The organism is Pseudomonas sp. BF-B-26 (genome assembly GCF_019956495.1).
GTDB lineage: Bacteria > Pseudomonadota > Gammaproteobacteria > Pseudomonadales > Pseudomonadaceae > Aquipseudomonas.
In genome coordinates, this window is sequence record NZ_JAHBDP010000079.1 from 1 (window position 1) to 56,180 (window position 56,180).

Annotated in this window: 52 protein-coding genes, 3 tRNA genes and 1 pseudogene; 25 read left to right on the forward strand and 31 right to left on the reverse strand. The window is 59.3% G+C overall.

All coding sequences use genetic code 11. The features are described from left to right. Nucleotides 1-74: 74 nt before the first annotated feature. Nucleotides 75-911, reverse strand: coding sequence for an IclR family transcriptional regulator (locus tag KGB03_RS16500; RefSeq protein WP_008148459.1), 837 nt, complete (start codon nt 909-911; stop codon nt 75-77). Nucleotides 912-1,155: 244 nt separating this feature from the next. Here KGB03_RS16500 and KGB03_RS16505 point away from each other — a divergent pair, with 244 nt between their 5' ends. The 9 genes from KGB03_RS16505 (at nt 1,156) to KGB03_RS16545 (ending at nt 11,131) form a co-directional block, all read left to right on the forward strand. After that, entirely contained in the window at nt 1,156-2,181 is a 1,026-nt protein-coding gene (locus KGB03_RS16505) for an ABC transporter ATP-binding protein (protein ID WP_223527645.1), read from the forward strand. Then, nucleotides 2,178-3,047 (forward strand): ABC transporter permease, encoded by an 870-nt coding sequence (locus KGB03_RS16510; protein WP_223527647.1) that lies wholly within the window; start codon nt 2,178-2,180, stop codon nt 3,045-3,047. The genes KGB03_RS16505 and KGB03_RS16510 overlap by 4 nt, the downstream gene beginning before the upstream one ends. Before the next feature lie 6 nt (nt 3,048-3,053). Then, the gene (locus tag KGB03_RS16515) at nt 3,054-3,848 is read left to right on the forward strand and encodes an ABC transporter permease (RefSeq protein ID WP_056740278.1); all 795 of its coding nucleotides are present in this window, start codon (nt 3,054-3,056) and stop codon (nt 3,846-3,848) included. A 7-nt stretch (nt 3,849-3,855) separates the two neighbouring features. Then, the gene (locus KGB03_RS16520; RefSeq protein ID WP_192410481.1) at nt 3,856-4,146 is read left to right on the forward strand and encodes a (2Fe-2S)-binding protein; all 291 of its coding nucleotides are present in this window, start codon (nt 3,856-3,858) and stop codon (nt 4,144-4,146) included. A gap of 538 nt (nt 4,147-4,684) precedes the next feature. Then, nucleotides 4,685-6,040, forward strand: coding sequence for an NAD(P)/FAD-dependent oxidoreductase (locus tag KGB03_RS16525; protein WP_223527649.1), 1,356 nt, complete (start codon nt 4,685-4,687; stop codon nt 6,038-6,040). Next, nucleotides 6,037-7,152: an NAD(P)/FAD-dependent oxidoreductase gene (locus KGB03_RS16530; RefSeq protein ID WP_223527651.1), complete on the forward strand. Its 1,116-nt coding sequence runs from the start codon at nt 6,037-6,039 to the stop codon at nt 7,150-7,152. Before KGB03_RS16525 ends, KGB03_RS16530 begins: the two co-directional genes overlap by 4 nt. Before the next feature lie 18 nt (nt 7,153-7,170). Continuing rightward, the gene (locus KGB03_RS16535; protein ID WP_102616487.1) at nt 7,171-8,217 is read left to right on the forward strand and encodes an ABC transporter substrate-binding protein; all 1,047 of its coding nucleotides are present in this window, start codon (nt 7,171-7,173) and stop codon (nt 8,215-8,217) included. A gap of 277 nt (nt 8,218-8,494) precedes the next feature. After that, the gene (gene zapE / locus KGB03_RS16540; RefSeq protein WP_223527653.1) at nt 8,495-9,622 is read left to right on the forward strand and encodes a cell division protein ZapE; all 1,128 of its coding nucleotides are present in this window, start codon (nt 8,495-8,497) and stop codon (nt 9,620-9,622) included. Between the two features lie 195 nt (nt 9,623-9,817). After that, nucleotides 9,818-11,131 carry a leucine-rich repeat-containing protein kinase family protein gene (locus KGB03_RS16545; protein ID WP_223527655.1) on the forward strand — a complete coding sequence of 438 codons (1,314 nt, stop codon included), beginning with the start codon at nt 9,818-9,820 and terminating at the stop codon, nt 11,129-11,131. A 159-nt stretch (nt 11,132-11,290) separates the two neighbouring features. On the opposite strand, the gene KGB03_RS16550 is transcribed toward KGB03_RS16545, so the two are convergent. Beyond that, nucleotides 11,291-11,998 carry a YebC/PmpR family DNA-binding transcriptional regulator gene (locus KGB03_RS16550; protein WP_008148440.1) on the reverse strand — a complete coding sequence of 236 codons (708 nt, stop codon included), beginning with the start codon at nt 11,996-11,998 and terminating at the stop codon, nt 11,291-11,293. A gap of 232 nt (nt 11,999-12,230) precedes the next feature. On the opposite strand from KGB03_RS16550, the gene KGB03_RS16555 reads away from it, so the two are divergent. Continuing rightward, a complete protein-coding gene (locus tag KGB03_RS16555; protein WP_223527661.1) occupies nt 12,231-13,655 on the forward strand; it encodes a type VI secretion system Vgr family protein in 1,425 nt (474 codons plus the stop codon). 3 nt (nt 13,656-13,658) lie between these two features. On the opposite strand, the gene KGB03_RS16560 is transcribed toward KGB03_RS16555, so the two are convergent. Together KGB03_RS16560 and KGB03_RS16565 are read right to left on the reverse strand one after the other, a co-directional pair. After that, nucleotides 13,659-15,050, reverse strand: a complete 1,392-nt coding sequence (locus KGB03_RS16560; protein ID WP_223527662.1) for an FAD-dependent oxidoreductase — start codon at nt 15,048-15,050, stop codon at nt 13,659-13,661. A 69-nt stretch (nt 15,051-15,119) separates the two neighbouring features. Beyond that, nucleotides 15,120-16,445 (reverse strand): MFS transporter, encoded by a 1,326-nt coding sequence (locus KGB03_RS16565; RefSeq protein ID WP_218535704.1) that lies wholly within the window; start codon nt 16,443-16,445, stop codon nt 15,120-15,122. A 268-nt stretch (nt 16,446-16,713) separates the two neighbouring features. On the opposite strand from KGB03_RS16565, the gene KGB03_RS16570 reads away from it, so the two are divergent. Continuing rightward, nucleotides 16,714-17,586: a LysR family transcriptional regulator gene (locus tag KGB03_RS16570; RefSeq protein WP_111449071.1), complete on the forward strand. Its 873-nt coding sequence runs from the start codon at nt 16,714-16,716 to the stop codon at nt 17,584-17,586. Between the two features lie 111 nt (nt 17,587-17,697). Here KGB03_RS16570 and KGB03_RS16575 read toward each other — a convergent pair whose 3' ends face one another. Next, on the reverse strand, nt 17,698-18,561 hold the full coding sequence (locus KGB03_RS16575) for a LysR substrate-binding domain-containing protein (protein WP_223527664.1): 864 nt from the start codon (nt 18,559-18,561) through the stop codon (nt 17,698-17,700). Between the two features lie 109 nt (nt 18,562-18,670). Between KGB03_RS16575 and KGB03_RS16580 the strand changes: the two genes are divergently transcribed. From KGB03_RS16580 to KGB03_RS16590, 3 genes are all read left to right on the forward strand, one after another. Next, nucleotides 18,671-19,780 (forward strand): 2-aminoethylphosphonate--pyruvate transaminase, encoded by a 1,110-nt coding sequence (locus KGB03_RS16580; RefSeq protein ID WP_223527667.1) that lies wholly within the window; start codon nt 18,671-18,673, stop codon nt 19,778-19,780. A 152-nt stretch (nt 19,781-19,932) separates the two neighbouring features. Further along, nucleotides 19,933-20,760: a phosphonoacetaldehyde hydrolase gene (gene phnX, locus KGB03_RS16585; RefSeq protein WP_223527669.1), complete on the forward strand. Its 828-nt coding sequence runs from the start codon at nt 19,933-19,935 to the stop codon at nt 20,758-20,760. 186 nt (nt 20,761-20,946) lie between these two features. Then, nucleotides 20,947-21,495 (forward strand): cytochrome b, encoded by a 549-nt coding sequence (locus KGB03_RS16590; protein ID WP_218535697.1) that lies wholly within the window; start codon nt 20,947-20,949, stop codon nt 21,493-21,495. Nucleotides 21,496-21,505: 10 nt separating this feature from the next. Here KGB03_RS16590 and KGB03_RS16595 read toward each other — a convergent pair whose 3' ends face one another. Next, a complete protein-coding gene (locus KGB03_RS16595; protein ID WP_223527671.1) occupies nt 21,506-22,423 on the reverse strand; it encodes a 1-aminocyclopropane-1-carboxylate deaminase/D-cysteine desulfhydrase in 918 nt (305 codons plus the stop codon). A 171-nt stretch (nt 22,424-22,594) separates the two neighbouring features. Continuing rightward, nucleotides 22,595-24,634 (reverse strand): FAD-dependent oxidoreductase, encoded by a 2,040-nt coding sequence (locus tag KGB03_RS16600; protein WP_223527673.1) that lies wholly within the window; start codon nt 24,632-24,634, stop codon nt 22,595-22,597. 208 nt (nt 24,635-24,842) lie between these two features. Here KGB03_RS16600 and KGB03_RS16605 point away from each other — a divergent pair, with 208 nt between their 5' ends. Both KGB03_RS16605 and KGB03_RS16610 read left to right on the forward strand, forming a co-directional pair. Next, on the forward strand, nt 24,843-25,973 hold the full coding sequence (locus tag KGB03_RS16605) for a carbon-nitrogen hydrolase family protein (RefSeq protein ID WP_223527675.1): 1,131 nt from the start codon (nt 24,843-24,845) through the stop codon (nt 25,971-25,973). A 3-nt stretch (nt 25,974-25,976) separates the two neighbouring features. Next, nucleotides 25,977-27,017 carry an AraC family transcriptional regulator gene (locus KGB03_RS16610; protein ID WP_218535687.1) on the forward strand — a complete coding sequence of 347 codons (1,041 nt, stop codon included), beginning with the start codon at nt 25,977-25,979 and terminating at the stop codon, nt 27,015-27,017. Between the two features lie 352 nt (nt 27,018-27,369). Here the strand turns inward: KGB03_RS16610 and KGB03_RS16615 are convergent, their stop codons facing one another. The 10 genes from KGB03_RS16615 to KGB03_RS16660 form a co-directional block, all read right to left on the reverse strand. After that, nucleotides 27,370-28,188, reverse strand: a complete 819-nt coding sequence (locus KGB03_RS16615) for a DUF2242 domain-containing protein (RefSeq protein WP_218535683.1) — start codon at nt 28,186-28,188, stop codon at nt 27,370-27,372. A 229-nt stretch (nt 28,189-28,417) separates the two neighbouring features. Continuing rightward, nucleotides 28,418-30,289 carry a SurA N-terminal domain-containing protein gene (locus tag KGB03_RS16620; protein ID WP_223527677.1) on the reverse strand — a complete coding sequence of 624 codons (1,872 nt, stop codon included), beginning with the start codon at nt 30,287-30,289 and terminating at the stop codon, nt 28,418-28,420. A gap of 233 nt (nt 30,290-30,522) precedes the next feature. Beyond that, nucleotides 30,523-30,795, reverse strand: coding sequence for an HU family DNA-binding protein (locus tag KGB03_RS16625; protein ID WP_002552737.1), 273 nt, complete (start codon nt 30,793-30,795; stop codon nt 30,523-30,525). Between the two features lie 147 nt (nt 30,796-30,942). Further along, the gene (gene lon, locus KGB03_RS16630; protein WP_008148424.1) at nt 30,943-33,339 is read right to left on the reverse strand and encodes an endopeptidase La; all 2,397 of its coding nucleotides are present in this window, start codon (nt 33,337-33,339) and stop codon (nt 30,943-30,945) included. A 161-nt stretch (nt 33,340-33,500) separates the two neighbouring features. Further along, nucleotides 33,501-34,784: an ATP-dependent Clp protease ATP-binding subunit ClpX gene (gene clpX, locus KGB03_RS16635; protein ID WP_007946893.1), complete on the reverse strand. Its 1,284-nt coding sequence runs from the start codon at nt 34,782-34,784 to the stop codon at nt 33,501-33,503. Between the two features lie 111 nt (nt 34,785-34,895). Next, on the reverse strand, nt 34,896-35,531 hold the full coding sequence (clpP, locus tag KGB03_RS16640) for an ATP-dependent Clp endopeptidase proteolytic subunit ClpP (RefSeq protein WP_033057292.1): 636 nt from the start codon (nt 35,529-35,531) through the stop codon (nt 34,896-34,898). Between the two features lie 93 nt (nt 35,532-35,624). Next, nucleotides 35,625-36,935 (reverse strand): trigger factor, encoded by a 1,311-nt coding sequence (gene tig, locus KGB03_RS16645; protein WP_111449082.1) that lies wholly within the window; start codon nt 36,933-36,935, stop codon nt 35,625-35,627. A gap of 422 nt (nt 36,936-37,357) precedes the next feature. Continuing rightward, nucleotides 37,358-37,442: transfer RNA gene (locus tag KGB03_RS16650), tRNA-Leu, on the reverse strand. A 54-nt stretch (nt 37,443-37,496) separates the two neighbouring features. Continuing rightward, nucleotides 37,497-37,572: transfer RNA gene (locus KGB03_RS16655), tRNA-His, on the reverse strand. 40 nt (nt 37,573-37,612) lie between these two features. Next, nucleotides 37,613-37,689: transfer RNA gene (locus KGB03_RS16660), tRNA-Arg, on the reverse strand. A 279-nt stretch (nt 37,690-37,968) separates the two neighbouring features. Between KGB03_RS16660 and folD the strand changes: the two genes are divergently transcribed. The 3 genes from folD to pbpG all read left to right on the forward strand — a co-directional run bounded on the left by folD (nt 37,969) and on the right by pbpG (nt 40,981). After that, nucleotides 37,969-38,823, forward strand: coding sequence for a bifunctional methylenetetrahydrofolate dehydrogenase/methenyltetrahydrofolate cyclohydrolase FolD (gene folD, locus KGB03_RS16665; protein ID WP_008148421.1), 855 nt, complete (start codon nt 37,969-37,971; stop codon nt 38,821-38,823). 219 nt (nt 38,824-39,042) lie between these two features. Continuing rightward, complete coding sequence (mddA, locus tag KGB03_RS16670) at nt 39,043-39,825, forward strand: methanethiol S-methyltransferase (RefSeq protein WP_223527679.1); 783 nt, start codon at nt 39,043-39,045, stop codon at nt 39,823-39,825. 217 nt (nt 39,826-40,042) lie between these two features. Further along, entirely contained in the window at nt 40,043-40,981 is a 939-nt protein-coding gene (gene pbpG / locus KGB03_RS16675; protein ID WP_223527681.1) for a D-alanyl-D-alanine endopeptidase, read from the forward strand. Between the two features lie 54 nt (nt 40,982-41,035). Here the strand turns inward: pbpG and KGB03_RS16680 are convergent, their stop codons facing one another. The 3 genes and pseudogenes from KGB03_RS16680 to KGB03_RS16690 all read right to left on the reverse strand — a co-directional run bounded on the left by KGB03_RS16680 (nt 41,036) and on the right by KGB03_RS16690 (nt 42,299). Next, nucleotides 41,036-41,251: a hypothetical protein gene (locus tag KGB03_RS16680; protein ID WP_223527683.1), complete on the reverse strand. Its 216-nt coding sequence runs from the start codon at nt 41,249-41,251 to the stop codon at nt 41,036-41,038. Between the two features lie 17 nt (nt 41,252-41,268). Next, a complete protein-coding gene (locus KGB03_RS16685) occupies nt 41,269-41,475 on the reverse strand; it encodes a DUF6021 family protein (RefSeq protein ID WP_008148414.1) in 207 nt (68 codons plus the stop codon). A gap of 94 nt (nt 41,476-41,569) precedes the next feature. Continuing rightward, nucleotides 41,570-42,299, reverse strand: a pseudogene (locus KGB03_RS16690) (peptidase C39 family protein). 167 nt (nt 42,300-42,466) lie between these two features. Between KGB03_RS16690 and KGB03_RS16695 the strand changes: the two are divergent. Further along, on the forward strand, nt 42,467-42,634 hold the full coding sequence (locus tag KGB03_RS16695) for a hypothetical protein (RefSeq protein ID WP_165934015.1): 168 nt from the start codon (nt 42,467-42,469) through the stop codon (nt 42,632-42,634). A gap of 79 nt (nt 42,635-42,713) precedes the next feature. Here KGB03_RS16695 and KGB03_RS16700 read toward each other — a convergent pair whose 3' ends face one another. After that, entirely contained in the window at nt 42,714-43,463 is a 750-nt protein-coding gene (locus KGB03_RS16700; RefSeq protein WP_223527687.1) for a TerC family protein, read from the reverse strand. Nucleotides 43,464-43,491: 28 nt separating this feature from the next. Then, a complete protein-coding gene (locus tag KGB03_RS16705; RefSeq protein ID WP_223527689.1) occupies nt 43,492-43,734 on the reverse strand; it encodes a hypothetical protein in 243 nt (80 codons plus the stop codon). Nucleotides 43,735-43,868: 134 nt separating this feature from the next. Here KGB03_RS16705 and nhaR point away from each other — a divergent pair, with 134 nt between their 5' ends. Next, nucleotides 43,869-44,765 carry a transcriptional activator NhaR gene (nhaR, locus tag KGB03_RS16710; protein ID WP_223527691.1) on the forward strand — a complete coding sequence of 299 codons (897 nt, stop codon included), beginning with the start codon at nt 43,869-43,871 and terminating at the stop codon, nt 44,763-44,765. Between the two features lie 4 nt (nt 44,766-44,769). Here the strand turns inward: nhaR and KGB03_RS16715 are convergent, their stop codons facing one another. Then, on the reverse strand, nt 44,770-45,924 hold the full coding sequence (locus KGB03_RS16715; RefSeq protein WP_223527693.1) for an MFS transporter: 1,155 nt from the start codon (nt 45,922-45,924) through the stop codon (nt 44,770-44,772). A gap of 281 nt (nt 45,925-46,205) precedes the next feature. Here KGB03_RS16715 and sstT point away from each other — a divergent pair, with 281 nt between their 5' ends. Further along, nucleotides 46,206-47,438, forward strand: coding sequence for a serine/threonine transporter SstT (gene sstT, locus KGB03_RS16720; RefSeq protein ID WP_223527696.1), 1,233 nt, complete (start codon nt 46,206-46,208; stop codon nt 47,436-47,438). A 152-nt stretch (nt 47,439-47,590) separates the two neighbouring features. On the opposite strand, the gene KGB03_RS16725 is transcribed toward sstT, so the two are convergent. The 6 genes from KGB03_RS16725 to KGB03_RS16750 all read right to left on the reverse strand — a co-directional run bounded on the left by KGB03_RS16725 (nt 47,591) and on the right by KGB03_RS16750 (nt 52,756). Continuing rightward, complete coding sequence (locus tag KGB03_RS16725) at nt 47,591-48,100, reverse strand: DUF1993 family protein (RefSeq protein WP_008148402.1); 510 nt, start codon at nt 48,098-48,100, stop codon at nt 47,591-47,593. Between the two features lie 155 nt (nt 48,101-48,255). Then, a complete protein-coding gene (locus KGB03_RS16730; RefSeq protein ID WP_223527698.1) occupies nt 48,256-49,194 on the reverse strand; it encodes an SdiA-regulated domain-containing protein in 939 nt (312 codons plus the stop codon). After that, the gene (locus KGB03_RS16735; protein WP_223527700.1) at nt 49,191-50,711 is read right to left on the reverse strand and encodes an ArnT family glycosyltransferase; all 1,521 of its coding nucleotides are present in this window, start codon (nt 50,709-50,711) and stop codon (nt 49,191-49,193) included. Before KGB03_RS16735 ends, KGB03_RS16730 begins: the two co-directional genes overlap by 4 nt. A 3-nt stretch (nt 50,712-50,714) precedes the next feature. After that, nucleotides 50,715-50,993, reverse strand: coding sequence for a lipid-A-disaccharide synthase N-terminal domain-containing protein (locus tag KGB03_RS16740; RefSeq protein ID WP_008148397.1), 279 nt, complete (start codon nt 50,991-50,993; stop codon nt 50,715-50,717). Further along, a complete protein-coding gene (locus KGB03_RS16745; RefSeq protein WP_218535659.1) occupies nt 50,990-51,730 on the reverse strand; it encodes a glycosyltransferase family 2 protein in 741 nt (246 codons plus the stop codon). Before KGB03_RS16745 ends, KGB03_RS16740 begins: the two co-directional genes overlap by 4 nt. A gap of 48 nt (nt 51,731-51,778) precedes the next feature. Next, nucleotides 51,779-52,756: an NAD-dependent epimerase gene (locus tag KGB03_RS16750; RefSeq protein ID WP_223527702.1), complete on the reverse strand. Its 978-nt coding sequence runs from the start codon at nt 52,754-52,756 to the stop codon at nt 51,779-51,781. 305 nt (nt 52,757-53,061) lie between these two features. On the opposite strand from KGB03_RS16750, the gene KGB03_RS16755 reads away from it, so the two are divergent. Beyond that, entirely contained in the window at nt 53,062-53,709 is a 648-nt protein-coding gene (locus tag KGB03_RS16755; RefSeq protein WP_223527704.1) for a YceH family protein, read from the forward strand. Nucleotides 53,710-53,744: 35 nt separating this feature from the next. Here the strand turns inward: KGB03_RS16755 and KGB03_RS16760 are convergent, their stop codons facing one another. Beyond that, nucleotides 53,745-54,263, reverse strand: coding sequence for a cupin domain-containing protein (locus tag KGB03_RS16760; RefSeq protein WP_111449096.1), 519 nt, complete (start codon nt 54,261-54,263; stop codon nt 53,745-53,747). A 24-nt stretch (nt 54,264-54,287) separates the two neighbouring features. Then, nucleotides 54,288-55,127, reverse strand: coding sequence for a shikimate 5-dehydrogenase (locus KGB03_RS16765; protein WP_223527707.1), 840 nt, complete (start codon nt 55,125-55,127; stop codon nt 54,288-54,290). A 245-nt stretch (nt 55,128-55,372) separates the two neighbouring features. Between KGB03_RS16765 and KGB03_RS16770 the strand changes: the two genes are divergently transcribed. Together KGB03_RS16770 and KGB03_RS16775 are read left to right on the forward strand one after the other, a co-directional pair. Continuing rightward, nucleotides 55,373-55,744 (forward strand): hypothetical protein, encoded by a 372-nt coding sequence (locus tag KGB03_RS16770; protein ID WP_111449098.1) that lies wholly within the window; start codon nt 55,373-55,375, stop codon nt 55,742-55,744. A 235-nt stretch (nt 55,745-55,979) separates the two neighbouring features. Continuing rightward, entirely contained in the window at nt 55,980-56,174 is a 195-nt protein-coding gene (locus KGB03_RS16775; RefSeq protein WP_111449099.1) for a hypothetical protein, read from the forward strand. The last annotated feature ends 6 nt before the right edge of the window (nt 56,175-56,180 follow it).

Consider the following 56,180-nt stretch of genomic DNA (forward strand, 5'->3'; position numbering starts at 1 on the left):
ACATTCAAGATTTATGTCGACTGTCACACCGCTTTCGCGAGCAAGCCCGCTCCCACAGGGGATTTGTGGCGGTTTCAGCCCTGCCCGAACACTTGCGAAGGCCTACGCAGCAACGGGTCGAACGGATTGATCCGAGGTCCGATCAGCGCCGCTTCGCGCTTGAGCATTTCCACCACCGTCGGCAAGCGATCCGGTCCCAGCCGATCGCTCACGGTGGCCACACTCAACGCTGCGACCGCTCGCCCTTCACGATCCAGAATCGGCACCGCCACCCCGGCCATGCCCTGCAACACGCCGGTGTTGCGCCCGGCATAACCGAGCTTGCGCACGTTCTCGACTTCCGAGCGCAGGAACACCTCGTCGTACAGGTGGAAATCCTTGAGCCTCGGCAAGTTGTAGTGAATCACCGTGTCGCGCTCTTCTTCCGGCAGGAACGCCAGAATCGCCAGGCTGCCCTGCCCCACGCCCAGCGCCACCCGGCCGCCGATGTCACCGGTAAAGGTGCGGATCGGAAACGGCCCTTCACTGCGGTCCAGGCAGATCGCATCAAAACCACTGCGCGCCAGTAAAAACAACGAATCCCCCAACGACGCCGACAGCCGCAGCAACGCCGGACGCACCAGTTCGCGCAGGTTGCCGGTGTTCCCGGCGCGGGCCGCCAAGGCAAAGAACTCCAGGCTCAAGCGATAGCGTTTGCTGCGCGCATCCTGCTCGACCATGCCCTCATCCATCAGGCTGCGCAGCAATCGGTGCGTGGTCGGTTGTGACAAACCGATGCGCTGGGCCAGTTGCGTCACCCGCTCCCCGCCCTCGACGGTGTCACCCAGACTGCGCAGCACGGCAAACAGTCTGGAGACCGCGCCAACACCGACATCACTTTTGCTTTCATTCCGCTCAATGGAATCTGTCATGGGTTTTCTCGAGTTTTAATTTACTCACCGAATGAAACTGAAAATAGTCATCGCTTCAGTGAAATAGGCCATTGAGCCCATCCTATTCTTCGTCCTACTCTGCGTCCAGACAGGGGCGATTCGAACAACAGCGGCAGCCGACAGAAGTCGAGCGCCAACGCACCCAGCAAGACCTTTTCGTATCTGCCCATACAAAAAAGCGCGCCTTCGGGCGACGCATAACAATCTCAGGTGGAGCGCAGTTATGGCTTTTGTGCAACTTGAAGGACTCGGCAAACGTTACGGCGAGATCGACGCCGTTGTTGCCACCAACCTCTCGGTCGAGAAAGGCGAGTTCGTCTCGCTGCTCGGCCCCTCCGGCTGCGGTAAAACCACCACCCTGCAAATGATCGCCGGCTTCGTCGAAGTCAGCAGCGGCCGCATTGTGCTGGACGGTCGCGACATCACCCACGCCAAACCCGCCAGCCGTGGTCTGGGCGTGGTGTTCCAGAGTTACGCGCTGTTCCCGCACATGACCGTGAAAGACAACGTCGCCTTCGGCCTGCGCATGCGCAAAGTGGCCAGCGGCGAGTTGCAGCAGCGGGTGGACCGGGTGCTGAAACTGGTGCGCCTCAACCAGCACGCCGAGCGTTACCCGCGAGAACTCTCCGGCGGCCAGCGTCAGCGTGTTGCATTGGCTCGGGCCCTGGTGATCGAGCCGCCGGTGCTGCTGCTCGATGAGCCGCTGTCCAACCTCGACGCCAACCTGCGCGAAGAAATGCAATTCGAGATCCGCCGCATCCAGCGCGAAGTCGGGATCACCACGCTGATGGTCACCCATGACCAGTCCGAAGCACTGTCCATCAGCGACCGGGTGGTGGTGATGCAGGCCGGGCGCATCACCCAGATCGACGCGCCGTACACCCTTTACGAACACCCGCGCACCGAGTTCATTTCCGGGTTCGTCGGCAAGGCCAATCTGTTGCCGGGCGAGCGGGACAGCGCCGGTGTCGTTCAAGTGTGCAGCCGCGGCGGCGGCGAATTGACCTTGAGTCTGCGTCCGGAAAAAATCGATCTGCGGGACAAAGGCCAAGGCCGCCTGCAAGGCAACATCGTCAGCCGCTTCTTTCTCGGCAGCCAATGGCTGTATGGCGTCTCGACAACCTTGGGCGAACTCAGCGTAGTGCGCCGCAACGACGGTTCGGCACCGCTCACCGAAGGCTCGGCGGTCGGGCTCGATTGGGACGCAACGCTGCTGCGTGTGCTGAGTGTCGACGAGGTGCCGGCATGAGTACGCTTGTCGCCATTCGCCAGGGACGCCAGGGTTACTGGCTGTCGGCACCGGCCCTGGCCTTGTATCTCAGCCTGCTGGTTATCCCATTGCTGCTGACCTTGGTGCTGTCGTTCAACGTCTTCGACTACAGCTCGGGGATCAACGGCGACGCCTACACCCTCGACCACTACAGCAGCCTGCTGGGCGATCCGTACTTCTACGAAATCTTTTTGCGCACGATGTGGATCAGCGCCCTGACCACCCTGCTCTGCGTGGTGATCGGCGTTCCCGAGGCCTACATCCTCAGCCGCATGGGCACGCCGTGGCGCTCGATTTTCCTGATTCTGATCCTCACCCCGCTGTTGATTTCGGTGGTGGTGCGCGCTTTCGGCTGGAGCCTGTTGCTCGGCGCCGACGGCCTGGTCAACCAGACCCTGCAAGCCTTCGGCGGCTCGCCGATGAAACTGCTCTACACGCCGTTCGCGGTGGTGATTGCGCTGGTCCACGTGATGCTGCCGTTCATGATCATTCCGGTCTGGACCTCGCTGCAAAAACTCGACCCGGCGGCCGAGCAGGCCGCGATGTCCCTCGGCGCCAGCCACTTCACCGTGATGCGCCAAGTGGTGCTGCCGCAGATCATGCCGGGCGTGCTCTCCGGCACTTTGATCGTGTTCGGGCTGGCGGCGAGCTCGTTTGCCATCCCCGGCCTGCTCGGCGGACGCCGGATAAAAATGGTCGCCACGCTGATCTACGACCAGTACCTGTCGGAGCTCAACTGGCCGATGGGCGCGGCCATCGCCGTGGCCCTGCTGTTGCTCAACCTGCTGATCATGCTGTCGTGGAACCGGATGATCGAAGGCCGCTACAAGAAGTCATTGGGATAACTCGTCATGTCCAAGAACGGTCCTTTCGCCCTGCTGTTCCATACCCTGGTGGTGCTGTTCATGCTGGCGCCGCTGGTGGTGGTCTGCCTTGTGGCCTTTACCCCGGAAAACACCCTGAGCCTGCCGACCACTGAGTTTTCCCTGCGCTGGTTCCGCGCGGTGTTCGAGCGTGCTGACTTTGTCGATGCGTTCTACAACAGCCTGATCCTGGCGTTTTGCGCGGCCAGTCTGGCGACGCTGATTGCGGTGCCGGCGGCGCTGGCGATCACCCGCTTCGAGTTCCCCGGCCGCGACTTTTTCAACGGTCTGTTCCTGTCGCCGATCATCATTCCGCACCTGGTGCTGGGTGTGGCGTTGCTGCGCTTGTTTGCGCTGATGGGCGTCAACGGCAGCTTCGCCTGGCTGATTTTCGCCCACGTGCTGGTGATCACACCGTACGTGTTGCGCCTTGTGCTGGCGTCGGCCATCGGCCTGGATCGCAGCGCCGAACACGCCGCGCAATCGCTCGGTGCCGGGCGCTTCACGCTGTTCCGGGAAATCACCTTGCCGATGATTCTGCCGGGGGTCGCCGGGGGCTGGCTGCTGGCGTTCATCAACAGTTTTGATGAGGTCACGCTGTCGATTTTCGTCACCTCGCCGGCCACGCAAACTCTGCCAGTGCGGATGTATGTGTACGCCACCGAATCCATCGATCCGATGATGGCGGCGGTGTCGGCACTGGTGATTGCGCTGACTGCGTTGACGATGATTCTGCTCGACCGGGTCTACGGCCTCGATCGGGTTCTGGTGGGCAAACAATGAGGGCGCCATGGCTCTGCTGAAACGACTGGCCGAAGGCGACCGCCCGGCCCTGGACTTTACCCTCGATGGCACACCGGCCACCGGCCTGCTCGGCGACACCTTGCTGACGGCGGTGCTGACCTGCAGCGAACACTTGCGCGGCAGCGACTTCAGCGCCGAACCCCGCGCCGGATTCTGCCTGATGGGTGCGTGTCAGGACTGCTGGGTAAGGCTGGGCGATGGTCGACGCGTGCGCGCCTGCTCGACGTTGCTCGAAGCCGGACAGCAGATCAGCCGCGAACCGGGGAGGCCCCTATGAACACCTTTCCTACCAGCAAAAACCGTATCCCCTGTGGGAGCGAGCCTGCTCGCGATTGCAATCTGTCTGCCAGCATTAATGTTGAATGTCCAACCGTCATCGCGAGCAGGCTCGCTCCCACAAGGGATCGGCAACGGTCACGAAAGCCGGGGGCACCCCGCATCAATTGTGGGAGCGGGCTTGCTCGCGAAAGCGTCGTGTCAGCCACCACACTTTTTGAATGTACCGCCCCCTTCGCGAGCAGGCTCGCTCCCACAAGGGATCGGCAGCGTTCACAACACCCGGGGGCACCCCGCATCAATTGTGGGAGCGAGCCTGCTCGCGATAGCGGTCTGTCGGCCAACACATCTGTTGAATGTGCCGCCCCCTTCGCGAGCAAGCCCGCTCCCACAGGGGGTCGGCGGTGTTCACGAAAGCCGGGGGCACCCCGCATCAATTGTGGGAGCGGGCTTGCTCGCGAAAGCGTCGTGTCAGCCACCACACTTTTTGAATGTACCGCCCCCTTCGCGAGCAAGCCCGCTCCCACAGGGGGTTGGGTATGAATTCGGTGGTCATCATCGGTGCGGGTCCGGCCGGGATTCGGGCAGCGCAAACATTGGTCGCCCACGGCGTTCGCCCGGTGCTGCTGGACGAAGCCGCACGCGGTGGCGGGCAGATTTATCGTCGCCAACCAGCAAATTTCAAGCGCTCGCCAGTCAAGCTGTATGGCTTCGAAGTTGGCAAGGCCAACGCGCTGCATCAGACGATCGACGCGCTGCGCGAGCAACTCGATTACCGCCCCGAGACGTTGGTATGGAACGCCGAGGACGGTGCGCTCGACACCTTGCATGAAGGCCGCGCCGCTCGGCTGGCGTTCTCCCGGGTGATCGTCGCCACGGGCGCCACCGACCGGATTCTGCCGGTGCCAGGCTGGACCCTTCCGGGGGTTTACAGCCTCGGCGCTGCGCAGATCGCCCTCAAGTTTCAAGGCTGCGCCATCGGTGAACGCGTGGTGTTCGCCGGCAGCGGGCCGTTGCTGTACCTGGTGGCGTATCAATACGCCAAGGCCGGCGCCAAGGTGGTCGCGGTGCTCGACAGCTCGCCGTTCAGCGCTCAGGCCCGCGCCCTGCCCGGCCTGTTCTCGCAACCGGCCACCTTGGCCAAAGGCATCTATTACCGCAGTTGGTTGACCGCCCACGGCATCCCGGTGCATCAGGGCGCCAGCCTCACAGGCATCAACGGCGAACAGCGGGTGCAATCGCTGACCTGGCGCAACGCCAAGGGCGATCAGCCTCTGGAGTGCGACGCCGTCGCCTTCGCCCACGGTCTGCGCAGTGAAACCCAACTCGCCGACCTGCTCGGCTGTGAATTCGCCTGGAACCCGCTCAACCGCGCCTGGCTGCCGCAACGCGACAGCGCCGGTCGCAGCAGTGTCGCCGAGGTTTACCTGGCCGGTGACGGCGCCGGCATCATGGGCGCCGACGCGGCGGAAATGGCCGGCGAGCGCGCGGCCCTGGCGTTGCTCGAAGACATCGGTTACCTGATCCCGCCGCAACGTGGGGCTCAATTGGAGCAGGCGCTGGGACGGATCGATACCTTCCGCCAAGGTCTGGAACGGGCCTTCGTCTTTCCCGAGCATTGGGCCGCCGATGCCCCGAATGACGTGATGATCTGCCGTTGCGAAGAAGTGCGGGCTGGCGACATCCGCCAGGTTGTGCGCGAGGGTCATTGGGAGATCAACCGGGTCAAGGCGCATTGCCGGGTCGGCATGGGCCGCTGTCAGGGACGGATGTGTGGCGCCGCCGCCGCGGAAATCATTGCCTGCGAAAGTCAGCGCTGCGTGTCCGACATCGGCAGGCTTCGGGCTCAGGCCCCCATCAAACCCCTGCCGTTTGGTCTGGAGGTCGAGTCATGATCGAAGTCGATGCCGTCATCATCGGCGGCGGAATTGTCGGCGCCTGCGCCGCGCTGTTTCTGAGCAAGGCCGGGCGTCGCGTGGCGCTGCTGGAGCGGGACTTTTGTGGCTCGCATTCCAGCGGCGTGAACTACGGCGGCGTGCGGCGCCAGGGGCGACCACTCTCGCAACTGCCGCTGTCGCAGCGGGCCCACGACATATGGGGACAACTGCCGCAGCTGATTGGCATCGACGGTGAGTATCAGCGCAGCGGCCACCTGAAGCTGGCCCGCAGCCTCAACGATCTGCACGCCTTGCAAGACTATGCCGCCAGCAGCCGGGGCTTTGGCCTCGACTTGCAGGTACTCGATCGCAGTGAATTACGCGCACGTTTTCCGTGGGTCGGCGAGGTGGCGGTCGGTGCCTCGTTTTGCCCCGGTGACGGTCATGCCAACCCGCGACTGGTGTCCCCGGCGTTTGCCCGGGCGGCGCGGCGACATGGCGCCCAGGTCCATGAACAATGCCCGGTGACAGCGGTGGAACACGATGGCCAACGCTTTCGTATCAGCACTCAAACCGGTCTGGAGCTGCAGGCGCCCTGGCTGCTGAATTGCGCCGGAGCCTGGGCCGGCACCGTGGCAGAACAGTTCGGTGAGAAAGTGCCGATGCACGCCGGGCACCCGGCGATGCTGGTCACCGAGCCGTTGCCGCTGGTGATGAATGCCAGCACCGGGGTCGAGGGCGGCGGTATCTATGCCCGTCAGGTCGCTCGCGGCAATTGTGTGTTGGGTGGCGGCCAGGGGTTTGCCCTCGACGGTGCCCGCGCCCGGCCGGGCCAGCACGCGGTAATCGAGATCCTGCGTCAGGCGGTCGAGCTTTATCCGTTTCTTGAAGGCGCCCAGGCGATTCGTACCTGGAGCGGCACCGAAGGTTACCTGCCCGATCGCCAACCGGTGATCGGCCACAGTGGCACTCAACCCGGTCTGTTGCACGCGTTCGGCTTTGCCGGTGCGGGGTTTCAGATCGGCCCCGCGGTGGGCCAGGCGCTCACCGAAATCATCTGCAGCGGCGCCTCAAAAACGTCGCTGGATGCGTTTTCCATCACCCGGTTTCACTCCATCTCCGTTGCTTGATAGAGGAAGGTCGCGCTAATGAATAACGTCAAACGCACTGCACTGCTCGGTATCTCCTGCCTGGGCGCCCTGCTCGCCGCCACCCAGGCCCAGGCCGAACCGACGCTTTACCTGGGCATGAACGGCGGGACCATGGAGCGGCTCTACGCCGACAAGGTGCTGCCGGTTTTCGAGAAGGCCAACAACGTCAAAGTGGTGATCGTGCCCGGCACCTCCGCCGATATTCTGGCCAAGGTCCAGGCCAGCAAAGGCAACCCGCAGATGCACGTGATGTTCCTCGACGACGGCATCATGTACCGCGCCATCGCCATGGGGCTGTGCGACAAACTCGAAGACAGCGCACCGCTGGCGCAGATTCCGGCCAAGGGCCGCATCAAGGATCAAGCGGTGGCGGTCAGCCTCGGCGTGACCGGGCTGGCGTACAACACGCGTCTGTTCAAGGAGAAAGGCTGGACCGCGCCGACCTCGTGGATGGACATGGCCGACCCGCGCTTCAAGGACAAACTGGTGTTCCAGTCGATGGCCTCCTCGACCTTTGGCCTGCACGGGTTCTTGATGTTCAACCGGATTCAGGGCGGCAGCGAAACCGACGTCGAGCCAGGCTTCAAGGCGTGGCCGAACACCGTCGGGCGCAACGTGCTGGAGTACATTCCGAGCTCGGCGAAGATTTCCGAAATGCTTCAGACCGACGAAGCCGCGCTGTTCCCGCTGACGCCGACCCAGGTCACCGCCCTGAAACTCAAGGGCATGCCGGTGGAATATGCGCAACCGAAGGAAGGCGCCGTGGTGCTCAACGTGGCCGAATGTGCCATCGCCAACAACACTCAGCCGGAACTGGCGCAAAAACTCGCTGCTTTCTTGCTGACACCTGAAGCGCAGGCCGCTGCGCTTGAAGACGGCGACCAGATCCCGTCCAACCCGAATACCCCGACCACCGACAAGACTCGCGGCCAGGTGGAGGCGATGAAGCAGTACCTGACCACTGCCATTGCGATCGATTGGGATCAGGTCAACGAACAGCGCCCGGCATGGAATGCGCGGTGGAATCGTAGTATCGAGCGGTAACCAGCGGATACAACACCATCGAGGTAACACAGCAAACCTTGTGGGAGCGGGCTTGCCCGCGAATGCGTAAGGTCAGGCAACCGAAAGGGTGACTGACACACCGCCTTCGCGTTCAAGCCCGCTCCCACAGGTTTCGCGCTTGACTGACTGACCTCAGGAAAGCGCCCTCGCCACCAGCGCTTTCGTCGACAGAACTGGAATGAAAATTCCCCGTTTGGTTACACTACGCCGCCGCAGCTCGGGGGAGCCGGCGTGCAAATTACGGGGTGAAATCACAGTGGCCGTTCGACCGCCAAACCGCTCGCGACTCACGCCACGCTGGCCTGCGCTTCGCCGCTTGTTCGGCAACTCATCGACGGCATCCGCCGGTAACACCGCAACCGGTCGAGTCATCCACGACTACTTCCACCGCAAGGCCCACACCCAGGGTTACACCCTCAGCCATAGCCAACTGCGCGTCATCGACTGCATGGCGCAACACGCCGCAGCGCTGTCGGGCACCTCGGCAAAAACGCTTCCCGGCCTTTATCTGCACGGCGCTGTGGGTCGCGGCAAGAGCTGGCTGCTCGACGGTTTTTTCCAGGCCCTTCCCATTGCGGAAAAACAGCGCCTGCATTTTCATGGTTTTTTTGCGGACCTTCACCAGGGAATGTTCACTCATCGCGATCAACCCGATGCACTGGAAACCACCCTCGACGAACAGCTGCGCGATTGCCGGGTGCTGTGTTTCGACGAGTTTCACGTCCATGACATCGGCGATGCGATGCTCATTACCCGGCTGTTCAAGGCATTGTTCCGCCGACGCATCCTGCTGCTGGTCACATCCAACTACCCACCGGAAGGACTGCTGCCCAACCCGCTGTACCACGCGCGCTTCAAACCGGCGATCGACCTGATCAACGCTCGCATGCAGGTCATGGAGGTCGGCGGCCCCCACGACTACCGCAGTCAGGCGAGAACCCACGCCCAGCAGCTGTTTACCCAAGGCCAGTACGTCTGGCCGGCCACGGTGGCGCAGCGTCAGTCGTTGAACCTGCCCGAACGCGACGCGCCGGCCATTCAACTGCCCGTCGGGACACGCAATCTTCAGGCCCGACACTGCGAAGGGCGAACCATCGGTTTCACCTTCGGCGATCTGTGCGACCACCCCACAGCGGTCATGGATTACCTGGAGCTGTGCCGACGTTTCGATCATTGGTTCATCGATAAACTGCCCAACCTCGCCGAGTGTTCCATCGCCGCCCAGCAGCGCTTCATCAATCTGGTCGACGTCCTGTACGACCAGGACAAGCACCTGATTCTGCTCGGCCAGCGGTCTTTGCGCGAAAGCCTGGGCGGCGATGCCATCGATCTGGCGCGCACGCGCAGCCGGTTGGGGCAATTGGTCGAAGTCAGGGGGCCGTAAGTTTTGTGGTGTCTGTCAGGCCGCCTTCGCGAGCAAGCCCGCTCCCACAGTTGATCGCATTCCAATGTGGGAGCGGCGGTGCGACGATTCGACTTGCTCGCGAAGGCGGCCTGACAGACATCACACATTTGCCGGTATCATGTCGCCCGTTTCCAGGCCTCCGCGCCCTCCTCTCGATCAAGAGTGAATCTGTTCATGGATACCCTTGCCCAACTGCGCGCCGGCCAACTGTCGGGCATCACCCGCCTGGACCTCACCGGCGGCCTGACGGAGTTTCCGCGAGAAATCTTCGACCTGGCGGACTCGCTGGAAGTCCTCAACCTCAGCGGCAATGCCTTGAGCAGTCTGCCGGACGACTTGCACCGCCTGACCCGTTTGCGCGTGTTGTTCTGCTCGGACAATCTGTTCACCGAACTGCCCGACTGTCTGGGCCACTGCGCCGCGCTGACGATGATCGGCTTCAAGGCCAACCGCATCGAGCGCGTGCCAGGTGCCGCCCTGCCACCGTTGCTGCGCTGGCTGATCCTGACTGATAACTGCATCACTGAACTGCCGGCCGAGTTGGGTGAACGCCCGCACCTGCAAAAACTCATGCTGGCTGGCAACCGCTTGCAACGTTTGCCGCAGAGCTTGCGTCATTGCCATCGACTCGAACTGATCCGCATCGCCGCCAATCAGTTGAGCGAGTTGCCCGAGTGGCTGCTGTCCCTGCCCAGCCTGACCTGGCTGGCGTACGCCGGTAACCCGCTGGAGACCGAAGCCGATGCGGCCGCTCTCGAAGCCACGCCCCGCATTCCCTGGTCTGAACTGCGACTGGAGCAGCAACTGGGCGAAGGCGCCTCAGGAGTGATTCATCGGGCCATGTGGGATCGACCGGACCAGCCGGCCACACAGGTCGCGGTCAAACTCTACAAAGGCGAAATGACCAGCGATGGCTCGCCGTTGCACGAAATGAACGCCTGCATCACCGCAGGTTGTCACCCCAACCTGATCCGGGTTGAAGGGCGAGTCGTCGAGCATCCAGAAGCCCAGGCCGGGCTGGTAATGCAATTGATCGATCCGAGCTACCGCAATCTGGCCGGGCTGCCGAGCCTGGCGTCATGCACCCGCGACGTTTACGCCAACGACACCCGGTTCAGCGCTGGCGTGGCATTGCGGATCGCCTGTGGCATCGCCTCGGCAGCCGAACATTTGCACCAGCATGGCATCACCCACGGCGACCTCTACGGCCACAACATTTTGTGGAACGAGCACGGTGATTGTCTGCTGGGGGATTTTGGCGCCGCGTCTTTCCATGCCCTCTCGGACAGCCTTGAAAGCCGTGCGCTGCAACGGATAGAAGTGCGGGCGTTTGGTGTTTTGCTGGGGGAATTGTTGGAGCGGATCGACTCAGGGTTGAGCGATGAAGGTCGTGTGCAGCTGGAGCAATTGCAGCAGCGCTGCTGTCAGCCGCAGGTGCTGGAGCGACCGGGGTTCGCGGAGATTGTGCGAATACTGGAAAATCGGTGACCGCTACGCGGTCATTCGCGAGCAAGTCGAATCGTCGCACCGCCGCTCCCACATTTAATCTCTGTTAATAGCAAAATATGTGTTTAACACAGATAAATGTGGGAGCGGCGGTGCGACGATTCGACTTGCTCGCGAAAGCGGTGTCACTGAAAAATCAAATTACCCCGCCAACCCGACAAACATGTCCTGCACGTCATCGTGGTTATCGAGGCCTTCGAGGAAGGCTTCGACTTCAGCCATCTGCTCATCGCTCAGACCGCTGACCGGGTTTTTCGGCTGGTAACCCAACTTGGCCGACAACACGGTGAACCCTTGCTCGGGCAGGGCTTTCTGCACAGCGTCCAGGTCCGCAGGCTCGGTCAGGAACAGGGTCGTGCCCTCTTCATCACCTGGCTCGAAATCCTGGGCGCCGGCTTCGATGGCGGCCATTTCCGGATCGGCGTCAGGGCTGTCCGGGGACGCCTCGATCATGCCGACATGGTTGAAGTCCCACGCTACCGAACCGGAAGCGCCCAATTGGCCCTTGCGGAACGCAACGCGGATTTCAGCGACGGTGCGGTTGATGTTGTCGGTCACGCATTCAACGATCAGCGGCACCTGATGCGGTGCGAAACCTTCATAGGTCACGCGATGGTATTGCACGGTTTCACCCAACAGGCCCGCGCCTTTCTTGATCGCGCGATCCAGGGTTTCCTTGGGCATCGAGGCTTTCTTGGCCTGCTCGACCACCAGACGCAGGTGTGCGTTGGTGGCAGTATCGGCGCCGTTTCGGGCCGCGATGGTGATTTCTTTTACCAGTTTGCCGAAGATCTTGCCCTTGGCGTTAGATGCCGCTTCTTTGTGTTTAACCTTCCACTGTGCGCCCATTACTCACTCTCTTGATCTATGGCGCCGAGACATCTATTGGCCGACGCATGGCGCAAGTTTATACGCCCTAAAGTTGGCAATCGACCAAAAAATCCACCCTGTTTACCCGCATGACCAATCGACATCTTCACCGGCAGTTGTAGGGCGTTTCTGAAACTTCGATTTGCGGTGACCATAAAGGGCTGTGGTTTCGTACCCTCTGCGCCCGAATTCCATGGCAGAAGCGCGCTCGATGCACAACGACAAGGAAAGTCCCTTCACCCTGACACTTCTCGACGGCGATTTGAGTTTGCAGGTGTTGCAATTCAGTGGCCGAGAAGCCCTCAACCAGCCCTATCGATTCGACATCGAAGCGATCGGCCTCGCACCGGCCATGAACCTCGACCGATTGCTGCAGCAGCCGGTGTTCCTCAGCCTGATGGAGGGCCAGGGAATTCATGGCGTACTTCACAGTGCCAGTCGCGAGCATCGCGGCCCACACCGGATCGGCTACAAACTGGTGCTGGTGCCCTACCTTCAATGGCTCGACCGGCAGCGTTCACGCCGCGTCTTTCATCACCTCAGCGTACCGATGATCCTGCGCCAACTGCTGGAGGAACATGATGTGCCCGCAGGGAGCTATCGCTTTGAATTGTCGAACGAACACTATCCCGTCCGGCCTTTTTGCATTCAGTACGAGGAGAGCGATCTGGCATTGCTGCAACGGCTGTGCGAAGAAGAAGGCATTCACTATCACTTCGAACATCAGCGCGACAGGCATGTGCTGGTCCTGGCCGATGACAGCCTGAGTTTCCCCCAAGACCCCGTCCTTACGCCGTTCCAGGGCAACGCGCCCGACGACACTGACGTGCCGGTGATCAGTGAGTTGCTCCAGCGCCATGACTCGCCGCCCTTTCCCTCACGACTGGAAGCCAGGAACCGTGGCTCGCAAAAACCCGACGAGGGAGCGGCCAACCACGCTTTCGGCAAACCGTTGCCGCTGAGGGTCCGGCCCGCGGCCGAGCACATCCATCGCGATCAGTTGAGCCGACGACAACTGGAACGTCTGCGTTGCCAGCACCTGCAGATCCACGGTCAAAGCAACCAGAGCGCACTGCGCAGCGCACGGATAGTGCAAGTGTCAGAACATCCACTGGCGAATTTCAACGATCAGTGGCTGCTGACCGAAACCCGACATCAGGGCCAACAACCTTCGATTCTTGCCACCGACAAACCCGTCACTGTCCGCCATTACCGCAATCAGTTCACCGCCATTCCCTGGTCAACGGTATTCAGGCCGGCGCTCAAACAGACCAGGCCGAGCATCCCGGGCTATCAGCCCGCCCGGGTGCTGGGCCCTGCCGGGCAGCCGGCGGCGCTGGATGATCGAGGTCGAATACAGGTCGGGCTGTGGCCAACAGCGCAAGCGGATCCGCTTGAATCTGCCGGACTCTGGCTACCGGTGGCCCTTGCAGCGCCGGACGCTCGGATTAACCCGTGCAACCTGCCAACGGGCGGCAGCGACGTCCTGATCAGTTTTCTCGACAGTGATCCGGACCGGCCGGTGCTGTGCGTCGGCATGGGCCATCACCCACGCACCCGGCCTGTTCCCGAGCCACGCCGCGATAGCCACTTGCTGCTCGATTGGCTGGTCAATCGCTCGGACCTCATGCCCTGACACTCAGCCCTTGTCGGCCTTGCCGGCCGCCGCCGCGAACTTCGCCAGACGCACATCCAGATGCCGTGGCCGGCGCCCGTGATCCTCGGCGCGTTCCTTGCGGCGAATGGCGTTGCGCACCATCAGGGAGCCGAGGTAACGAATCGGTTCTGGCGGAAACAAGCCCAACGGTCCGTTGACCAGAGGCGAACGGGTCCAGGCGTTGTCCAGTCCCTGAACCATCGAGGCGAGAATCTGCCCGCCCATATGACACGGGCCAACCCCGCTGCCGGAGTATCCGAAACCATAAAACACGTTGCCGCTGGCACTCATCTGACCGAAAAACGGCAAACCGGTGACCGATCGATCAGACGGACCGTTCCAGGTCGCCTCGACCTTGACCTGGGCAAACGCGGGGAAGAACTCGCTCAGGCTGTGCTGCAACAAACCGGCATAGGGCGATGGCTGATCGAACACCGGCAACATTCGCCCGCCGTAAGCAAAGGTGTTGCCGCCCTTGCCGAGCATGATTCGGCCGTCCGGAGTGTTGTGGTAGTAGTGCACGAAAATCCGCGAATCGAGCACGGTGACGCCGCTGGTCAAGCCGATCTCGTTGAGCAGATCAGGTCGTGGTTCGGTGATCAGCATGTCGCTGGAAACAATCGCCACACTGCGCTCGAACTGTGGAAACGCCCGGGCCATCCAGGCGTTCATCGCCAGCACCACGCGATCCGCGCGAACGGTGCCGTTGCGGGTTTGTATCCCCGCAGGCTTGCCCTCCTGCAACCCAGTCATGGCGGTGTGCTCGTGAATCCTCACCCCGAGTTGTAAGGCCACCCGGCGCAAGCCGCGCACCAGTTTGCCCGGTTGCACGCTGGCCGCCGCCGGGGAAAACCAGCCTTCCAGATGTTTGCTGGAACCGGCCATGCGTTGCACATCGGCCACCGGCCGTTGGTTGAAAGAGTTGATGCCATTGCGCTCCAACGCCGCGATCACGGCATCGGTCGAGCCGCATTGGGCACGGTTGGTGGCGGTGTAGAGCGTACCGTCGAGGCGGTAATCGGCGTCCACCGCGTACTGCTCGCAAAAGGCGCCGATGGCATGGATGCTGCGCTCCGACTCCTTGACCAGTCGCACCGCTTCTTCGACGCCGAACAGCCGTTCAAGGGTGAAGTACTTGGCCGACCACGACAGCGCACAACCACCGTTGCGACCACTGGCGCCGGCGCCGCAGATATCGGCCTCGATCAGCAGCACATCCAGTTCGGGGTTCTGCTCCTTGAGCATGATCGCGGTCCACAACCCGGTGTAGCCGCCGCCGACGATGCAGACATCGGCCCGGGTGTCGCCTTCCAGTGCCGGGCAGGTGTCGGATACATCGGCCTTCAGGGCCTGGTCCAGCCAAAAGGGTCTCATTGGAAATCTCCAGTCAGATGTCCACCCGCTAGCCTGCCGCAGGCGCAGCAAGCCGCGAGGGAAAGGGGTTCAGCTGCGCAGAGGTTTTACAGTCATCCGTTGGTTAGGCACGAAAGCGCTTTCGGCACGCAGGCCAGCCGGGCGGCTGTTCCAGTGCGGGATCAGCACCAGGGCCGAGAACAGCGCGCAGCCGGCGAAGACGATGAACACGGTGACCGAGTCGAAGTAGCCCGGCAGCAATCCGCCGAGAATCGCCCCGACCGAACCGCAACCGTTGACGAAGCCGGCCGCTGTGGCGCCCGCCTTGGCGGTGCCGAAATCGATCGCGGCCGCGCCGCTGATCATCGAGTCCGGTCCATAAAGGGTTAGGCCCATGACGAACAGCAGCGCCACCACCAGCATCACGCTGCCGGTATGCAGGGCGCCCATGAACAACGCCAGGGTCACCGTCAGCGCCAACAGGCTGAGCACACACGCCGGCATGCGTCGGGCGCCAAACAGTTTGTCCGAAGCCAGCCCCAGCAGGATCGGCCCAAGCAACCCGGCCAGTTCAAATGCGGTCGGAATGATTGCCGCGCCGACCTTGCCCACCGAGGGCATCTGCTCGAAGACGATCACCGGCCCCCAGAGCAGAATCGCGTAGCGCGCCGGTTTCAGCAGAAAGTACGCGAGGCCCAGAACCAGCACGGTGCGGTTGCGCAAAATTTCCTTTAACGGTTCCAGAATGCTGATCTTGCTTTGCGCGTCGGCCTCTTGCGCCGTCAGCTGCGGCTCCGGTTCCACCGCCGGCAAGCCAACGTCTTCGGGTTTGTTGCGCTGAAAAATAAAAAACAGCACGGCGACCAGCCCAACCACCGCCGCACTGGAAAAGAACGCCGCATGCCAGGTGCCGATCAGCGTATACGCCCACCAGCCAGCAAACGGCGAAGCCACCAACCCACCAAAGGCGTAGCAGGAACTCCACAACCCCAGCACCCGCCCGCGCTGCTCGGCGGGAAAGAAGCTACCGAGGTTCTTGCACAGCCCGGACCAGCCGGTGGACTGGGCAAACCCTTGAATCAACATGCAGGTAGCGAAGATTGGCAACGTCGCAAAACTGCCCATCACCAAGGCTGCTGCCGCTGAAATCAACAACCCGCCAAACACTACGACCCTTGGGCCAAAGCGGTCGGCCAGGATGCCCCAGGTGAATTGCCCGATGGCATAAGCCGTGAGGTAGATGGCGTCGAGGTTGGCCATGGCCATTTTGTCGAGCATGAAGGTGGGGTCTTCGGCGATCCCCAGTTTTGCCACGGAAAAAGCTTTGCGGGTGAAGTAGAACGCGGCGTAAGCGAGCCAAGTGATCGCGAAGATCTGCACGCGCCAACGCTTGATGGTGCCGATGTGCTTGTTCATGGTGGTTCTGACCTCAGGGTGTGAGTGTGCCGGCAGAAATTGAGAAATAACGCCTGTTTTTTTATTGTTGAGCACTTCGATATCGCGGCTTCCCTTTGGCGATATCGGTCAGATGAGTCCTGCTGTTGCACGCACAGGCTCATGGCCGCCGACGCTGTTCGACTGACCAGTCACCGGGGCTGAGGTGGATAAAAACAATTACTGATTAATAAGTGAAATCGATTTATCGTATTTCCAATATAAGCTCAGCTTGTTACTGGAGGTTTCGATGTCGGTTTCCCACGCCCAGCTCAAAGCCTTCCACGCCGTGGCCGTCCATGGAAGCTTCACCAAAGCCGCCGAGCGGCTATTCCTCACGCAACCGGCGATTTCCGACCAAGTGCGCAAGCTCGAAGAGCGCTTCGGTGTGCTGCTGTTCCACCGCAACAAACGTTCGGTCCGGCTGACGGATTTGGGCGAGCGGTTGCTGAGCATTACTCAACGATTGTTCGTTATCGAGGCCGAGGCGCAGGAGCTCTTGCATGACTCCAGGGCCTTGCAAACCGGCAGCCTGATTCTCGCGGTGGATGCGCCAGTGCATGTGTTGCCGCAGATTGCTCGCTTTTGTGAGCGCTACCCCGGCATCAGCGTGAAGATCGAAACTGGCAACACCGACGAATCGCTGTTCCGGTTGTTCAACTACCAGGCCGATCTGGCGCTGCTGGGCCGGGAGGTGAGTGACGAGCGTCTGATCTCGTTGCCGCTGCGCAACGACCCGATGGTGGCGTTCGTTTCGCGCCATCATCCATGGGCCGACCGCGAGTCGATTTGCCTCGCGGATCTGGATGACACGCCGTTGGTGCTGCGGGAAATCGGCTCGGTGACGCGGCAGACATTGGAAGAAGAAATGGCTCAGGCAGGCTTACGTATCCGCCCGGCGATTCAGGTTGAAGGCCGGGAAGCGGCGCGTGAGGCGGTGGTGGTGGGGATTGGTGTCGGTGTGGTGTCGGCCGCCGAGTTCGGTGCAGATTCCAGGGTTTGCGCGCTGCCGATTACCGACTGCAAACGGCGATTGACCGAGACACTGGTGTGCTTGCGCGAGCAGAGTTCGCGGCGGGTGGTGGCGACGTTTCTGGAGATGGTACGCGAAAGCCTTGTGTAGGCAGGCCCGGCCCCTTCGCGAGCAAGCCCGCTCCCACATTTGACCGAGTTCTTCCTGGAGAAATGCGATCAAATGTGGGAGCGGGCTTGCTCGCGAAGGCCGCGCCTCGGTTTATCGGGCGGGTGCCAAATCGAAAAACGCCTGTATCAAGCGCAAATCCCGCCGCCGCTCCATGCAGCCAATCATGTGTCGGTTAACCAACCCTTCACCCAGAATTGGCACCGCCGCCACCCGCGGGTCATGACTGACCTCCACCGACGACACCACGCCAATCCCCAACTCTGCGGCGACGGCTTCGGTCACCGCCTCGCGACTGTCCAGCTCCAGCAACACCCGTGGACTGACCAACGCCGCCGCGCACGCCTCGTCGAAAGTGCGCCGGGTGATCGAACTCGGCTCACGCAACACCATGATCACCTGATCCAGCGCCTTGAGCGGCACCCCCTTGGACATCTGCGCCCAGGGATGACCGTCAGGCACCAGCGCACAAATCCGTGATTCGCTCAAGTCTTGCAAATGCAGCCCCTTGCGCGGTTCGACCTCGGTCAGCACCGCCACGTCGGCATGCTCCGACAACAACGCCGCCAAGGTTTCCTGAGCATTGCCCAGCCGCAGGTTCACGGTAATGCCGGGATACCGCGCGCGCAAACTGGCGAGCATCGGCATGACCATGTGCGGCCCGTCCGCCGCCACCTCCAGACGCCCGGTCAGCAACTGCCGGTTCGCTTCCAGCATCACTTGCGCTTCTTCGGCCAGACCGAACATTGCCCGGGTGATCGCGGCCAGTTTGGTGCCCTCCTCCGTCAGCTCCACCCGTCGTGCGGTGCGCCGCAACAGGGTGATCTGGTAATGCTCCTCCAGCGCCTTGATGTGCCCGGTGACCGCCGGTTGGCTGATGAACAGTCGCGCGGCGGCCCGGGTGAAGCTGCCCTCGCGGGCCACCGCATCGAATGCGCGGAGCTGGAACAGGTTCATGAATAACCCTCACTGATGGCTGGCATAACAACAAACAATTTGATTGATAGCACAGCAAATTGCAATTTAAGCCCCGTAGCTTCATCCCATCGATTGCGAGGACACGAGAATGAGTACTGCCGAACCCATCCTGCTCACCCCCGGCCCACTGACCACTTCGGCCCGCACCCGTCAGGCGATGATGGTCGACTGGGGTTCATGGGATGACCGTTTCAATCAACTGACCGCCAGCCTGTGCGAACAACTGCTGGCGATCATCAACGGGGGCGACAGCCACCACTGCGTGCCGCTGCAAGGCAGCGGCACATTCGCGGTCGAAGCGGCGATCGGCACGCTTGTGCCTCGCGATGGCAAAGTCCTGGTGCTGATCAACGGCGCCTACGGCAAACGCCTGGCGAAAATCTGCGAAGTGCTCGGCCGCTCCTTCAGCACCTTCGAAACCGCCGAAGACGAGCCGACCACCGCCGCCGACGTCGACCGCCTGCTGCGTGCCGACGCCAGCATTACCCACGTCGCGCTGATCCACTGCGAAACCAGCACCGGCATCCTCAACCCGCTGCCGGAAATCGCCCACGTCATCGCGCAACACGGCAAACGCCTGATCATCGACGCCATGAGCTCCTTTGGCGCCTTGCCGATCGATGCGCAACAGGTGCCGTTCGACGCGCTGATCGCCGCTTCGGGCAAATGCCTGGAAGGCGTGCCGGGAATGGGCTTTGTCTTCGCTTGCAAAGAAGCGCTGGCCAATGCCGCTGGCAACTCGCACTCGCTGGCAATGGACCTTTTCGATCAGCACACCTACATGGCCAAGACCGGCCAATGGCGCTTCACCCCGCCGACCCACGTGGTCGCGGCGTTGCACGAAGCCCTGCTGCAATACAACGAAGAAGGTGGTTTGCCCGCCCGGCATCAGCGCTATGCCAACAACTGCCAGGTACTGCTCGATGACATGGCCAAACTGGGGCTGCGCAGCTTCCTGCCCGCCGCGATTCAGGCGCCGATCATCGTCACTTTCCATGCGCCGAAAGATCCGCGTTACCAGTTCAAGGAATTCTACGAACGCGTCAAGGCCAAGGGTTTCATCCTTTATCCCGGCAAATTGACCCAGGTCGAAACCTTCCGCGTCGGCTGCATCGGCCACGTCAACCAGGACGAGATGCACGCGGCGGTGGCGGCAATCGCCGAAGTACTGCGCGAGATGGAAGTCCTCGAAATCTGATTCACACCGCAATCCCCTGTGGGAGCGGGCTTGCTCGCGAAAGCGGACTGACATTCACCCTTGATGTCGACTGACAGGGCCCTATCGCGAGCAGGCTCACTCCCACAAAAAACAGCGCCTCTATTAGCCAGTTGCCACAGGATTTGATCACCATGAACTATACAAACCCAACCAAACTGCAAGCCGCCATCCTCGACTGGGCTGGCACCGTGGTCGATTTCGGCTCCTTCGCCCCAACGCAGATTTTTGTCGAAGCTTTCGCTGAATTCGACGTCCAGGTGTCCATCGAAGAAGCCCGCGGCCCGATGGGCATGGGTAAGTGGGACCACATCCGCACCCTGTGCGATCAGCCGCAAGTGGCCGAACGTTATCGCGCCGTGTTCGGCCGCACGCCGACCGACGATGACGTCACCGCCATCTACAAACGCTTCATGCCCCTGCAAATCGAGAAAATCGCCGAGCACTCGGCGCTGATTCCGGGCGCGCTGGACACCATCGCCAACCTGCGCCAGCAAGGAATCAAGATCGGTTCCTGCTCCGGCTACCCGAAACAGGTCATGGACAAGGTGGTCGAACTGGCCGCCACCAACGGCTACGTCGCCGATCACGTGGTCGCCACCGACGAAGTGCCCAACGGTCGCCCATGGCCGGCCCAGGCGCTGGCCAACGTGATTGCACTCGGGATCGATGATGTCGCGGCCTGCGTGAAGGTCGACGACACCGTGCCGGGCATTCTTGAAGGTCGTCGCGCCGGCATGTGGACCGTGGCGCTGATTTGTTCCGGTAATGCGCTGGGCCTGGACTACGAAGGTTACCGCGCCCTCGGCAGCGACCAACTGGACAGCGAACGCAAGCGCATCCACGGGATGTTCGAAGGCTCGCGCCCGCACTACATGATCGACACCATCACCGATTTGCCGCAAGTGATCGCCGATATCAACAAGCGTCTGGCCAAGGGCGAGATGCCACAAACCAGCTGATTGCGCCTGTCGCAGCATAAAAAAGCGCCAGTTTCTTAACGGAACTGGCGCTTTTTTGTGGCCAACCACTTGATCCAGAGCATTGCACGCCCAAATAGCCACAGGCAAATCCACCAAAGCGGATTACAGTTAAAGCACACCGTCGAACAAGAGCGGTGGCTCGACCTGACCTGTGAGGAACACCGTATGCCCTGGAAGAATTCCGACTCACGCTACAGCACCGTATCGATCGCGATGCATTGGTTGATGCTGGTCCTGCTGGCGCTGGTTTATGCCTGTATCGAATTTCGCGGGATCTTTCCAAAAGGCAGTGGCGGCCGGACGCTGATCACCGAATCGCACTTCATGCTGGGTTTGTTGGTGTTTGTCCTGGTTTGGCTGCGGCTATTCGCTCGAAGCCTGGGCCCGGCACCGAAAATCTTCCCGGCCTCGCCTCACTGGCAGGTCGTGCTGGCCAAACTGATGCACTGGGCGCTGTATATTTTCATGATCACCATGCCGATTCTGGGCTGGCTGGTCACCAGCGCCAAGGGTCACCAAGTGATGTTCTTCGGCTTCGACTTGCCATTGCTGGTCGCGGAGGACAAGGCGTTGGCCAAGCAGATACAGGGTTGGCATGAACTCGGCGGCACCATTGGTTACTGGCTGATCGGCCTGCACGCCGTAGCGGGGATTTATCACCACTATGTCGTGGGTGATAACACCTTGCTGCGGATGATGCCCAAGCGCGGGTGAGTCCCGCCGCTCACTGGAAACCCCGGCGGCCCTGCAAACCGCCGGTATGGACGAAGATCAGGCGCGTGCCGCTTTCGAATCTTCCCGCTTCTACTTGCTGCTTGAGCGCCAACAGGGCTTTGCCGGTGTACAGCGGTTCGAGGGGAATGCCGCTGGCCTGTTCGGTCTGATCGATGAATTCGAGTAACAGCGGATCGATTTTGGCAAAACCACCACGGCTGGCGCTGAACCATTCATAAGCGCGATCCGGTAAACCCGCTTCTTGCACAATTGATTCGACTTGCTGTGCCACACCATGATTGTCGGGCACCGCCAGCGCGCCATACACCGGATGTTCACCCGCCTCGGCCAGCACCAGACCAGCCAGGGTGGTGCCCGTTCCGCAGGCCAGCCACCAACCGTCGTAGTCGCTCCAGCCCAGACCGTTCAGTTGCTCGCTGACCATTGCCCTCAGCTGCATACAGCCCTTTGCTCCCTGCAAACCGCCGCCACCTTCCGGTACAGGATGCAGGTCGGGATACTGCGCCTGCCATGGCAACCAGAAACCCGGCTCGTTCCGCGCGCGATAACCGCCATAACCCAGCCAATGCAACTGCATGCCGAACGCCTGCAAGTCTTTCACCGTCGGCGTTTCTTGCGGATGACCGCGCAGCAGGCCAACGGTGGTGAAACCAAAACGTTTACCCGCCGCGGCCAATGCATGCAGATGATTGGAGTGGGCACCGCCCAGACTGATGATGCCTTCGGCACCGACCCGGTCAGCGGCTTTCAGGTGCTCGATGAGTTTGAACCACTTGTTGCCGCTGATCAGCGGGTCGATCTGGTCGAGACGCAGGATCGCGACTTCGATGCCAGCGTTGGTCAGCCAGCCGAGATGAAGGGATACGAGGGGGGCCTGGGGTAGCCAATCGGTTGGAGGGGAAAGCATTGGCGCCTGATTGTGCTCGGATAGATCCAGCAGTCTAGCCGCTCAATGGACGCCTTCGCGAGCAAGCCCGCTCCCACAGGGGTTTTGTATCGGTCACAAAATTTGTGAACAACACAGAACCTGTGGGAGCGGGCTTGCTCGCGAAGGCCGTTGGCACGCTAAACCTGGGGGTTACAACTCAGCCGCCAGACGCGAACCCTGGTTGATCGCACGCTTGGCATCCAGCTCCGCCGCCACATCCGCGCCGCCAATCAAATGCACGTTCTGCCCGGCCGCCACCAGCCCCTCGTGCAATTCACGCAGCGGATCCTGCCCGGCGCAGATCACGATGTTGTCCACCGGCAGCAACTGCGGCTCGCCGGTTTCGCCGATGCGGATGTGCAAACCCTCGTCGTCTATCTTCAGGTACTCGACGCTGTTGAGCATCTGTACCTGCTTGTTTTTCAGACCGGTGCGGTGAATCCAGCCGGTGGTTTTACCCAGACCATCGCCGACCTTGGATTTCTTGCGTTGCAGCAGGAACACTTCACGCGCCGGTGCGTGAGGTTCAGCCTTGATGCCGGCGACACCGCCGCGCGCTTGCAGATGCGTATCGATGCCCCACTCCTTCCAGAACGCCTCGCGATCCTGGCTGGTGGCCACGCCTTGTTGAACCAGGAACTCCGAGACATCGAACCCGATACCGCCGGCACCGATCACCGCGACGCGCTTGCCCACCGGTTTGCGTTCAAGGATCACGTCCAGGTAGCTCAACACCTTGGCGTTCTCGACACCCGGAATCGCCGGGGTTCTTGGCGCGATGCCGGTGGCGAGAATGATCTCGTCGTAACCGCCCTCGACCAGTTTCGCCACGTCGACGCGAGTGTTCAGGCACACCTCAACGTGGGTGGTCTGCAGTTTGCGGTTGAAGTAGCGCAGGGTTTCGAAGAACTCTTCCTTGCCCGGCACACGCTTGGCGATATTGAACTGGCCGCCAATTTCACTGGCCGAGTCAAACAGGGTCACCTGATGACCACGCTCAGCTGCCACGGTCGCGGCGGACAAACCCGCAGGGCCGGCACCGACCACCGCGATTTTCTTGATCTGCTGCACCGGCAGGTAATTGAGTTCGGTTTCATGGCAGGCGCGCGGGTTCACCAGGCAACTGGTCAACTTGCCGCCGAAGGTGTGATCGAGGCAAGCCTGGTTGCAGCCGATGCAGGTGTTGATTTCATCGCCACGACCGGCCGCGGCCTTGTTGACGAAGTCCGGGTCGGCGAGGAATGGCCGCGCCATGGAGACCATGTCGGCATCGCCTTCGGCCAGAATCTGCTCGGCCACTTCCGGGGTATTGATCCGGTTGGTGGTGATCAGCGGAATGCTCACCGAGCCACGCAGCTTGGCCGTGACTTTGCTGAACGCGCCGCGCGGCACTTTGGTGGCGATGGTCGGGATCCTCGCTTCGTGCCAGCCGATGCCAGTGTTGATGATGGTCGCGCCGGCCTGCTCGATGGCCTTGGCCAGCGTGACGATTTCTTCCCAGCTGCTACCGCCTTCCACCAGATCGAGCATCGACAGGCGGAAGATAATGATGAAGTTCGGGCCTACCGCATCGCGCACCCTACGGACGATTTCCACCGGCAGGCGCATGCGATTTTCATAGCTGCCACCCCAGCGGTCAGTACGGTGGTTGGTGTGGGCGGCGAGGAACTGGTTAATGAAATAACCTTCGGAGCCCATGATCTCGACGCCGTCGTACTCGGCCTGTTGCGCCAGGGTCGAACAGGTGACGAAATCGCTGATCTGCTTCTCGATGCCTTCCTCGTCCAGTTCTTTTGGCTTGAACGGGTTGATCGGCGCCTGAATGGCGCTCGGGGCGACCTGTTTCGGGCTGTAGGCATAACGCCCGGCGTGAAGGATCTGCATGCAGATCTTGCCGCCGGCCTCGTGCACCGCGCGGGTGACGATCCGGTGCTTGAGCGCTTCTTCCTCGGTGGTCAGTTTGGCTGCGCCGGAGTACACCCCGCCCTCGTCGTTCGGGCCAATACCGCCAGTGACCATCAGGCCAACGCCGCCGCGGGCACGTTCGGTGAAGTACGCCGCCATGCGCTCGAAACCGCCGGGCTTTTCCTCAAGACCGGTGTGCATCGAACCCATCAGGGTACGATTGCGCAGCGTGGTAAAACCCAGGTCCAGCGGGGCCAACAGGTGCGGATAATGAGCGGCGGCCATCGGTAACTCCACATCGAGCGATCACGGAAAAAGTGCAGGAGCTCTACGGCCCCCATCAGTCATGTTGGACAGACTAAGAGTCACACCGCCATCACTCAATGACCGTAACTGACAACTTATTGATCCAAATGTGCAGCGCCCCTTGGCAAGTGCCGGTATGCGCCCTACCCTAGTCGCGAATCCTGCACACGGCCGTTGACCGTTTCCCATGCGCAAACTTCTGTACCTGACCTTCTCCATGGCATTGATTGCTGCCCTTACGACCTACGCCATGTGGGCCGCGGACCGTCCGGTGGGTCATTACCTGTCGGACCTGCGCATCAACCTCGCGGTCGACCAAGGCACACCCGCTGATCGCGGCAATTTGCTGGGCATCCAGCCCGAGCTGTTTCCCACCGACTATCAAAGCCCCGAGCACCTGCACCGCAAGCTGGCGGCTTATTTGCAGAAGGCCCGGGACCAGGGCCTGCTGAATGAAAAAACCATCGTCGTCCTGCCCGAACATGTCGGCACCTGGTTGATGGTCAGCGGCGAGAAAGATGAGCTGTACCAGGCCACCACGCTCAAGGAGGCCATGAACTGGCTGGCGGTCAGCAACCCACTGAAGTTCGTCCGCGCACTGATCAGCGCCGAGGGCGAAAAACGTCTGGACGACGCGCACCTGCGCATGAAGGCCAAAGGCATGGCCAAGGACTACCAGGCGCTGTTTGGTGGTCTGGCGAAAGAATTCCATGTGACGTTGGTGGCGGGCTCCATCGTGCTGCCCGAGCCCAGCATCATCGACGGCACCCTGAAAATCGGCCGCGGCGCGTTGTACAACAGCAGCGTGGTGTTCGGTCGCGATGGCCTGCCAATCGGCCAGCCCCAGCGCCAGATGCACCCGATTTTCGACGAACATGAAGTCATCGCCGCCAACGGCGAGCATACGCTCAACGTCGTCGATACCCCGGCCGGACGCCTGGGCGTGCTGATCGGCAGCGACAGCTGGTACCCGGACAATTACCGCAAGCTCGACGACCAGGGTGCGCAGTTCGTCGCGGTCCCGGCGTTTGTGGTCGGGCGCGGCACCTGGGACAAACCGTGGCGCGGTTACAAGGGGCTGTCGACGCCCGGCTCGGTCAGTCTCAAGGCCGGGGAGCTCAGCGAGGGTCAGGCCTGGCATCGTCTGACACTCACCGCTCAACCGCCCAGCAGCCAGGCAATCGCCGGCATGAGCGTGTTCCTGCGTGGTCAGTTCTGGGATAAGGGCAGCGCCGGTCAAAGTTTTCTCAGCAGCAACGGGCAGCAGTTCGCCGACGGCAATGCCAGTGGCGCGCGCTTGCTGAACCTCTGGTTGTAACCGATGAAACCATTGCCGATGCGCCTCGGTGATCTGTCGGTGGGCTTTGTTCATAGCCTGGCCGACGCCGTGCGCAGCCACGGTGTAGATCCTCAGCCGCTGCTCGAACAATACGGCCTCGACGCGGCTCGCCTCAGCGAAGCGGGCGCCCGGCTCTCGATCCCGCGCTACATGCGCCTGGGCCACAGCGCCATTCAACTGACTGACAACCCGGCACTTGGCTTGCGCATGGGTCAGCTCAGTCGCCTGAGCCAGGTCGGCCTGGCCGGGGTCACGGCCGCTCAAGCGCCAACGGTGCGAGAAGCCGCGCGCTGCCTGATTCGCTTCGAAGCCTTGTATGGCTCCAACTATCGCGGTCAATCGAGTTTTCACGAAGACGCCCAAGGCGCCTGGCTGCGGTTTTATTCCATCAGCCCTTACAACGCCTACAACCGCTTCGTGGTGGATTCGATCATTGCTGGCTGGTTACAGCAGTTGTCCAGCATCAGCCCTGCCCCGTTGCGGGCCGAACGTATCGAGATCGAGTTCGAAGAGCCGGATTACCGCATGGCTTATGGCGTGCTGGGCGACTGCCCGATCCAGTTCGGCAGTGAGCACAATCAACTGCGCTTGAGCCTCGCCAGCCTCGCCCAGCGCAACCCGGAACACTGCCCGAGCACCTGGCGACACTTGCTGCAACTGTGTGAGCGGGAACTGGAGCAACTGACACGCACCCGTAGCCTGCGTGAACGTATCACTCAGTTACTGGGGCCATTGCTCAATGGTGGCCGGGAACCCGACCTGGAAGAAGTGGCGGCACGCCTGAAGCTGCCAACCTGGACCTTGCGTCGCAAACTCGCCGAGGAAGGCACGCAATTTCGCGCGATCCTCAATGACACGCGTCGCGACCTGGCCATGACCTACATCCGCGATACCGAACTGGCGTTCGGAGAAATCGCCTACCTACTGGGTTTTGCCTCAGCCGAAGCCTTTCAACGGGCCTTCAAACGCTGGAGCGGCCAGACTCCCGGCGAGTTTCGCCGCAGTCATCGCCAATCCGCTTGACGCTTACAGCTCGGTAGCGTCTTCGGCCGGTTCCAGCGGGTCCAGTTCAAACGCCTGATACTCGAGCAGCTCTTCTTGATATTCGTCCATTTTGAATCCCCCACAGCTCGTTGAAAAAAACGCCTGAATAAATGACCAGCGCCCCGAGCATAAAGTGCCCACGTGAAAGAAAAATGACGCAGGCACGCCGCTCAGCAGCTACTTAATAAAACGTAGCAGGCGGTCAGGAATTTATCACAGGATTTTTTCGATACGGGCCGTAGGACAACGGCCTGGGTTGACGTGGGTCAATTTAAAAGCGCCGCTGCGGGATCGGTGTCGTCCGACCTGATCCCGCAGCGTCAGAGCACGATTACTCGCCTGATACAGGAATGGCCGAAATAGGCTCGGTGGGTGGAGGCAGGCTTGATTGGGGCGGCGGAGTGACCGTTTCCGTGGTCGATGCCGGCTCGGCGTTCCCGGCCGGAGCAATCGGAGCGGCTTCAGGCGGCGGTGCTATAGGCTCAGAGGCTGCTGGAGCACCTTCGGCAGGCGCCGGTGCAGGTTGTGCCGCAGACGGCGCCAACGGAGCCGGTGCGGCCTTGGCTTCAGGCACGCCGAGATCGGGTTTCGGCTTATCCTTGATGTGCGCGGCCTTTTTCGCTTCCGGCGGCAGGAACAACTCGACCAGGGTGAAGAAACGCTCGTAGAACTTGGGCGACGATACGGTTTCGCTGGCAACCTTGACCATCGAGTCGTCGGACGAACCGATCGGCATCGACACAGAACCCAGCACACCCACACCAACGCTGGCGGAGTTGTTGGTCTTCTTCAGCGCATAACGATCCTGCAGGGCGTTGGCGAACATGGTCGCGTGATGCCCCTCACTGCCGTCATCGGCACAGACCACACTGAAGCTGATCTCCATGTGGGTCTCGCCGGTCTGCTGGAAGCTTTTGTGTCCGCTGACCAGTTTCGGGTCGGCGCTGGTGATGATGTAGCCCTGGCTGAGCAACGCCCGACGGGCGGCTTCGCACGTCTGCGCATCAGTCACCGGGTAACTGCGCGAAAACGTTCCAGAGTCATCGAAGTTCTCATGCTCGTAGATAGGGGCTTTCTTCGACGAGCAACCGGCCGCGGCGGCCAGCACCAACGCCAGCCCTGCAACACGCATGGGAATTGATTTAAACATTGAACATCCTGAGGAAAACGGTCCGGGGCGTATTGTGCAACAGATCGATGCTTAGCGGAGTATCGATTAGTGTCTTAAAACAGTTACAAGTCTACTGACTGTCATTTACAGGAAAAAGTCGCACGGTAAATACCCAGGCGACGGGTAACCCGCGCGGCTTTCGTTTCACCCATAAAAAACCCCAGCCTTTCGGCCGGGGTCTTTGTGCAGCGCAAAACTCAGTCAGGCATCAGAAGCGTTTGATCTCAGCCTGGCTTTCCAGCAGTTTGCGGTAGGCCGCAAAGTCTTGCTGGCCAATGCGCGAAGCGAGGAAGCGACGGTATTGAGCCTTCTCTTCTTCGGTCGGCGCAGCCGCTTCGTTCACGCCGTTCAGACGCACAATCACCAGGCTACCATCGGCCAGGGTCACGTTGCTGAAAGTCGGCTTGTCCTTGGCGACGGGCTTCGGCATGCGGAACAGCGCCTGCAGCACGGTTGGGTCAACCCCTTCCTGGCCACGAGTAGCGGCCTGGGTCACTTTCCAGCTCTGACCGTCGATCGGCTTGTCCAGCGCAGTCTTGCCATCGCGCAGGCTGGCAATCAGCTCTTCAGCCTTGGTCTTGGCGGCAGCACTGGCGTGCTCCTTGGTCAATTGCACGCGAATACTTGCAGCGACGCTTTCCAGCGGCAGTTGCGCAGGCTTCAGGTGCTCCTTGGCGCGCAGCACGATCACGGTTTCCGGATCGAGCTCGATGGCGGTGCTGTTGGCACCCTCATCCAGCACTTCAGGGCTGAACGCAGCAGTGACCACGGCACGGTTGGCCGCAACACCCTCGCCACCTTCGCGGCCGAACGGTTTGGACGTATGAACAGTGAGCTTCAGGTCCTGCGCCGGCTGAGCCAGATCGGAGGCTTCGAACGACGAGTCTTCCAGTTGCTTGGTCGCCTCGACGAAACGCTGCTCGACCTGCTGGGTTTTCAGTTCACGGGTCAGCTTGTCTTTCAGGCTGGCGAACGTCGGCACTTCAGGTGCTTCGACACCCAACAGCTTGATCAGGTGGAAACCGAAGTCAGTGCGGACCGGTGCCGAAACCTGATCCTTGGCCAACGCATACAGCGCTATTTCGAAGGCTGGATCGTAGACGCCAGGACCGGCATAGCCGAGGTCACCGCCGTTGTTCGCCGAACCAGGATCCTGGGAGAACTCCTTGGCCAGGGCTTCGAACTTCTCGCCTTTTGCCAGACGTGCCTGGATCTCTTCGATCTTGGCCTTGGCTTGCGCCTCGGTCACCTTGTCGTTCACTTCGATCAGAATGTGCGCGGCCCGGCGTTGTTCCGACAGGTTCGCGGTTTCTTTCTGATACGCCGCTTGCAGGTCTTCATCCTTGACGCTGACCTGATCAAAGAAGGAAGCCTTCTTCAACTCCAGGTAATCGATGACCACCTGATCCGGCGTCATGAATTCCTTGGCGTGTTCGTCGTAGTAGGCTTTGACTTCATCGTCGGTCAGCTTCACAGCCGCCGGGTCAACCTTGACGTTCAGGGAGGCGAAATCGCGGGTCTGTTTTTCCAGACGGGCGAATGCCAGAACCTGTGCGTCGGTGACAAAACCACTACCCGCCAGACCCGCGCGCAGCTGACCGATCAGCATTTCCTGAGCCAGCATCTGGCGGAATTGCATGCGGCTGTAGCCGAGTTGACGAATAACCTGGTCGAAACGCTCAGGGCTGAACTTGCCATCAACCTGGAATTCAGGCGTTTGCAGGATCACCTGGTCCAAAGCAGCTTCGGAAAAAGCGAATTTCGAGTTTTCTGCGCCTTGCAGCAGCAGCTTGCGATCGATCAGGCCTTTGAGGGCCGATTCGCGCAGCATTTTTTCGTCGAGCAAGGAAGCATCGAAATCCTTGCCCAGCTGTTGCATGAGCTGACGGCGTTGCATATCGACCGCCTGGCTCAGCTCGTTCTGGCTGATTTCTTCGCCATTGACCTTAGCCGCATCATTTTGGTGCGTCGTGGCCTTGAAGATGGCGTCGAAACCGGTCAAAGCCATCAGTGCAACGATGACCCCGATAATGGTCTTGGCAATCCAGCCTTGTGAATTGTCCCTGATATTCTGCAGCATGCGTCCCCCAGAAACGGTTGAACTTCAAAATTAGGCAACCGTGGAGCGTGGGTAGAATCCGGATAGAAGAAAGGCGCATCCGAGGATGCGCCTTCTCGTAACTGGCGGAGCGGACCGATGACTCGAACTTGCGAGCCTCGGCGTCTCGGATCGACGACTTGCCGACTGGACTACCGCTCCGCTGCCAGGTCAGGCATGACCCCGACCCGGATAGGCAAAAACCTGAATCGAACTTAGTTGACAGCTTCTTTCAGTGCTTTACCGGCTTTGAAACCTGGTTTTTTGGCTGCTGCGATTTCCAGCGTCTTACCGGTCTGTGGGTTACGACCAATGCGAGCTGGACGATCAGTGACGGAGAAGGTACCGAAACCAACCAGAACAACAGAGTCGCCAGCCTTGAGAGCGCCAGTGACGGATTCGATTACAGCGTCCAGCGCACGGCCAGCAGCAGCTTTCGGGATATCAGCGGATGCAGCGATAGCATCAATCAGTTCCGACTTGTTCACTCTAAGTCCCCTTATATCTATTTGAGTATGATTCTAAGTTTTTTGGTGAAAGCAAAAACGAGTGCTGAATGGCCTACAGACACTTAAGAGCCGCTTTATAACAAGGGCTCTAAAAAGCTGTCAACAAGCCACCCAGGCAAATGCGTACTAATGCGTGCTAATTCTTTCCTTAGAGTCAGACTCGCGTTTTTCATCCTTGGCGACTATCTCTGGAGCGACATCTGGCAAGGGCTCCGGCGCGTATTGCAGCGCAATTTGCAGGACCTCGTCAATCCATTTAACCGGTTTAATCTGCAGATCTTGCTTGATATTGTCAGGAATTTCCTTCAGATCGCGTACGTTCTCTTCAGGAATGATCACCGTCTTGATTCCGCCACGGTGAGCAGCGAGCAGTTTTTCTTTCAAACCGCCAATCGCCAGCACCTGACCACGCAGCGTAATTTCGCCAGTCATGGCGACGTCCGCGCGCACAGGGATCCCGGTCAATGCCGACACCAGAGCCGTGCACATGCCCACACCGGCGCTAGGGCCGTCCTTCGGGGTCGCCCCTTCCGGCATATGGATGTGCGTGTCGCGCTTCTCGTGGAAGTCCAGGGGAATCCCCAGGCTCTTCGCACGACTGCGAACAACGGTCAGGGCCGCAGTGATCGATTCGACCATGACGTCACCCAGGGAACCGGTCTTGATCAACTGGCCTTTACCCGGTACGACGGCGGCTTCGATGGTCAGCAATTCACCGCCCACTTGAGTCCACGCCAGCCCGGTAACCTGACCGATCTGATCCTGCGATTCAGCCAGTCCATAGCGGAATTTGCGTACGCCCAAGAAGTGTTCCAGCATCTCGGCAGTGACCTTCACCGAGAAGCGTTTTTCCATTGCATGCTCTTTGACCGCCTTGCGGCAAACCTTGGCAATCTGGCGCTCCAGCCCACGTACACCGGCTTCGCGGGTGTAGTAGCGGATGATGTCGCGGATCGCTTCGGCGTCGAATTCCAGCTCGCCTTTTTTCAAACCGTTGGCAGTAATCTGCTTTGGCGAAAGGTATTTGACGGCGATGTTGATTTTTTCGTCTTCGGTGTAACCCGGCAGACGAATCACTTCCATCCGGTCCAGCAAGGCGGGTGGAATATTCATGGAGTTCGAGGTGCAAAGGAACATCACATCGGACAGGTCGTAGTCGACTTCCAGATAGTGATCGTTGAAGTTGTGGTTCTGCTCAGGGTCGAGCACTTCCAGCAACGCCGACGCCGGATCGCCACGCATGTCGCTGCCCATTTTGTCGATTTCATCGAGCAGGAACAGCGGGTTGCGGACGCCCACTTTTGTCATCTTTTGAATCAATCTTCCTGGCATCGAACCGATATAAGTACGGCGATGACCACGAATTTCCGCTTCATCACGCACGCCACCGAGGGCCATGCGCACGAATTTGCGGTTGGTGGCGTGAGCAATCGACTCCGCCAGAGAGGTTTTACCCACCCCAGGAGGACCGACCAGGCACAACACCGGACCACGAATTTTCTTCACGCGTTTTTGCACGGCGAGGTATTCGAGGATCCGCTCTTTGACTTCTTCCAGACCATAGTGGTCTGCATCGAGAATGTCTTCTGCGCGCGCCAGGTCCAGGCGCACTTTGCTCTGCGCCTTCCACGGCACCTGAACCAGCCAGTCAATATACGAACGCACCACGGTCGCTTCGGCAGACATTGGCGACATTTGCTTTAACTTGTTCAATTCACCCTGGGCTTTGGCCAAGGCGTCTTTCGGCAGACCGGCGGCATCGATGCGCTTTTTCAGCTCTTCAATTTCGTTGTGGCCTTCGTCGCTGTCGCCGAGCTCTTTCTGAATGGCCTTCATCTGCTCATTCAGGTAGTACTCGCGCTGGCTGCGCTCCATTTGTTTTTTGACGCGACCACGAATGCGTTTTTCGACTTGCAGCAGGTCGATCTCGGCATCCAGCAACGCCAGAACGTGCTCGACCCGGGCCGACAAATCGATGATTTCGAGGATTTCCTGCTTCTGCTCGATCTTCAGGGCCATGTGCGCGGCCATGGTGTCGACCAGGCGACCTGGTTCGTCGATGCTGTTGAGCGACGACAGGACTTCAGCCGGGACTTTCTTGCCCAACTGCACATATTGTTCGAACTGAGCCAGCAGGCTGCGTACGAACACTTCCGACTCGCGCTCTGGCGCGTCGACTTCGTCGATCAATGAGACTTCGGCACGGCAGTGGCCGTCCACTTCGCTGAAACGCTCAACGGCGCCCCGCTGCTCACCTTCGACCAAAACCTTGACCGTGCCGTCAGGCAGCTTGAGCAGCTGTAGAACGGTCGCAATGGTACCTACGCGATAAAGTGCTTCTTCACCGGGATCGTCGTCAGCAGGGTTTCTCTGAGCCAGCAGAAGGATCTGCTTGTCGCCCGTCATCGCTGCCTCGAGGGCTTCGATGGATTTCTCGCGCCCCACGAACAGCGGGATAACCATGTGCGGATAAACCACAACATCACGCAATGGCAGGAGAGGCAATTCGATGGTTGTCTTCATGATTTCGCCTCTACGGCGGCCATAAGGCCGTAAACAGATGGAAGTGAGCTTGAAACCAAGATGGGGGCTACCTTCAAAAAAAACAAGCTTAAAGAAGGTGTTAAAACGCGCAAAAAGCAAAGGGGCCCGAAGGCCCCTTCTTTATTCCAGCAGCGTGACGCCTAGGCGTCTGGCGCTGCCTTGGCAGCCGGCTCACTGTTTTCGTAGATATACAGTGGCTTGGACTTGCCTTCTATAACGCTTTCGTCGATCACTACTTTACTCACCTCGGACTGCGAGGGAATTTCATACATAGTGTCGAGCAGTACACCTTCGAGAATCGAACGCAATCCACGGGCACCGGTTTTGCGTTCCAGGGCACGTTTAGCGACCGATTTCAGAGCGTCGGCCCGGAATTCCAGGTCCACACCTTCCATCTCGAACAGCTTGGCATACTGTTTGGTCAGGGCATTTTTCGGCTCGGTGAGAATCTGCATCAGCGCAGCCTCATCAAGCTCGTCGAGCGTGGCAAGTACCGGCAGACGACCGACGAACTCCGGGATCAGACCGAACTTGACCAGATCGTCAGGCTCGACTTCACGCAGGGACTCACCGACTTTCTTGCCTTCTTCCTTGCTGCGCACTTCCGCGTTGAAACCGATACCGCCCTTGGTGGAACGGTTTTGAATAACCTTTTCCAGACCAGAGAACGCACCACCGCAGATGAACAGGATGTTACGGGTGTCGACCTGAAGGAATTCCTGCTGCGGATGCTTGCGACCACCTTGAGGCGGAACGGAAGCGACCGTGCCTTCGATCAACTTGAGCAGGGCCTGCTGCACGCCTTCACCGGAAACGTCCCGGGTGATCGACGGGTTGTCAGATTTGCGCGAGATCTTGTCGATCTCATCGATGTAGACAATGCCCATCTGGGCCTTTTCTACGTCGTAATCGCACTTCTGCAGCAGCTTCTGAATGATGTTTTCGACATCCTCACCCACGTAACCTGCCTCGGTGAGGGTGGTTGCGTCGGCGATGGTGAACGGAACGTTCAGCAAGCGGGCCAGTGTTTCGGCAAGCAGGGTTTTACCCGAGCCTGTCGGGCCGATCAGCAAGATGTTGCTCTTGCCGAGTTCGACATCGTCATTCTTTTTGTCACGCTGGTTCAGGCGCTTGTAGTGGTTGTACACCGCTACGGCCAGTACCTTTTTCGCACGCTCCTGACCAATCACGTACTGATCAAGGATGCCGCTGATTTCTTTAGGCGAAGGCAATTTATGCGCGCTGCTTTCGGCCTGGGCTTCCTGCACCTCCTCACGGATGATGTCATTGCACAGGTCGACGCACTCGTCGCAGATAAAGACCGAGGGGCCGGCAATCAATTTGCGCACTTCATGCTGGCTTTTGCCACAGAAGGAGCAATAGAGCAGCTTGCCGTTGTCCTCGCCGTTGCGGGTGTCAGTCATTCGTTCGATCCAAATCCGATAGGCTTGCAACACAAGATGAAGGCTATTGCGGGCTTTTTCAAGCCCGCTGGTGTCGGACGCGCCGACCAAGCCTATTTTGAGCTGCTTATTTTAAGCGGGGCGCTGGCTGATCACTTCATCGATCAACCCGTACTCACGCGCAGCTTCTGCACTCATGAAATTATCGCGGTTGGTATCGCGCTCGATTTCTTCAAGAGTGTGCCCGCTATGCTTGGCCATCAGCGTGTTGAGACGCTCACGAATGAAGAGGATTTCCTTGGCATGGATTTCGATGTCCGAAGCCTGGCCCTGGAAACCGCCCAGTGGCTGGTGAATCATCACACGCGAGTTCGGCAGGCAGTAACGCTTGCCAGCAGCACCGGCCGTCAACAGGAACGCACCCATGCTGCACGCTTGACCGATACAGGTAGTCGACACGTTTGGCTTGATGAACTGCATGGTGTCATAAATCGACATGCCCGCCGTCACCGAACCGCCCGGGGAGTTGATATAGAGATGGATGTCCTTGTCCGGGTTTTCCGCTTCAAGGAACAGCAGTTGCGCACAGATCAGGTTGGCCATGTAGTCCTCTACCGGACCAACCAGAAAGATCACTCGTTCCTTGAGAAGGCGCGAGTAGATGTCATAGGCGCGCTCGCCACGAGCAGATTGCTCGACAACCATCGGGACCAGGCCGCCTGCGGCCTGGATATCAGAGTTCTGCTGAATATACGAATTACGGAACATGCTCTGCAGTCACTCCCAAATAGTTATGTCTTGAATACGCATAAGCCAGCACGAAGGCTGGCTTATGGTGTGTACTTCTTACCGCAAAAACGATCAGTCGGCTTGTGGAGCTTCTACCGGCTTGACTGCTTCTTCGTAAGAGACCGATTTGTCGGTCACGCTAGCTTTCTGCAGAACAGTATCCACAACTTGTTCTTCCAGCACAACCGAACGAACTTCGTTCAGTTGCTGGTCGTTCTTGTAGTACCAAGACACAACCTGCTCAGGCTCCTGGTAAGCCGAAGCCATTTCCTGAATCATTTCACGAACGCGGGCTTCGTCAGGCTTGAGGTCGAATTGCTTGACCACTTCAGCCACGATCAGACCCAGCACAACACGGCGCTTGGCTTGCTCTTCGAACAGCTCGGCCGGCAGTTGCTCAGGCTTGATGTTGCCACCGAACTGCTGAACAGCCTGCACGCGCAGACGGTCAACTTCGTTGGACAGCAGAGCCTTAGGCACTTCGATCGGGTTGGTGGCCAGCAGACCGTCCATTACCTGATTCTTGACCTTGGATTTGATCGCCTGACGCAGTTCACGCTCCATGTTCTTGCGAACTTCGGTGCGGAAGCCTTCCAGGCCCGTTTCCTTGATGCCGAATTGAGCGAAGAATTCTTCGGTCAGTTCTGGCAGTTTTGGCTCGGAAACAGTGTTCACGGTTACGGTGAACTCAGCGGCTTTGCCTGCCAGGTCGAGGTTCTGATAGTCCTCAGGGAAGGTCAGGTTCAGAACGCGCTCTTCGCCAGCTTTAGCGCCAACCAGACCGTCTTCAAAACCAGGGATCATGCGGCCGGAACCCAGAACCAGCTGAGTACCTTTGGCGGAACCGCCAGCGAACACTTCACCGTCGACCTTGCCAACGAAATCGATGTTCAGCTGGTCTTCGTTTTGAGCAGCGCGATCGGCTACTTCAAAACGGGTGTTCTGCTTGCGCAGCACTTCCAGCATTTTGTCCAGATCGGCATCAGCCACGTCAGCGCTCAGGCGCTCAACCGCGATACCTTCGAAACCGGCAACGGTGAACTCAGGGAATACTTCGAAAATCGCGACGTATTCCAGGTCTTTGCCGGCTTCCAGCGATTTCGGCTCGATCGAAGGAGCGCCAGCCGGGTTCAGCTTCTGCTCAACGACAGCTTCGTAGAAAGAGGACTGGATCACGTCGCCGACCGCTTCCTGACGTGCATCAGCACCAAAACGGCGCTTGATTTCACTCATTGGCACTTTGCCTGGACGGAAGCCAGCAATCTTGGCCTTTTGGGCAGTCTGCTGCAGACGCTTGTTGACCTGAGTCTCGATGCGCTCAGCCGGCACGGTGATGCTCATGCGGCGCTCAAGAGCAGAAGTATTTTCAACAGAAACTTGCATGGATATTCCTCGTTGCACAGACGTTAGCCGGCCGTTTCCGACCCCAGAATCAAGGGCATGCATTCTAGTGGGTCAAACTCAAGAAGTCACCCTACTGAAAACGGGTAAAAAAGCAGCAGGCAATTTATAGGCGGGGACAAACGGTTGTGCCTCGCCCTGTTAGCAAATACAGCCAATCATGCCAGGGCTCTGCACCAATCCTTCTATATATAGAAGGCATCGGCAATCCATCCCTGACAGTCGACCCCACAAGGGGACCAACGGGCGAATCAGCATCATCGAGAAACATAAATCCGACGATCCGAGCCACCCTCTCGACCCAGAACCTGCGGCCGCTTTGAAAATCCAGACTTCTAAAACAAAAACGGCGCAGCCCTTTTCAGGTGCTGCGCCGTTTTCTGCTATTAAATAGCTGTTTGTAATGGTGCGGACGGAGAGACTCGAACTCTCACACCTTGCGGCGCTGGAACCTAAATCCAGTGTGTCTACCAATTCCACCACATCCGCATCAAGCTTTTAAAGCAAAGGCGCCAGACTGTTAATCTGGCGCCTTTCTAAATATGGGGTGGACGAAGGGGATCGAACCCTCGACAACGGGAGTCACAATCCCGTGCTCTACCAACTGAGCTACGCCCACCATATTGCCATGTTGCGTTACTTGTGCCAAAGCTGCCTAATGGCGCACCCGGCAGGACTCGAACCTGCGACCATCCGCTTAGAAGGCGGATGCTCTATCCAGCTGAGCTACGGGCGCCTTGTTAATCTGTATTCTTGGACGATTACAAACTAAGTGCTTTCAGTCTCACCGAATTAAACATCAACTCTGCTCGACCTTCTTAACCAGTGCTAGGCTGTGCCCGACAAGTGCGACGAATGTTATAGGTGACCCTGAAGGTCGTCAACTCTTTTTTAAAAAAAATTCATTTAATTAAAGGGGTTAGGGGAATTTGCAGACCAAGCGCCTTTGCCCTCACCTCATGACATGCGAGAATGCGTTCTCTTTTTTTCCCCTCTCGATGGTTAATCACGCGCAATGACTGCACAACTAATCGACGGCAAATCGATCGCCGCCAGCCTGCGCCAGCAGATCGCCAAACGCGTCAACGAGCGTCGCCAGCAAGGTCTGCGCACGCCCGGCCTCGCGGTGATCCTGGTCGGCAGCGATCCCGCCTCTCAGGTTTATGTCTCGCACAAGCGTAAAGACTGTGAAGAGGTCGGCTTCATTTCCCAAGCCTACGACCTGCCTTCCGAAACCACTCAAGAAGCACTGACCGATCTGATCGATCGCCTGAACGACGACCCGGCAATTGACGGCGTTCTGCTTCAGCTTCCTTTACCTGAACACCTGGACGCCTCCAAATTGCTGGAGCGCATTCGTCCAGACAAGGACGTCGACGGTTTCCACCCTTATAACGTCGGTCGCCTCGCCCAGCGTATTCCGCTGCTGCGCCCGTGCACCCCTAAAGGCATCATGACGTTGCTGGAAAGCACCGGTGTCGATCTCTACGGGATGGACGCAGTGGTTGTCGGGGCCTCCAACATTGTTGGCCGCCCGATGGCAATGGAATTGCTGCTGGCCGGCTGCACCGTGACCGTCACCCACCGCTTCACCAAGGATCTGGCAGGCCACGTCGGTCGCGCCGATCTGGTTGTCGTCGCTGCCGGCAAGCCGGGCCTCGTCAAAGGCGAGTGGATCAAGGAAGGCGCGATCGTGATCGACGTTGGCATCAATCGCCAGGAAGACGGCAAACTGGTCGGTGACGTGATCTACGACACCGCCCTGCCCCGCGCCGGCTGGATCACTCCAGTCCCGGGCGGCGTTGGCCCGATGACTCGCGCTTGCCTGCTGGAAAATACATTGTACGCAGCAGAGACACTGCACAGCTGATTCCACCGGCGACGTCGAACACACCAGAAACCCCGCCATTGGCGGGGTTTCCTGTTTTCAGACGCAGCTCAAGTAATGCCCCTTAAAGACTGCAGGTCAGAGAAGCAGCGAAAACCCCATACCGTCCTAGACTGATACTCGAATCATCCTCATAAACCATAAACCATAAACCATAAACGCGAATCGGGAAGTACGCGCAAAGCCTGGAAGGCATCACGCATGAATCCTCCGAACCTGACTGGACATCGCTTTTTCGTTTTCTCTGGAAAACTGGCTGGTTTGCTTTACAGCCTCTGCTGCTACTTGTTTTTCCTGCTGACCGTTCTCTATCTGATCGGATTTCTCGCAGGTATCGGAGTCCCCAAAGATATCAATTCAGGACCCGGCATCACATGGCCTCTGGCGGTGCTGGTTGATGCCATTCTGATCACGTTGTTCGCCGTACAACACAGTGGCATGGCGCGAAAAACCTTCAAGCGATGGTGGATGAGGTTCATCCCCGCCACGCTCGAGCGCGCTACCTACGTACTCTCCAGTTGCCTGGTGCTCACCTTGTTGTTTGTGCTTTGGCAGCCTATCGCAACGCCCATCTGGAACGTCGAATCGCCCTGGGGCAAAGGGCTGCTCATCTCACTGTTCTGGCTAGGCTGGGGCATCGCGCTATTGGCAACCTTCCTGATCAGCCACTTTGAGCTATTCGGTGTGAAGCAAGCGCTTGATGCCTGGCGCAAGCGGATCCCCGAAAAGCCCATCTTCAAATCGCCATGGCTCTACAAACTTGTCCGCCATCCCTTGTACGCAGGCTTCCTGATTGCATTCTGGGCGACGCCCGAAATGACCGCCGGGCATCTTCTGTTTGCGATACTCAGTACCAGCTACATCCTGATCGGCGCGCACCTGGAAGAAAAAGACCTGGTCGATTCACTTGGAGAGGTATACCAGCGCTATCAGCAAGAGGTCGGAATGCTTGTGCCCAAACGGAATCAGACCAAAAGGCGCTGAGCACAAAACCCACCCGCAATCTCTCAGGCATCCACATTGCCTGAGACTAAACCTGGCATAAGTATCTCCCTCCCACACCTTCGCCTCATTTTTTTCATATAAAGCACTCGCCATACAGGCAGCTAGCGCTTTCGTAGCTCATACTCCTAAAATGCGTCGTTTTTAAAGAAACAACCCGTTACAAAACGGCTTATCCACACCTAACGAGTCTGCCAGCGTGAAAATCCGTCTTTCCATCCTGAGCCTATTTTTTGCATTTACAGGGACTTTCACCACGCCAATAGCCAACGCTGCCGACACCACTTCGGCGCCGCGAGATACGTCATCACTGAAGATCGCCTCCGGCAGCGCATTGCTGATGGATCTGCAGACCAATAAAGTCATCTATGCCAGCAATCCTGACGTGGTGGTGCCAATCGCGTCCGTCAGCAAACTGATGACCGGCCTGGTCGTGGTTGAAGCCAGACAGAACATGGACGAATTCATCAACATCAACATCAGTGACACCCCGGAAATGAAAGGTGTGTTTTCCCGGGTCAAACTCAACAGCGAAATGCCGCGCAGGGAAATGCTGCTGATTGCCCTGATGTCCTCGGAAAACCGCGCTGCCGCGAGCCTGGCCCATCATTATCCGGGTGGCTACGTCGCGTTCATTGCCGCAATGAATGCCAAAGCGAAAGCACTGGGCATGACCAGCACGCACTTCGTCGAACCCACCGGCCTCTCCCCTCGCAACGTGTCCACGGCCCGCGACCTGAGCAAACTGCTGATCGCTGCGCACAAGTACCCACTGTTGACTGAGCTGAGTACGACCAAGGAAAAAACCGTCTCGTTCCGCAAACCCAACTACAGCCTGGGTTTCCGTAACACCGACCATTTGGTCAACAAGCCGAACTGGGACATCAAGCTGACGAAAACCGGCTTCACCAACGAGGCAGGTCACTGCCTGGTGCTGGTCACCAGCATGGGCAATCGCCCGGTTGCGCTGGTGATCCTCGACGCCTTTGGCAAGTACACGCATTTTGCCGATGCCACTCGCATCCGCAGCTGGGTTGAAACCGGCAGGGGCACGAACGTGCCGTCTGTAGCCTTGCAGTACAAGTCCGACAAGAATCTCAAGCATCGTCAGAGCGGCGTGGTTGAAGCGTCAAAATAAGTAAACGACAAGCAAAAGAAAGCCCCGATTATTCGGGGCTTTTTTCGTCCGGCGTCAGTCATTGGGCAGCGGCATCTGGTCGTCATCCGGAATGCCGTCCCCGGCACTCGGATCTCTCGTGCGGTGGGGATGTTCCGTTGGCACAACCATTGGCCGCGCCAAGGGATCCCTTAACGGATCGTTCGGATCCATCACGGGGTCAACACCCTCTTGCGGCGTGGTTGGAACGCTGTCCGGACGTTTGTCGTCAAAACTCGAATCGGTAGACATACGCACCTCACTCAGGCTCAGGGTTTCAGATTGGCAAGTGGATCGTAAGGCTTCGCGGGAGCCTTGGTATTGTCGCCCGGCTTCACATCCCTGGGCGCCTTGGCAGGTCCGATGGGGTCGACCTGAGGATCGGCGAGGTCTGGCGAATCGGGATCGAAGCCCAATTCATCACCCGAAGAATGCTCAGACGAATGTGGGCCGACAGGGGTAGTGGAATGTGCCATGGGCGCCTCCTTTGAGTCCGGCCCGGAAAAAACCAGGCCCTAATCCATTAGAGGTCGGCAAAGTGCAAGGGTGCCCGACAAATGACGAACGGACTTATTGCGCGTTCAGCGCTTTCTTCGCCGTGGCGGCTGCCTGCTCCTGACCTGCCTGGGCAAGGTCGCTCGCGGCCTTGAGCCATCGCTGTTGATCGACATTGGCCGGCAGTTGATTCGGCTTCTGAATCAGCACGGCCCAGCCACCGGCATCCTTGAGCGCCGATTCAAACGAACCGAAGCCCATCAACTCCCGATGATTCATGCCCGAGCGCAGCAGCACTGTCTGCTTCTGGCGGTTGTACCCGGCAAGAATGGCGTAACGCGGTTCAGCCCAGAACGCCGAGCCTTCCGTGAAACGCACCATCACCGGGTAACCGGCCGCAACCTGGGTCAACAGGGCAGGAAGATTGCTGTCGAGGGGATAGACGACCATGCCGTACTCGCGAGCGAGGTTTTGCATGTTCTGCTGCAACTGGGCTTCGGCTCCCGGCAAATGCAACGGTTTTTCGAGCAAGCCTGGCGTAATCACAATGCCTTGCTGGGACAACATGCTGGCCAGCACTTGCGGCCCACTCTGATTCGCCACGCCACGGTAGAACGTACCACTGAGCTCGACTCGCTCCGGCAGGCGCTTGATTTCAGGTGCCACACTCCCCGCGCAGCCAGCCAGACCTGCTACGCAGCCAACGACAAGCACTAAAGATCGAACTCGAGAAAATACCCGCACCATCATCACTCTCTTGATTTGGACGCCAGGTATTCGCGCTCCCGGCTTGGCCGTCGATCATAGGACGCCGCGCGGCAACGGTATAGCCTTAACCGGCAGATGACGGGATTCGATAGAGCGAACTGATTGGTGACAGCTGACCTTTGGTCAATAGCCTGAAACACAGCAGCGACTAGACTGTCATTTGCAAAGAGTGTGTGCCCGCAGCAGGGCGAAGAGGAGGCACTGATGAGCCTGACAATGACCATTGTGATGTTGATTTCTGGCTGGCTGGCCGTTGCCGCCGCCATGTTATGGGGGGTCCTGCGCATTACCCGCCGGCACCATCATCCGGCTCAGTCGACGCCAGTGGCGAAACCCGATAAAACCGCAGAACAGCACGCTACCGCGCACTGACCGACACCTCTTGGGTCTCCAGACAAAAACGGCCGCCTGGGCTCTTTCGAGCGCAGGCGGCCGTTTCGTTTAGCGCCAGTTAAGCTTCAGCGGCTATTCGCTTCTGCTTCGCCCGTCGCGACATCATGTTCAAACCCTCGATCGTCGCCGAGAACGCCATGGCCGCATACACGTAGCCTTTCGGTACATGGGCGCCGAAGCCTTCGGCGATCAGCGTCATGCCGATCATGATCAGGAAGCCCAGTGCCAGCATCACCACCGTCGGGTTGTCGTTGATGAACTTGGCCAGGGGATCAGCCGCCAGCAACATCACCAGTACCGACACCACCACCGCGACGATCATGATCGGCAAATGCTCGGTCATGCCGACAGCGGTAATGATGCTGTCGATAGAGAACACCATGTCCAGCATCAGGATCTGACCGATCGCGGCGGCAAAGCCCAGGGTCACGGTCGAGGTGGCCGACGTTGGATCTTCCGGCGCCGGGTCCATGCTGTGATGAATCTCGGTGGTCGCCTTCCACAACAGGAACAGGCCGCCGGCGATCAGAATCATGTCCTTCCAGGAGAACGTCTGGCCGAAGATATCGATCACAGGCTCAGTCAACTGGACGATGAACGCGATGGTGCTCAGCAGCGCCAGTCGCAGGATCAGCGCCATGCCGATACCAATGCGCCGCGCCTTCTGCCGGTGCTGCTCGGGCAGTTTGTTGGTCAGGATCGAAATGAAGATCAGGTTATCGATGCCGAGCACGATTTCCATGACGATCAACGTCGCCAGGGCGACCCAGGCGGTGGGGCTTGCAGCAAGTTCTAAAAGGTATTCCATGGGTCAGTCCTGACTCGTTTAAGACGGTTTAGATTTCCTGGGACGACGATTCGGTTTTATCCGTTTCCTTGCCCGGTTGTTCTTTCTTGCTGATCAGCCCGCCAGTGGCATCACTGATTGCCTGCTCTGCGGCTTTGTGGGTGTCGTCGATCGCTTGTTTAGCGGTTTCGGCAGCCTTGTCCATCAGTTGCTGGGCGCTTTTTTCGGCCTGGTCACAACCGGCCAATACCAGCAAAGACGTGATCAGCAGTGCCGTGGTTTTAAGCTTCATGATGCTTTCCTCGATAAAACAGACAGAGCGAAAAGGCCACCCGTCGATAGCGGGGCATTCTAGGGAGGCAAACACTTCAGGAAAATTCGTATTTTTAGCGGTTATACTTCGGTTTTAACGAACTGTAGGTCGCCATGCTCAACTATCGACAGCTGCATTACTTCTGGGTGGTGGCCAAGACCGGCAGCATTGTGCGCGCCTGCGAGCAGCTGAACCTGACGCCGCAGACCATCAGCGGGCAGATTTCCCTGCTCGAACAAACCTATGGCATCGAGCTGTTTCGCCGAGTTGGCCGGCAGCTGGAACTCACCGAAGCCGGCCGTCAGACCCTGCCCTACGCCGAGCAAATGTTTCAGCTGGGTGGCGAACTGGAGCTGATGCTGCGAGCTCAGCCCAACGAACAGCAGATTCTGTTTCGGGTTGGCGTGGCCGATGTGGTGCCCAAATCCATCGTCTATCGCCTGATCGCGCCGACCATGGAATTGAGCGAGCCGCTGCGTATCACCTGTCGCGAAGACAAACTCGAACGCCTGCTCGCCGACCTGGCGATCCAGCGGCTCGACCTGGTGATCTCCGACAGCCCGATGCCCTCGCACCTGGACATCAAGGGCTACAGCCAGAAACTCGGGGAATGCGGGATCAGCTTCTTCGCCACGGCTGAACTGGCGGCGCAATACGGTCAGGATTTCCCCCGCAGCCTGCACGGCGCACCGCTGCTGATTCCAGGGCCGGAGACCGTGGTGCGCAGTCGCTTGCAGCGCTGGTTTGCCGAGCAGCAGATACAGCCGCGCATCGTCGGCGAGTTCGACGACAGCGCCTTGATGCAGGCTTTCGGCCAATCCGGCAGTGGGATATTCATCGGCCCGAGCGTGATTGCCGATGAAGTGATACGCCACGGCGTGGAATTGATCGGCCAGACCGATGCGGTGACCGAGTCGTTCTACGCCATTTCGGTGGAACGCAAGGTCAAGCACCCCGGCATTGTCGCCATTACCGAAGGTGCCCGACGCGAGCTGTTCACCGAGATGTGAGGTGTCAGGCGCAGACTTCGCGGGGCTTGAAAGTCATCAGCGCGATGGCCAGGAGGATCGAGGCGAGGATAAAAGCGGCCGCCGCGAAACCAAGTCCTTGCAGGCCTACACCATCGATGACCCTGCCGCCGATCATGGCGCCCAGGCCGATCCCCAGGTTTGCCCCGGCAATGTTCAGCGACGCTGCGAACGCTGGCGCTTCGGGTGCAGCCTTCATCAAGCGCACGTGGCTGACCAGGAACAACGCCGCTTGAGTCACACCCCAGATCCCCATTGCCGCTGCCAGACCCAGCGGCGAATGAATGTTCGGCACCAACGCCACCAGGCCGGCGATCATGAACGCGCAGAACATCATCGAAGCCATCAACGGATGACGATCCACCGCGCGGCCGCCCAGCGAGTTGCCGATCAAGCCGACCGCGCCGAAGCCCATCAGGCACCAGCCGACCACCGTGCCGTTGAAACCGGCCAGGCGCTCAAGAATGTCCGCCAGGTAGGTGTAGGCGGTGAACATGCCGCTAAACACCAGGACCGACAGCAGCACATGCCCCACCATCAGTGGGCTGCGCAGGATCTTGAACTGCGAGCGGAAACTGACTTGATGCTGATGCAGATTGGTTTTCGGCAGGTAGATAAACAGCAGCAACGCCTTGGCAAACGCAATTACCGCGAGAATGCCGAAGGCACTGCGCCAGCCGAACGCATCGGAGATCAATGTGCCCACCGGAATGCCGAACACGGTGGCGCAGACAATTCCGAAACCGATCTTGGCGATGGCGCGACCGGCGTAGTCCGGGCCGACGATGTCCACCGCGGTTTCACTGGCCAGCGCCCAGAACACCGGCAGCCCCAACGCGGGGATCAACCGGGCGACGGACATCACCCAGATGTTCGGCGCAAACGCCGCAAGTGTGTTGGCCAGACCGAACATGATCAGCACCGAGATGAACAATTTGCGGCGCTCGAACCTTGCGAAATAGGCGGTCAGGAACGGCCCGAATGCGGCAACCGTGAAGGCGAACAAAGTCACCAGCAAACCCGCCTGGGGGATGCTGACTTCAAGGTCTCGGGCGATCGCCGGCAACAGGCCGACGATGATGAATTCCGTGGTCAGCACCGTGAAACCGGCAGCGGACAACAGAAGGATGGGCAACAGCATGCAGAACTCCAGAAAACGACGACACCAGCGATAGCCCGAAGGCCCACTGGCATGACTTGAAAATGAGGATGGCGAATCTTAACAGAGTGTTTCCGATCAGGGTTGCACGAACCTGCCGATCTTGTTGACCACGCGGGCGGCAGATCGTCACAGGTCTGAAGGATGAAGACTACGCTGTGATAAAGTCCGCGCCCTGCGATACGTACACCCTGTTCATCGGCCATTGATTGGCATTGATGTCGCGATACCCCCGCACCTAATAAAATCAGAGATGCCGTTTTATGACCGCTTCATCCCCTTCGCTATGGTTACGCCTGAAACGCTTGAGCCTGGTCACACAAATCATCATCGGCCTGATCGCCGGGATTGCCCTGGCCCTGTTCGCGCCGGAGGTGGCGAAGGCCACCGCATTCATCGGCAAAGTCTTCGTATCGGCGCTTAAAGCTGTCGCGCCGATTCTGGTGTTCGTGCTGGTCATGGCCTCCATTGCCAACCACAAGCACGGCCAGGAAACCCACATCCGGCCAATTCTGTTTCTGTATCTGCTGGGAACGTTTGCGGCGGCGGTGGTGGCGGTTGTCGCCAGTACGCTGTTCCCGTCGAGCCTGGTGCTGGCCACTCACGACGTTGCTGTCACCGCGCCAGGCGGTATCAGTGAAGTGCTGCAAAGTCTGCTGTTGAGCGTGGTCGACAACCCGGTCAGCGCATTGATGAATGCCAACTTCATCGGCATTCTGGCGTGGGCGATTGGCATGGGCGTTGCCATTCGCCATGCCGGTGACACCACTCGCGAAGTGCTCGGCGACTTGTCCAACGGCGTGACCCTGATCGTGCGCTTGGTGATTCGTTTTGCGCCGCTGGGCATTTTCGGCCTGGTGGCTTCGACCCTCGCTACCTCCGGTTTCGGCGCCTTGATCGGCTATGTGCATCTGCTGGCGGTGCTGCTGGGCTGCATGCTGTTTGTGGCGCTGGTGATGAACCCGGTCATTGTGTTCTGGAAACTGCGTCGCAACCCGTATCCACTGGTGATCACGTGCTTGCGCGAAAGCGGCATCACTGCGTTTTTTACGCGCAGCTCGGCGGCGAACATTCCGGTCAATCTCGAATTGAGCAAGCGCCTGGGCCTGCACGAAGACACCTACTCGGTCTCGATCCCGCTGGGCGCGACCATCAACATGGCGGGCGCGGCGATCACCATTACCGTACTGACCCTGGCGGCCGTGCATACGTTGGGCATCGCCGTGGACATTCCGACCGCCATCCTGCTGAGCATCGTCGCGGCGATCTGTGCCTGTGGCGCTTCGGGCGTGGCGGGCGGCTCGTTGCTGTTGATTCCACTGGCGTGCAGCCTGTTTGGCATCCCCAGTGAAATCGCCATGCAGGTGGTGGCCGTCGGGTTCATCATCGGCGTGCTGCAGGACTCGGCGGAAACCGCGCTGAACTCCTCCACCGACGTGCTGTTCACCGCGGCGGCGTGCCTGGGTGAAGACGAGAAAGCCCAACGGTTGGCGTAACAATGTACTTGTAGGAGCACGGCTTGCCGACGATGGCGTACTTGAGATCGCCATCGCCGGCAAGGGCTAGGCGCCCCCCCCAGCTCCTCCAGAGAGCCAACAAAAAGCCCGCCAAGGCGCGAACCTTGGCGGGCTTTTTTACGTCGGGAGGTTTAGAACGCGCCCATGTAATCGCGCTTGCCCACTTCCACACCGTTGTGACGCAGCAGTGCGTAGGTGGTGGTGACGTGGAAGAAGAATTGCGGCAGACCGTAGCTCAACAGGTAAGCCTGGCCGGTAAAGCGCTTCTCTTTCGGCGTGCCCTGACGGGTGATGATTTCGATGCCTTCCTTGCCGTCGATCTGTTCCGGTTTGATCTCGCCGATGAAGGCCAGCACTTTGGCGATCAGCGCTTGCAGCTCAGCGAAGGTGGTTTCGGTGTCGTCGTACTTTGGCAGTTCAACTTCGGCCAGACGCGCGGAAACGCCCTTGGCGAAATCAACGGCGATCTGCACCTGACGGACCAGCGGGAACATGTCCGGGTACAGACGGGCTTGCAGGAAAGCATTCGGGTCGATGTTCTTGGCAGTGGCGTGGGCTTCGGCCTTGTTCAAAACGTCGCTCAGGGCGTTGAGCATTTGCTTGAAAACCGGAACGGAAGCGGCGTACAGAGAAATAGTCATGGCAGTCTCGTGTTGTGACAGGAGGGAAACGTGGGGCGATTATAGCCATGCACGGTCCCCTGCGGCGGGTCTTTTATCCGCAAGGGGAAACGCAGCGCAAGCTCTGAACGAGCTGCGCAAGTGTGTCCCCCGCCGGCATGAAAACCTCAAATTGATCAGTGTTTTTCTGCACTCGCCGACAGACCGGCCTTCGTTTGGGTGAACCGGTAAAACAGGTTGGGCTCGCTCACAATGTAAAGCTCGCCTTTATTGTCCATGGTCATGCCTTCGGCTTGCGGCAGCGTACGCTTGAGGTCACCCGCCAAGGCGCGCAGGGAGAGAATACTGACGAAGTTACCCTGCTGGTCCAGTTCGGTCAGGTTGCTGGACTCTTCGCTTAGCAACAGTAAGTGGCCGGTCCGAGGATCGTAGTAACCCTCGGAAAGGTCTTTGCTGAAAACGCCGCGGTCGACCCAGGACGTCAAGTCCTTGATACGGATCTGCATTCGGTTGCCAATGGAGCCGAGCATGCCGGTGATTGAGTACAGTTGCCGCGGATCACGCTCCTTGATGGCGAAGATGCGGTCATTGGCCGGGTCATAGGTCACACCTTCAAACCCCTTGTTATGCGCGCTGAGGTTGATCTCAATAGCGAGTGATTCGGTTTGATCCGCACGGATGGGTCCAGCGGTCTCCGGCAGGGTAAAAATGTGCAACCGCTGCTGCCGTTCATCAACGATGACCACCCGCCCTTTGCCCATGTAAGCGATGCCTTCGGTGTCCTCGAAACCGATCAATGGGTAGCGTTCGATCAAATCGCCATCACGGGTCAGCGCCAGAATTTCCATAGGCACACCATTGGTGATACCCAGAATGCGGTCGTGATCAGGGTCATAGGCGAGACCGGACATATCAGTGATGCCCGGGATCGGTTTGCCTTCGACCGCGACCTTGTAGTCTGGCAGCCAGATATTTTTGTCTGGCGCCTGATTGCCATACCAACTGTTATGCCAGTGCGCGTACAACTGCCCGGGCCAGCTAAAATGAACGGAAACCACGCTAACGCCGACCAGTGCGGCGATCAGAACAATTCCAGCCTTCCTTGCCTTGCTCATACTTTTTCTCGATCCCAGGTAAATCGATAGACATTCACGGGTTGTCCCGGATGGCATTGGCCGTTATCGGCATCGGCGCCGACGATCGACCATTGCGCTCGGGAGGTTTCGCCCAACTCACGCGCGGCCTGAGGATTGAAACACTGGCTCAACAGTTCGTCGGGGACCAAGGCATACGCCTGAGGGTGTTCGCGCAACCACAGTGCCGCCTGCTCGACTGTGGAGCCGACCATCCCGAAGTGCACGATCGGTTGTCGCGCGAACAGCCAATGGCCCTCGCGCCAATTGACCAACACCAGGTCGGCGCCGTGGGTCATGGTCGCCGCTTGCGCCATGATCGCTTCGTGAGGGTTGGGACCGTCCTTGATCGGTTCGATGAAACCGCGGGCAATCCAAAGCGCAAACCAGGTCACGACCAGCGCCTGGAATACCCGCCGACCGCGCGGACGCTGACTGAACCAGCGTCTGAGTAACCAGGGAATCAGCGGTGCAGCCACCAGCACCAGCCCGGGCAGCGCCGGGTAGATGTACAACTTGCGCTTGCCGCTGCTGATACAGAAAAACAGCACCACTAGCACAACCCAGCCCAGCAGCACCAGCACTCGGCCGTCGTGCTTGCGCAGTTGCCGGCGCCAGGCGGGCACCAGCCACGGCAATACCAGCACCAGCGGCAGCCAATATTGCGGGATTACGTGAACGAAGAAATACCAGAACGGCTCGCGATGGTCCCAGGCGGCGGCATAGCGTCCCGCGGTCTGGCGCAGCAGAATCTCTCGCGCATAGGCGATCTCTTCAGCAGTGCCATTGAGCGCGATGGACAAGGCCAAAGGCAGTAACCAGATCGCGATGGCGCCCAGCATGACCAACAGTCCCAGCAGCCACTTGCGCGCCTCGCCCGGCATGGCCACCACACCGGGCCAACCTTTGCGCACCGCGTAGGCATACGGAATCAGCATCAGGGCCGGGACGAAGCCAACCCCTTTGGTGATCACACCAATGCCCATGGCGGCGCAGCCCAGGTAGAACCAGCGCCAGGCGGGCCCGAGCAACAGGTGCCGCGCCAGACCGTACATACCCACGGAGGTGAACAGAATCAAAAAGCTGTCGATCTGACCGGTCTGCAGGATGCTGTAGGTCTGATAGGTCGCCAGGTACAAGAGCGCCGCCATCCGGCCCGCACGTTGATGCCATAACCGGCGGCCAAGGTCATAAACCACGGCGGTGACCGTCACGGCCGATAGAAGACCCGGCAGGTACAGGGCGATGGAGGGTTTCCCGGTGAGCCAGGCGAAGAACGCCACCGTCCACATGAAAATCGGCGGTTTGTCGCCATAGATCTCTGCCGCACGGTGCGGAATCAGCCACGAGCCGTGCTGCAGCATCTCGAGCGCAACACCAAGGAATCGCTCCTCGTCGACATTCTGCGGCTGACGCAGTCCTAGTCCGGCACCGATCAAAACCAGGGCGAGTACCATCAAACCCAGGCATTCGACCCGGGGTGATAACGTTCTGCGCATGACTCAGTCCTTTAAGTGTTTGCTGCGAGCAATCAACTGCAAATTGCGCAGATAAACGATCGAGCCAAAGGCTTGACCGGCAATGAATACCGGGTCCTCCCGGTAAATGGCATAAGCGAGCAGCAGGGCGCTACCGACGATGCTCAGGTACCAGAAACTCACTGGAATCACGCTGCGTTTCTTGTATTCGCTGTAAAGCCACTGCAAGACGAAGCGACCGGTAAAGGCTATCTGGCCGGCGAAGCCGACCACCAGCCACAGGGTTTCACGGGAGAGATTCATCCTTCGATTTCCTGCGCAGTGGCGTTCAGGCGCGTGCGCCGGATCAGCCACCAGACGCCGATCAGGTCGAGAATGCCCACCAGGGCACGGTCCAGGTTGCCGTATTTGGAGACCCCGGCTGTGCGGTGACGGTGGTTGACCGGGTGAGTGATCATTCGGCCGTTATGGCGCTGGATCAGTGCAGGAATGTACCGATGCATATGATCGAAGTACGGCAGGCGCAGAAACGCCGCCCGCTCGATCAACTTCAATCCACACCCGGTGTCCGGTGTCTGGTCCTTGAGCATGCGGCTGCGCAATCCATTGGCAAACCGTGAGGCCCAGCGCTTGCTCGCGTTGTCGCGGCGGTTGACCCGGTGCCCGGCCACCAACTGAAGGCCGGCCAGCCCTTGTTCACCGCGCACCAGCGCCAACATCCCGGGGATGTCCGCAGGATCGTTCTGGCCATCGCCATCGAGCGTGGCCAGCCACTGCCCCTTGGCAGCCAGCGCTGCATGGTAAAGCGAGGTGCTTTGCCCAAGCGAACGCTCATGACGCAGGATCCGCAGCGTGTTCAGGCCATTGTTTTTGATCTGCCGCAGTTCGTGCAAGGTGGCATCGGTACTGCCATCGTCCACGACGATGATTTCGTACGCCTCGTCGGCCAAGGCTGTGCGCACTTCTTCAATCAATGGCTTCAGGTTGTTTGCTTCATTTTTTGCAGGAATCAGTACAGATACAAAAATTTCATGACTCATAGGGTCCCCCCTTTAATCCTTGGTTTCTTATTATCAAGGGCGAACATTTCATCTCTGATAAAAGTGGCGATACCACTTCACAAATTCCGCTACACCCGCTTCCACCGTCACCTGAGGGTGGAAGTCGACCCATTGGGTCAATGCCGATACGTCAGCCCAAGTCTTGACCACATCGCCAGGCTGCAGTGGTAGAAAGTTGCGTTGCGCTTTGATCCCCAGCGTCGACTCCAGACAATCGACGAACTCCAGCAGTGCTACCGGCATGCCACGCCCGATATTGAAAATCCGGTTAACGCCGTCGCCCTCCCCGTCCGGGATCGGCGGCCGAAGGCGCAAACGGGCGACACTTTCGACAATGTCATCGATGTAAGTGAAGTCGCGCGCCATCTGGCCGTGATTATAGATATCAATCGGCAAACCGTTGAGGATCGCTTCGGTGAACTTGAACAGCGCCATGTCGGGGCGTCCCCAAGGTCCGTAAACGGTAAAAAAGCGTAGGCCGCTGGCCTTCAGGCCATACAAATGACAGTAGCTGTGAGCCATCAACTCATTAGCACGTTTGCTGGCCGCGTACAGTGAAATGGGATGATCGACAGCGTCTTCAATACTGAACGGCATTTTGCTGTTGGTACCGTACACCGAGCTGCTTGATGCATAGATCAGGTGCTCGGGACGATAGTGACGGCAAGCTTCCAGCACATTCAGAAAACCCACCAGGTTCGATTGCGCGTAGACGTCCGGGTTGTCCAGTGAATAGCGAACACCCGCCTGGGCCGCCAGGTGCACAACCTCGGTAAAACGATGTTCGTTGAACAACGCCATCAGTGCCGGTTTGTCGACGATATCCAGAGTCTGAAAACGAAAGCCTGGCAAGGATGCAAGGTCGTTAAGCCGTGCACGCTTAAGCTCGACACTGTAATAGTCGTTGAGGTTGTCGATGCCGATGACTTCAAGGCCTTCCCGGCACAAACGCTTAACAGTGTGATACCCGATGAAGCCGGCGGCGCCAGTGACCAGAACAGTCATTGGGAGTTCGCGCCGATCAGCGCATTGTTCTTGGCCAATACCCACGTCAGCTTCATGCTTTGCTCCATAGTCCAGTCAATAAGGCTTGTATCGTCGATGGGAGAACTACCAGATGCCCGCAATCAGGCCCGCCAGCTCTCGGCATGCATACGTTGCTCGCTGGATTGTAAAAATAGCGTTAATTATTCATTTAGGTTTTGTGACGATAGCAAGAACGCGTGACGAATTCAGTTGCCATTGACACACGTCAATCTAAAGTGCATGCCAGCAGGAGAAAAATTTGACCCCGGGAAGGACGCAGAACCATGAGTACTGAGCAAGAGACAACGTTCGACGAGCCGCAGCTTAACAGCACGGAAATCCGAATACTGGGCTCGTTGATCGAGAAACAGGCCACCAGCCCGGAAACCTATCCGCTGACGCTCAATGCGCTGGTGATTGCCTGCAACCAGAAAACCAGCCGCGAGCCGGTGATGAACCTGACCCAGGGTCAGGTCGGCCAAAGTCTGCGCGCCCTCGAAGGTCGCGGCTTTACCAAACTGGTGATGGGCAGTCGTGCGGATCGCTGGGAACACAAAGTCGACAAGGCACTGGAACTGGTGCCCGCTCAAGTGATTTTGACGGGGCTGTTATTCCTTCGCGGACCACAAACGGTCAATGAACTGCTGACCCGCAGCGGCCGCATGCATGACTTTGAAGATGCCGAACAGGTGGTGCATCAACTGGAACGGCTGATTGCTCGCGATCTGGCACTGCTGATTCCGCGCCAGGCCGGTCAGCGGGAAGACCGCTACATGCACGCCTTGGGCGACCCGGCGGACATCGAAGTGATCCTGACGGCAAGACAGAACCCGGCCGAACGTGGCGCGGGTGGCGGCGTATCGGTTGAGCGGATCGAAGAGCTTGAGGCGCGAATTGCGGCGCTGGAAGAGCGACTGGCCCGCCTCGAATAAACTAACAACAAAGATCGAATGTGGGAGCGGTGCTTCTATTCGCCGTCCCAGTAATCCACGCCGTCGGCCGGCCGGGCGATGGCGACGAAGCCCGAGGCATTGCCCTCGGCATCGACCTTGAAGTCGTCCATCACCGCATACTTGCCGGAATCCGGGTACTCGCAAATCTCGGGGGATTGTTGGGTGCTGACTGCCAGGTAGCGCAGCTCAGCGTTGCTGGTGTTGATGATCTGGTGCGCGGCTTCAGGGCCGCCCGGCGGGCAGGCAATGACATCACCGGCGCGAACGGGAAAGCGCTCGGCGCCCAAGCGAATCTCCCCTTCCCCGGCCACGATGTAAAACATTTCCTCGTTGACCCGATGACTGTGAAACGGGCTGCCACGCATCCCCGGTTCCAGCGCGTACAGGCGATAACCCAGCTTCTGCGCGCCAAGTTGCTGGCCGATGCGCGCCTGCCGTTGCCGATAGCGGTCGGCGGTGTCCCCCGTCGGGGCAAACGCTTCGGGCAGCGGCTCAAGTTCGGCCTGATCCAGATTAAGAATGGCAGGATGCATGAGTCACCTCAGTCACGGTTTCGCTTATTGGGGAGCAGGATGGCCATGGCCACTGCGGGCAAATTCCACGGCGTTGTGAAACTGCTCATCGGTCGGCCGCACGCCGGTGTACAGCACGAACTGCTCCAGCGCCTGGATCGCGATCACTTCCAGCCCGGTGATCACTCGCTTGCCTTCAGCACGAGCGCGCACAATCAACGGTGTTTCCGAGGGGACTGCCACGACATCGAAGACAGTCTCGGCAGCAGCGATGGTTTCAGCATCGAACGCCAACTGATCGGCCTCAGGGCCGTTCATGCCAATTGGTGTGACGTTGATCAGCATCTGCGGCCGCTCCGAGCCCAGCTCCGCTTGCCATCGATAGCCCAGCGATTCGGCCAACGCCCGTCCGGCACGCTCGTTGCGGGCAACAATCAGGCCATTTTTGTAGCCGCCATCACGCAAGGCACTGGCCACAGCCTTGGCCATGCCGCCGCTGCCGCGCAGGGCAAAGGTCAATTCCTTCGGCACCTGGTGGGTGTCAAGCAACTGGGCGATCGCGATGTAGTCGGTGTTGTAAGCCTTGAGATGGCCATTAGTGTTAACGATGGTGTTGATCGATTGAATGGCCGCAGCGGAGGGGTCCAGTTCATCGACCAGCGCAATGCACGCCTCCTTGAACGGCATCGACACGCCGCAACCTCGAATCCCCAAGGCGCGAATGCCGCCAACGGCACCGGGCAAATCCTGACTGCTGAAGGCCTTGTAGTAAAAATTCAGGTTCAGTTGCTCATACAGATGATTGTGAAACCGCAGGCCGAAGTTCCCGGGACGTGCGGAAAGCGACATGCACAGCTGGGTGTCTCTGTCGGGGTTCATCTGCATGAAAAATCTCCTTCAATAGCACTTTCGGATGGACGGGATTAGCCAATCCATCGGGTCTGATCGATCATAACGGTGTGTCTGCACGTGGCCTCACTGAACCGTAAAGAAGCGAGTACAGACCTTACACAAAATTTACCCAATGGCTGTGCTGATTTTGGAAAAAAAGCTGTCTTAGAAGTATCCCCGCGACAATCCTTGGGTCTATTGCAGACACAAGCGCCGGGGCGAAGAACCGAGGAACTATCATGATCCGTAAAATCCCCACAGTAGCCTTGCTGATCGGTGCGCTTGCTATCGCAGGGCAGGCAGAAGCTGGCGGCGGTCACGGCGGTCACGGTTGGGAAGGACCGGCGGTATTTGGTGCGATCGTTGGCTCGGCCATCGTCGGTTCAGCCCTCATCAACAGCAATCGCCCGGTCTATGTACAGCAACCGGTTTACGTTCAGCCACAACCGGTTTACTACGGCCCGCCACCGGTTTATTACCAGCCGGCACCGGTCTACGTGCAGCAACCGGTCTATTACGGCCCACCGCCGGTTTATTACGGCCCACCACGTGGTTATTACGGTCCACCGCGCGGTTACTACGGCCCTCCCCACGGTTATGGCCGCTGGTAACGGAATCATCAGGCCCCGCCTCAATAGCGGGGCCTTTTTTGTGACCGTCCGTCGGCAGAGGTCTAAATAAATCTCGCCAAGGTCGCTGTCGGAACAGTCTTTGCGGCGCAAGTTGGCAAGATTGACTCGCCATCCTTCCCCCGCTTTGGGGAAAACGGTCATATTTATGTCATGTCGGGTCCGCACTCTTGGATCTGTCCGTTAACAACAGGTTGATAAAAACAAGGACGACCTTATGCCCACGCAAAACCCGCACCGCGTTGTCGGCTTGTGCACTTCCAGCAAGGTGTACAACGCATTGACCGAACTCAAGCATCTGGAAGGCCATCGCAGCGCCAAGTTTCTTTCGCTGCTGGCAGAAAACCTGGTGCGAAAAGGCCTGCTCAACGAGCAGGAAGTGGTTCATATGCTGGACCTGGTGGTCGACTGAACCGAT

What these genes read in the sequence shown, in the direction of transcription:
- KGB03_RS16500 (WP_008148459.1), bottom strand. Translation starts at nt 911, where the DNA reads ATGACAGATTCCATTGAGCGGAATGAAAGCAAAAGTGATGTCGGTGTT.
- KGB03_RS16505 (WP_223527645.1), top strand. Translation starts at nt 1,156, where the DNA reads ATGGCTTTTGTGCAACTTGAAGGACTCGGCAAACGTTACGGCGAGATC.
- KGB03_RS16510 (WP_223527647.1), top strand. Translation starts at nt 2,178, where the DNA reads ATGAGTACGCTTGTCGCCATTCGCCAGGGACGCCAGGGTTACTGGCTG.
- KGB03_RS16515 (WP_056740278.1), top strand. Translation starts at nt 3,054, where the DNA reads ATGTCCAAGAACGGTCCTTTCGCCCTGCTGTTCCATACCCTGGTGGTG.
- KGB03_RS16520 (WP_192410481.1), top strand. Translation starts at nt 3,856, where the DNA reads ATGGCTCTGCTGAAACGACTGGCCGAAGGCGACCGCCCGGCCCTGGAC.
- KGB03_RS16525 (WP_223527649.1), top strand. Translation starts at nt 4,685, where the DNA reads ATGAATTCGGTGGTCATCATCGGTGCGGGTCCGGCCGGGATTCGGGCA.
- KGB03_RS16530 (WP_223527651.1), top strand. Translation starts at nt 6,037, where the DNA reads ATGATCGAAGTCGATGCCGTCATCATCGGCGGCGGAATTGTCGGCGCC.
- KGB03_RS16535 (WP_102616487.1), top strand. Translation starts at nt 7,171, where the DNA reads ATGAATAACGTCAAACGCACTGCACTGCTCGGTATCTCCTGCCTGGGC.
- KGB03_RS16545 (WP_223527655.1), top strand. Translation starts at nt 9,818, where the DNA reads ATGGATACCCTTGCCCAACTGCGCGCCGGCCAACTGTCGGGCATCACC.
- KGB03_RS16550 (WP_008148440.1), bottom strand. Translation starts at nt 11,998, where the DNA reads ATGGGCGCACAGTGGAAGGTTAAACACAAAGAAGCGGCATCTAACGCC.
- KGB03_RS16555 (WP_223527661.1), top strand. Translation starts at nt 12,231, where the DNA reads ATGCACAACGACAAGGAAAGTCCCTTCACCCTGACACTTCTCGACGGC.
- KGB03_RS16560 (WP_223527662.1), bottom strand. Translation starts at nt 15,050, where the DNA reads ATGAGACCCTTTTGGCTGGACCAGGCCCTGAAGGCCGATGTATCCGAC.
- KGB03_RS16565 (WP_218535704.1), bottom strand. Translation starts at nt 16,445, where the DNA reads ATGAACAAGCACATCGGCACCATCAAGCGTTGGCGCGTGCAGATCTTC.
- KGB03_RS16570 (WP_111449071.1), top strand. Translation starts at nt 16,714, where the DNA reads ATGTCGGTTTCCCACGCCCAGCTCAAAGCCTTCCACGCCGTGGCCGTC.
- KGB03_RS16575 (WP_223527664.1), bottom strand. Translation starts at nt 18,561, where the DNA reads ATGAACCTGTTCCAGCTCCGCGCATTCGATGCGGTGGCCCGCGAGGGC.
- KGB03_RS16580 (WP_223527667.1), top strand. Translation starts at nt 18,671, where the DNA reads ATGAGTACTGCCGAACCCATCCTGCTCACCCCCGGCCCACTGACCACT.
- phnX (WP_223527669.1), top strand. Translation starts at nt 19,933, where the DNA reads ATGAACTATACAAACCCAACCAAACTGCAAGCCGCCATCCTCGACTGG.
- KGB03_RS16590 (WP_218535697.1), top strand. Translation starts at nt 20,947, where the DNA reads ATGCCCTGGAAGAATTCCGACTCACGCTACAGCACCGTATCGATCGCG.
- KGB03_RS16595 (WP_223527671.1), bottom strand. Translation starts at nt 22,423, where the DNA reads ATGCTTTCCCCTCCAACCGATTGGCTACCCCAGGCCCCCCTCGTATCC.
- KGB03_RS16600 (WP_223527673.1), bottom strand. Translation starts at nt 24,634, where the DNA reads ATGGCCGCCGCTCATTATCCGCACCTGTTGGCCCCGCTGGACCTGGGT.
- KGB03_RS16605 (WP_223527675.1), top strand. Translation starts at nt 24,843, where the DNA reads ATGCGCAAACTTCTGTACCTGACCTTCTCCATGGCATTGATTGCTGCC.
- KGB03_RS16610 (WP_218535687.1), top strand. Translation starts at nt 25,977, where the DNA reads ATGAAACCATTGCCGATGCGCCTCGGTGATCTGTCGGTGGGCTTTGTT.
- KGB03_RS16615 (WP_218535683.1), bottom strand. Translation starts at nt 28,188, where the DNA reads ATGTTTAAATCAATTCCCATGCGTGTTGCAGGGCTGGCGTTGGTGCTG.
- KGB03_RS16620 (WP_223527677.1), bottom strand. Translation starts at nt 30,289, where the DNA reads ATGCTGCAGAATATCAGGGACAATTCACAAGGCTGGATTGCCAAGACC.
- lon (WP_008148424.1), bottom strand. Translation starts at nt 33,339, where the DNA reads ATGAAGACAACCATCGAATTGCCTCTCCTGCCATTGCGTGATGTTGTG.
- clpX (WP_007946893.1), bottom strand. Translation starts at nt 34,784, where the DNA reads ATGACTGACACCCGCAACGGCGAGGACAACGGCAAGCTGCTCTATTGC.
- clpP (WP_033057292.1), bottom strand. Translation starts at nt 35,531, where the DNA reads ATGTTCCGTAATTCGTATATTCAGCAGAACTCTGATATCCAGGCCGCA.
- tig (WP_111449082.1), bottom strand. Translation starts at nt 36,935, where the DNA reads ATGCAAGTTTCTGTTGAAAATACTTCTGCTCTTGAGCGCCGCATGAGC.
- folD (WP_008148421.1), top strand. Translation starts at nt 37,969, where the DNA reads ATGACTGCACAACTAATCGACGGCAAATCGATCGCCGCCAGCCTGCGC.
- mddA (WP_223527679.1), top strand. Translation starts at nt 39,043, where the DNA reads ATGAATCCTCCGAACCTGACTGGACATCGCTTTTTCGTTTTCTCTGGA.
- KGB03_RS16680 (WP_223527683.1), bottom strand. Translation starts at nt 41,251, where the DNA reads ATGTCTACCGATTCGAGTTTTGACGACAAACGTCCGGACAGCGTTCCA.
- KGB03_RS16685 (WP_008148414.1), bottom strand. Translation starts at nt 41,475, where the DNA reads ATGGCACATTCCACTACCCCTGTCGGCCCACATTCGTCTGAGCATTCT.
- KGB03_RS16695 (WP_165934015.1), top strand. Translation starts at nt 42,467, where the DNA reads ATGAGCCTGACAATGACCATTGTGATGTTGATTTCTGGCTGGCTGGCC.
- KGB03_RS16700 (WP_223527687.1), bottom strand. Translation starts at nt 43,463, where the DNA reads ATGGAATACCTTTTAGAACTTGCTGCAAGCCCCACCGCCTGGGTCGCC.
- KGB03_RS16705 (WP_223527689.1), bottom strand. Translation starts at nt 43,734, where the DNA reads ATGAAGCTTAAAACCACGGCACTGCTGATCACGTCTTTGCTGGTATTG.
- nhaR (WP_223527691.1), top strand. Translation starts at nt 43,869, where the DNA reads ATGCTCAACTATCGACAGCTGCATTACTTCTGGGTGGTGGCCAAGACC.
- KGB03_RS16715 (WP_223527693.1), bottom strand. Translation starts at nt 45,924, where the DNA reads ATGCTGTTGCCCATCCTTCTGTTGTCCGCTGCCGGTTTCACGGTGCTG.
- sstT (WP_223527696.1), top strand. Translation starts at nt 46,206, where the DNA reads ATGACCGCTTCATCCCCTTCGCTATGGTTACGCCTGAAACGCTTGAGC.
- KGB03_RS16725 (WP_008148402.1), bottom strand. Translation starts at nt 48,100, where the DNA reads ATGACTATTTCTCTGTACGCCGCTTCCGTTCCGGTTTTCAAGCAAATG.
- KGB03_RS16730 (WP_223527698.1), bottom strand. Translation starts at nt 49,194, where the DNA reads ATGAGCAAGGCAAGGAAGGCTGGAATTGTTCTGATCGCCGCACTGGTC.
- KGB03_RS16735 (WP_223527700.1), bottom strand. Translation starts at nt 50,711, where the DNA reads ATGCGCAGAACGTTATCACCCCGGGTCGAATGCCTGGGTTTGATGGTA.
- KGB03_RS16740 (WP_008148397.1), bottom strand. Translation starts at nt 50,993, where the DNA reads ATGAATCTCTCCCGTGAAACCCTGTGGCTGGTGGTCGGCTTCGCCGGC.
- KGB03_RS16745 (WP_218535659.1), bottom strand. Translation starts at nt 51,730, where the DNA reads ATGAGTCATGAAATTTTTGTATCTGTACTGATTCCTGCAAAAAATGAA.
- KGB03_RS16750 (WP_223527702.1), bottom strand. Translation starts at nt 52,756, where the DNA reads ATGACTGTTCTGGTCACTGGCGCCGCCGGCTTCATCGGGTATCACACT.
- KGB03_RS16755 (WP_223527704.1), top strand. Translation starts at nt 53,062, where the DNA reads ATGAGTACTGAGCAAGAGACAACGTTCGACGAGCCGCAGCTTAACAGC.
- KGB03_RS16760 (WP_111449096.1), bottom strand. Translation starts at nt 54,263, where the DNA reads ATGCATCCTGCCATTCTTAATCTGGATCAGGCCGAACTTGAGCCGCTG.
- KGB03_RS16765 (WP_223527707.1), bottom strand. Translation starts at nt 55,127, where the DNA reads ATGCAGATGAACCCCGACAGAGACACCCAGCTGTGCATGTCGCTTTCC.
- KGB03_RS16770 (WP_111449098.1), top strand. Translation starts at nt 55,373, where the DNA reads ATGATCCGTAAAATCCCCACAGTAGCCTTGCTGATCGGTGCGCTTGCT.
- KGB03_RS16775 (WP_111449099.1), top strand. Translation starts at nt 55,980, where the DNA reads ATGCCCACGCAAAACCCGCACCGCGTTGTCGGCTTGTGCACTTCCAGC.